At 55.9% G+C, this 57311-nt stretch carries 56 protein-coding genes, 1 pseudogene and 1 riboswitch (2 of these 58 only partly in view); of the genes and pseudogenes, 24 read left to right on the forward strand and 33 right to left on the reverse strand.

Annotated features, from left to right (window positions below):
* A protein-coding gene (locus LZU96_RS13805) for a Yip1 family protein (RefSeq protein WP_233984827.1) crosses the window boundary here: on the reverse strand, positions 1-258 show its beginning. The gene continues 330 nt to the left of window position 1, outside the view; 258 of the gene's 588 nt are visible here — the first part of the coding sequence; its start codon is at positions 256-258; the stop codon falls past the left edge of the window.
* Positions 259-464: 206 nt separating this feature from the next.
* On the opposite strand from LZU96_RS13805, the gene LZU96_RS13810 reads away from it, so the two are divergent.
* A complete protein-coding gene (locus LZU96_RS13810) occupies positions 465-1043 on the forward strand; it encodes a DedA family protein (RefSeq protein WP_233984828.1) in 579 nt (192 codons plus the stop codon).
* On the opposite strand, the gene LZU96_RS13815 is transcribed toward LZU96_RS13810, so the two are convergent.
* The gene (locus tag LZU96_RS13815) at positions 1037-1810 is read right to left on the reverse strand and encodes an SDR family oxidoreductase (protein WP_233984829.1); all 774 of its coding nucleotides are present in this window, start codon (positions 1808-1810) and stop codon (positions 1037-1039) included. The genes LZU96_RS13810 and LZU96_RS13815 overlap by 7 nt on opposite strands.
* Positions 1811-1995: 185 nt before the next feature.
* Between LZU96_RS13815 and LZU96_RS13820 the strand changes: the two genes are divergently transcribed.
* From LZU96_RS13820 to LZU96_RS13830, 3 genes are all read left to right on the forward strand, one after another.
* On the forward strand, positions 1996-3810 hold the full coding sequence (locus LZU96_RS13820; RefSeq protein ID WP_233984830.1) for a glycoside hydrolase family 15 protein: 1815 nt from the start codon (positions 1996-1998) through the stop codon (positions 3808-3810).
* A gap of 196 nt (positions 3811-4006) precedes the next feature.
* Positions 4007-5101, forward strand: coding sequence for a L,D-transpeptidase family protein (locus LZU96_RS13825; RefSeq protein WP_233984831.1), 1095 nt, complete (start codon positions 4007-4009; stop codon positions 5099-5101).
* A gap of 233 nt (positions 5102-5334) precedes the next feature.
* Entirely contained in the window at positions 5335-6936 is a 1602-nt protein-coding gene (locus tag LZU96_RS13830; RefSeq protein WP_233984832.1) for an inorganic phosphate transporter, read from the forward strand.
* 21 nt (positions 6937-6957) lie between these two features.
* Here LZU96_RS13830 and LZU96_RS13835 read toward each other — a convergent pair whose 3' ends face one another.
* The 10 genes and pseudogenes from LZU96_RS13835 to LZU96_RS13880 all read right to left on the reverse strand — a co-directional run bounded on the left by LZU96_RS13835 (position 6958) and on the right by LZU96_RS13880 (position 17645).
* On the reverse strand, positions 6958-8145 hold the full coding sequence (locus tag LZU96_RS13835; protein WP_233984833.1) for an MFS transporter: 1188 nt from the start codon (positions 8143-8145) through the stop codon (positions 6958-6960).
* A 72-nt stretch (positions 8146-8217) separates the two neighbouring features.
* A pseudogene (locus LZU96_RS13840) lies at positions 8218-8439 on the reverse strand (tRNA dihydrouridine(16) synthase DusC); the annotation flags it as partial.
* Positions 8440-8647: 208 nt separating this feature from the next.
* Positions 8648-9556, reverse strand: a complete 909-nt coding sequence (locus tag LZU96_RS13845) for a TauD/TfdA family dioxygenase (protein ID WP_233984834.1) — start codon at positions 9554-9556, stop codon at positions 8648-8650.
* A 16-nt stretch (positions 9557-9572) separates the two neighbouring features.
* Positions 9573-10793 carry a hypothetical protein gene (locus LZU96_RS13850; protein ID WP_233984835.1) on the reverse strand — a complete coding sequence of 407 codons (1221 nt, stop codon included), beginning with the start codon at positions 10791-10793 and terminating at the stop codon, positions 9573-9575.
* 7 nt (positions 10794-10800) lie between these two features.
* Positions 10801-12048: an ATP-grasp domain-containing protein gene (locus tag LZU96_RS13855; RefSeq protein WP_233984836.1), complete on the reverse strand. Its 1248-nt coding sequence runs from the start codon at positions 12046-12048 to the stop codon at positions 10801-10803.
* On the reverse strand, positions 12032-13018 hold the full coding sequence (locus LZU96_RS13860) for a KamA family radical SAM protein (RefSeq protein ID WP_233984837.1): 987 nt from the start codon (positions 13016-13018) through the stop codon (positions 12032-12034). Before LZU96_RS13860 ends, LZU96_RS13855 begins: the two co-directional genes overlap by 17 nt.
* Positions 13019-13020: 2 nt before the next feature.
* Positions 13021-14025 (reverse strand): C-terminal binding protein, encoded by a 1005-nt coding sequence (locus LZU96_RS13865; RefSeq protein WP_233984838.1) that lies wholly within the window; start codon positions 14023-14025, stop codon positions 13021-13023.
* Between the two features lie 710 nt (positions 14026-14735).
* Positions 14736-15668, reverse strand: coding sequence for a tRNA dihydrouridine(16) synthase DusC (gene dusC / locus LZU96_RS13870; RefSeq protein WP_233984839.1), 933 nt, complete (start codon positions 15666-15668; stop codon positions 14736-14738).
* A gap of 2 nt (positions 15669-15670) precedes the next feature.
* Complete coding sequence (gene rhlE, locus LZU96_RS13875) at positions 15671-17035, reverse strand: ATP-dependent RNA helicase RhlE (RefSeq protein ID WP_233984840.1); 1365 nt, start codon at positions 17033-17035, stop codon at positions 15671-15673.
* A gap of 217 nt (positions 17036-17252) precedes the next feature.
* A complete protein-coding gene (locus LZU96_RS13880; protein ID WP_233984841.1) occupies positions 17253-17645 on the reverse strand; it encodes a YbhQ family protein in 393 nt (130 codons plus the stop codon).
* A gap of 179 nt (positions 17646-17824) precedes the next feature.
* Between LZU96_RS13880 and LZU96_RS13885 the strand changes: the two genes are divergently transcribed.
* From LZU96_RS13885 to LZU96_RS13895, 3 genes are read left to right on the forward strand one after another with little or no spacing between them, the layout of a single operon-like run.
* Entirely contained in the window at positions 17825-18586 is a 762-nt protein-coding gene (locus LZU96_RS13885; protein ID WP_233984842.1) for an endonuclease/exonuclease/phosphatase family protein, read from the forward strand.
* Positions 18583-19827: a cardiolipin synthase ClsB gene (gene clsB, locus LZU96_RS13890; protein ID WP_233984843.1), complete on the forward strand. Its 1245-nt coding sequence runs from the start codon at positions 18583-18585 to the stop codon at positions 19825-19827. The genes LZU96_RS13885 and clsB overlap by 4 nt, the downstream gene beginning before the upstream one ends.
* Positions 19827-20792 carry a lysylphosphatidylglycerol synthase domain-containing protein gene (locus LZU96_RS13895; RefSeq protein ID WP_233984844.1) on the forward strand — a complete coding sequence of 322 codons (966 nt, stop codon included), beginning with the start codon at positions 19827-19829 and terminating at the stop codon, positions 20790-20792. Before clsB ends, LZU96_RS13895 begins: the two co-directional genes overlap by 1 nt.
* A 55-nt stretch (positions 20793-20847) precedes the next feature.
* Here LZU96_RS13895 and LZU96_RS13900 read toward each other — a convergent pair whose 3' ends face one another.
* On the reverse strand, positions 20848-21555 hold the full coding sequence (locus tag LZU96_RS13900) for a Bax inhibitor-1 family protein (RefSeq protein ID WP_233984845.1): 708 nt from the start codon (positions 21553-21555) through the stop codon (positions 20848-20850).
* A gap of 94 nt (positions 21556-21649) precedes the next feature.
* Positions 21650-22744 (reverse strand): DUF1615 domain-containing protein, encoded by a 1095-nt coding sequence (locus LZU96_RS13905; protein WP_233984846.1) that lies wholly within the window; start codon positions 22742-22744, stop codon positions 21650-21652.
* Between the two features lie 123 nt (positions 22745-22867).
* Between LZU96_RS13905 and LZU96_RS13910 the strand changes: the two genes are divergently transcribed.
* Entirely contained in the window at positions 22868-23653 is a 786-nt protein-coding gene (locus tag LZU96_RS13910; protein WP_233984847.1) for an OBAP family protein, read from the forward strand.
* Here LZU96_RS13910 and moaE read toward each other — a convergent pair.
* The 5 genes from moaE to moaA all read right to left on the reverse strand — a co-directional run bounded on the left by moaE (position 23650) and on the right by moaA (position 26346).
* Positions 23650-24102 carry a molybdopterin synthase catalytic subunit MoaE gene (moaE, locus tag LZU96_RS13915; protein ID WP_233984848.1) on the reverse strand — a complete coding sequence of 151 codons (453 nt, stop codon included), beginning with the start codon at positions 24100-24102 and terminating at the stop codon, positions 23650-23652. The two genes, LZU96_RS13910 and moaE, sit on opposite strands and share 4 nt — an antisense overlap.
* 1 nt (position 24103) lies before the next feature.
* Positions 24104-24349 (reverse strand): molybdopterin synthase sulfur carrier subunit, encoded by a 246-nt coding sequence (gene moaD / locus LZU96_RS13920; RefSeq protein WP_233984849.1) that lies wholly within the window; start codon positions 24347-24349, stop codon positions 24104-24106.
* On the reverse strand, positions 24342-24827 hold the full coding sequence (moaC, locus tag LZU96_RS13925) for a cyclic pyranopterin monophosphate synthase MoaC (protein ID WP_233984850.1): 486 nt from the start codon (positions 24825-24827) through the stop codon (positions 24342-24344). Before moaC ends, moaD begins: the two co-directional genes overlap by 8 nt.
* 2 nt (positions 24828-24829) lie before the next feature.
* Positions 24830-25345 (reverse strand): molybdenum cofactor biosynthesis protein B, encoded by a 516-nt coding sequence (moaB, locus tag LZU96_RS13930; RefSeq protein WP_233984851.1) that lies wholly within the window; start codon positions 25343-25345, stop codon positions 24830-24832.
* A 14-nt stretch (positions 25346-25359) separates the two neighbouring features.
* The gene (gene moaA / locus LZU96_RS13935) at positions 25360-26346 is read right to left on the reverse strand and encodes a GTP 3',8-cyclase MoaA (RefSeq protein ID WP_233984852.1); all 987 of its coding nucleotides are present in this window, start codon (positions 26344-26346) and stop codon (positions 25360-25362) included.
* A riboswitch (molybdenum cofactor riboswitch) is annotated at positions 26336-26469 on the reverse strand. It overlaps the preceding gene by 11 nt.
* Positions 26470-26673: 204 nt before the next feature.
* On the opposite strand from moaA, the gene LZU96_RS13940 reads away from it, so the two are divergent.
* Positions 26674-27579, forward strand: a complete 906-nt coding sequence (locus LZU96_RS13940; RefSeq protein WP_233984853.1) for a gluconeogenesis factor YvcK family protein — start codon at positions 26674-26676, stop codon at positions 27577-27579.
* Position 27580: 1 nt separating this feature from the next.
* Here LZU96_RS13940 and uvrB read toward each other — a convergent pair whose 3' ends face one another.
* Positions 27581-29602, reverse strand: coding sequence for an excinuclease ABC subunit UvrB (gene uvrB / locus LZU96_RS13945; RefSeq protein WP_233984854.1), 2022 nt, complete (start codon positions 29600-29602; stop codon positions 27581-27583).
* 371 nt (positions 29603-29973) lie between these two features.
* Positions 29974-30390: a hypothetical protein gene (locus LZU96_RS13950; protein WP_233984855.1), complete on the reverse strand. Its 417-nt coding sequence runs from the start codon at positions 30388-30390 to the stop codon at positions 29974-29976.
* A gap of 106 nt (positions 30391-30496) precedes the next feature.
* Here LZU96_RS13950 and LZU96_RS13955 point away from each other — a divergent pair, with 106 nt between their 5' ends.
* Positions 30497-31219 (forward strand): ABC transporter ATP-binding protein, encoded by a 723-nt coding sequence (locus LZU96_RS13955; protein ID WP_094119421.1) that lies wholly within the window; start codon positions 30497-30499, stop codon positions 31217-31219.
* 1 nt (position 31220) lies between these two features.
* Here LZU96_RS13955 and bioD read toward each other — a convergent pair whose 3' ends face one another.
* The 4 genes from bioD to bioB are packed head-to-tail and all read right to left on the reverse strand — an operon-like array spanning position 31221 to position 34807.
* Positions 31221-31889 carry a dethiobiotin synthase gene (bioD, locus tag LZU96_RS13960; protein WP_233984856.1) on the reverse strand — a complete coding sequence of 223 codons (669 nt, stop codon included), beginning with the start codon at positions 31887-31889 and terminating at the stop codon, positions 31221-31223.
* On the reverse strand, positions 31886-32641 hold the full coding sequence (gene bioC, locus LZU96_RS13965) for a malonyl-ACP O-methyltransferase BioC (RefSeq protein ID WP_233984857.1): 756 nt from the start codon (positions 32639-32641) through the stop codon (positions 31886-31888). Before bioC ends, bioD begins: the two co-directional genes overlap by 4 nt.
* Entirely contained in the window at positions 32625-33776 is a 1152-nt protein-coding gene (bioF, locus tag LZU96_RS13970; protein WP_233984858.1) for an 8-amino-7-oxononanoate synthase, read from the reverse strand. The genes bioC and bioF overlap by 17 nt, the downstream gene beginning before the upstream one ends.
* Positions 33776-34807: a biotin synthase BioB gene (gene bioB / locus LZU96_RS13975; RefSeq protein WP_233984859.1), complete on the reverse strand. Its 1032-nt coding sequence runs from the start codon at positions 34805-34807 to the stop codon at positions 33776-33778. The genes bioF and bioB overlap by 1 nt, the downstream gene beginning before the upstream one ends.
* Before the next feature lie 100 nt (positions 34808-34907).
* Between bioB and bioA the strand changes: the two genes are divergently transcribed.
* Together bioA and LZU96_RS13985 are read left to right on the forward strand one after the other, a co-directional pair.
* Positions 34908-36200, forward strand: coding sequence for an adenosylmethionine--8-amino-7-oxononanoate transaminase (gene bioA / locus LZU96_RS13980; protein ID WP_233984860.1), 1293 nt, complete (start codon positions 34908-34910; stop codon positions 36198-36200).
* Between the two features lie 75 nt (positions 36201-36275).
* On the forward strand, positions 36276-36752 hold the full coding sequence (locus LZU96_RS13985) for a kinase inhibitor (RefSeq protein WP_094119427.1): 477 nt from the start codon (positions 36276-36278) through the stop codon (positions 36750-36752).
* A 45-nt stretch (positions 36753-36797) separates the two neighbouring features.
* Here the strand turns inward: LZU96_RS13985 and pgl are convergent, their stop codons facing one another.
* Positions 36798-37799 carry a 6-phosphogluconolactonase gene (gene pgl / locus LZU96_RS13990; RefSeq protein ID WP_094119428.1) on the reverse strand — a complete coding sequence of 334 codons (1002 nt, stop codon included), beginning with the start codon at positions 37797-37799 and terminating at the stop codon, positions 36798-36800.
* Between the two features lie 151 nt (positions 37800-37950).
* On the opposite strand from pgl, the gene LZU96_RS13995 reads away from it, so the two are divergent.
* Complete coding sequence (locus tag LZU96_RS13995; RefSeq protein WP_233984861.1) at positions 37951-38769, forward strand: pyridoxal phosphatase; 819 nt, start codon at positions 37951-37953, stop codon at positions 38767-38769.
* Positions 38770-39257: 488 nt separating this feature from the next.
* Positions 39258-39803, forward strand: coding sequence for a hypothetical protein (locus LZU96_RS14000; RefSeq protein WP_233984862.1), 546 nt, complete (start codon positions 39258-39260; stop codon positions 39801-39803).
* A gap of 454 nt (positions 39804-40257) precedes the next feature.
* Here the strand turns inward: LZU96_RS14000 and modC are convergent, their stop codons facing one another.
* The 4 genes from modC to LZU96_RS14020 all read right to left on the reverse strand — a co-directional run bounded on the left by modC (position 40258) and on the right by LZU96_RS14020 (position 43086).
* Complete coding sequence (modC, locus tag LZU96_RS14005; protein WP_233984863.1) at positions 40258-41316, reverse strand: molybdenum ABC transporter ATP-binding protein ModC; 1059 nt, start codon at positions 41314-41316, stop codon at positions 40258-40260.
* Positions 41316-42005 carry a molybdate ABC transporter permease subunit gene (modB, locus tag LZU96_RS14010; RefSeq protein WP_233984864.1) on the reverse strand — a complete coding sequence of 230 codons (690 nt, stop codon included), beginning with the start codon at positions 42003-42005 and terminating at the stop codon, positions 41316-41318. Before modB ends, modC begins: the two co-directional genes overlap by 1 nt.
* Entirely contained in the window at positions 42002-42775 is a 774-nt protein-coding gene (gene modA / locus LZU96_RS14015) for a molybdate ABC transporter substrate-binding protein (RefSeq protein WP_233984865.1), read from the reverse strand. The genes modB and modA overlap by 4 nt, the downstream gene beginning before the upstream one ends.
* Positions 42776-42930: 155 nt before the next feature.
* Positions 42931-43086, reverse strand: coding sequence for an AcrZ family multidrug efflux pump-associated protein (locus tag LZU96_RS14020; protein WP_233988206.1), 156 nt, complete (start codon positions 43084-43086; stop codon positions 42931-42933).
* Positions 43087-43225: 139 nt separating this feature from the next.
* Here LZU96_RS14020 and modE point away from each other — a divergent pair, with 139 nt between their 5' ends.
* The 6 genes from modE to gpmA all read left to right on the forward strand — a co-directional run bounded on the left by modE (position 43226) and on the right by gpmA (position 49906).
* Positions 43226-44008 (forward strand): molybdenum-dependent transcriptional regulator, encoded by a 783-nt coding sequence (gene modE, locus LZU96_RS14025; RefSeq protein ID WP_233984866.1) that lies wholly within the window; start codon positions 43226-43228, stop codon positions 44006-44008.
* Positions 44009-44084: 76 nt separating this feature from the next.
* A complete protein-coding gene (gene modF, locus LZU96_RS14030) occupies positions 44085-45557 on the forward strand; it encodes a molybdate ABC transporter ATP-binding protein ModF (protein WP_233984867.1) in 1473 nt (490 codons plus the stop codon).
* A gap of 225 nt (positions 45558-45782) precedes the next feature.
* Positions 45783-46826, forward strand: coding sequence for a galactose-1-phosphate uridylyltransferase (galT, locus tag LZU96_RS14035; protein WP_233984868.1), 1044 nt, complete (start codon positions 45783-45785; stop codon positions 46824-46826).
* A complete protein-coding gene (galK, locus tag LZU96_RS14040) occupies positions 46826-47974 on the forward strand; it encodes a galactokinase (RefSeq protein WP_233984869.1) in 1149 nt (382 codons plus the stop codon). Before galT ends, galK begins: the two co-directional genes overlap by 1 nt.
* Entirely contained in the window at positions 47968-49002 is a 1035-nt protein-coding gene (galM, locus tag LZU96_RS14045; protein ID WP_233984870.1) for a galactose-1-epimerase, read from the forward strand. The genes galK and galM overlap by 7 nt, the downstream gene beginning before the upstream one ends.
* A 151-nt stretch (positions 49003-49153) precedes the next feature.
* Positions 49154-49906, forward strand: a complete 753-nt coding sequence (gene gpmA / locus LZU96_RS14050) for a 2,3-diphosphoglycerate-dependent phosphoglycerate mutase (RefSeq protein WP_233984871.1) — start codon at positions 49154-49156, stop codon at positions 49904-49906.
* A 60-nt stretch (positions 49907-49966) separates the two neighbouring features.
* Here the strand turns inward: gpmA and aroG are convergent, their stop codons facing one another.
* The gene (gene aroG, locus LZU96_RS14055; protein ID WP_233984872.1) at positions 49967-51019 is read right to left on the reverse strand and encodes a 3-deoxy-7-phosphoheptulonate synthase AroG; all 1053 of its coding nucleotides are present in this window, start codon (positions 51017-51019) and stop codon (positions 49967-49969) included.
* Positions 51020-51308: 289 nt separating this feature from the next.
* Between aroG and LZU96_RS14060 the strand changes: the two genes are divergently transcribed.
* The 4 genes from LZU96_RS14060 to zitB all read left to right on the forward strand — a co-directional run bounded on the left by LZU96_RS14060 (position 51309) and on the right by zitB (position 56348).
* Positions 51309-51671: a YbgS-like family protein gene (locus tag LZU96_RS14060; RefSeq protein WP_233984873.1), complete on the forward strand. Its 363-nt coding sequence runs from the start codon at positions 51309-51311 to the stop codon at positions 51669-51671.
* Positions 51672-51770: 99 nt separating this feature from the next.
* Complete coding sequence (locus tag LZU96_RS14065; protein WP_094119441.1) at positions 51771-52352, forward strand: response regulator transcription factor; 582 nt, start codon at positions 51771-51773, stop codon at positions 52350-52352.
* Positions 52334-55408: an ATP-binding protein gene (locus tag LZU96_RS14070; RefSeq protein WP_233984874.1), complete on the forward strand. Its 3075-nt coding sequence runs from the start codon at positions 52334-52336 to the stop codon at positions 55406-55408. Before LZU96_RS14065 ends, LZU96_RS14070 begins: the two co-directional genes overlap by 19 nt.
* Positions 55386-56348: a CDF family zinc transporter ZitB gene (gene zitB / locus LZU96_RS14075; RefSeq protein ID WP_233984875.1), complete on the forward strand. Its 963-nt coding sequence runs from the start codon at positions 55386-55388 to the stop codon at positions 56346-56348. Before LZU96_RS14070 ends, zitB begins: the two co-directional genes overlap by 23 nt.
* Here the strand turns inward: zitB and pnuC are convergent.
* Both pnuC and nadA read right to left on the reverse strand, forming a co-directional pair.
* Positions 56342-57064 (reverse strand): nicotinamide riboside transporter PnuC, encoded by a 723-nt coding sequence (gene pnuC / locus LZU96_RS14080; protein WP_233984876.1) that lies wholly within the window; start codon positions 57062-57064, stop codon positions 56342-56344. The two genes, zitB and pnuC, sit on opposite strands and share 7 nt — an antisense overlap.
* A 24-nt stretch (positions 57065-57088) precedes the next feature.
* Positions 57089-57311, reverse strand: partial view of a quinolinate synthase NadA gene (gene nadA, locus LZU96_RS14085; protein ID WP_233984877.1) — the 3' portion only. Its footprint extends 839 nt past the window's final position; only the last 223 of its 1062 coding nucleotides appear in the window; the start codon falls outside the window, past its right edge; the stop codon is at positions 57089-57091.

The raw sequence follows: 57311 nt of genomic DNA on the forward strand, positions 1-57311 counted from the left end.
CATCACCGCCACGCCACCCAGAATAATCAGATAGAACAGGATACCGAGCCCAATCCCGGTAGCGATATTAAGCTGAACAAACTGCCCCTCACCGAGATTCCAGCCCAGTTGCGTGGTGCCGATAAAGGCACAGATAACCGGGATCGCCGCCATCAGCAGAACATGGTGGGTGTAATGGTGCGAGACGCTCTCATTCTCTTGCTTGATATGACGCATTTCCTGATTCGGATGCGCCAGAAGTCCCCAGACATGGTTCATACAGTCACTCCTCTGATGCGAAGGGCTGCCCGAAACGGCAACAGAGTCTCTGAGGGCAGCGACAGTTCAAGTATAAACGGCAGAACAACTTTCGTGGCAGCTGAGCAAAAAAACAGCAAAAATAAGCGCAGGGGCGGACGCCGGGCGGAAGCGAAACCAAAACGCGTATAGACTTAAAGAAACAGAGTCAAACAGGGAGAGTCATTTTGCATTTGGATATCAACGGATTAATTACCCAGTACGGCTATCTGGCGCTGCTGATCGGCTGTATTGCGGAAGGGGAAACGTTTACCTTGCTTGGCGGCGTCGCCGCCCATGAAGGCCTGCTGCACTATGCGGGCGTGGTGCTGGCCGCCATGGCTGGCGGCATCATTGGCGATCAGCTGCTCTACTGGATTGGACGCCGCTATGGCGCGCGCATTCTGCGCCGTCTGAAAAAACATCAGGATAAAGTGGTGAAGGCGAACCGGCTGATCAAGCGCCGGCCCAGCCTGTTTGTCATCGGCGTGCGCTTTATGTATGGCTTCCGTCTGATTGGCCCGATCATTATCGGTGCCAGCCGCCTCAACCCGATGAAGTTTTTCATTCTCAACGTGATTGGGGCGGCAATCTGGGCACTGATTTTTGTCACGCTCGGCTATTTTGCCGGCGGCATCATCGCCCCGTGGCTGCACAAACTCGACCAGCACCTCAAGCATCTGCTGTGGCTGGTCGGTGCGATTGTGTTTGCCTTTGTGCTGCGCTGGGTGATCCGCCGCTGGCATAATCGTCGGGCCGATCAGTAACCTTTGAACTGCGGATTCGCCAGCATGAATCCACCGTCGATGATAAAGGACTGGCCGGTGGTGTAGGTCGCCCATTCAGAACAGAGCCAGGCAACCATGCTGGCGATCTCGTGGGTGTCACCAGGCCGGCCAGCCGGGATCTCCGGCATCTTCACCTTGTGCGCATCTTCATCACTCATCTTATTCATCGGCGTGGCGATCGCGCCGGGTGCCACCGCATTCACCAGAATATTGTGCGGCAGCAGGCTCAGCGCCATCGATTTAGTCAGGCCGCCCGCCGCATGTTTTGCCGCCGTATAGGCCACCGAACCGGGCAGCGGCGTGTGCTCATGCACCGACGTGATATTGATAATCCGGCCACCTTCGCCCTGCTCAACCATCTTACGGGCCGCAATCTGGCCGCAGACAAAGACGCCATCCACGTCGACGGCAAAGGTTTTACGCCAGTCTTCATAGGTGACATCAAGGAAGTCCGCCTTGAAGTTAGCCCCGGCGTTGTTCACCAGCACGTCAATCCGGCCAAACCGATCGATCAGCTGTTGCAGCGACTGACCGCCCTGCTCAGGATCGGCCAAATCCAGCTGGATAATCTCTGCACGCCGGCCTTTATCCCGCACTAACTGTGCGGTACGTTGCGCGCCCTCTTCATCGGAACGCCAGGTGATACCAATGTCAAAGCCCTGCTCTGCCAGCATTTCAGCGCAGCGGCTGCCGATGCCCGAGTCTGATGCGGTGATAATGGCGACTTTACTCTGTGGTGTGGTCATAACGGCCTCCTTTAGGAAAGTGTCATCACCAGTATAACGTCCCTGAAAAATTCGCCCGCCGCCAGCGCCCATTCTGTCAATCGGCCGCTGACGGAATCCGGCACTGAATTAACCCTCTGTGCCAGGCGGCTGCCGACGCTGCCGCCTCGACTATAGTTAGCAATGACACTAACAGGGAGACCAGAATGAGTAAGGTAAAACGCAACATTGAGGACCACGGCGTGATTGGTGATCTGCGCACCTGTGCGCTGGTCGCCAATGACGGCACCATCGATTATCTCTGCTGGCCTGAACTCGACAGCCCTTCGGTTTTTTCCGCGCTGCTCGACAGTGATGACGCCGGACTCTTCTCTCTGGCCCCGGACTGGCAGGATGTGCGCCGCCAGCAGCTCTATCTGCCTGATACCAACATTTTACAAACCCGCTGGCTGGGCGATGAAGGGGTAGCCGAAATCACCGACTACATGCCGATTTGCGATAATGCTGACAAACTGCCCCGGCTGATCCGGCGGGTGAAAATGGTGCGCGGCAAGGCGCGCTTTACCATGCGTTGTTCGCCCCGCCACGACTACGCCCGGGCGCAGACCCGCGCCGAAGTGCAGCATGGCTGCATCGATTTTCACGCCGAAGGTCAGCCTTCGCTGCGGCTGGCCGCCACCGTGGTGATGACGCTGGAGGAAAACAGTGCCACCGCGAATTTTACCCTGCAGGCGGGTGAACATGCCGAATTTGAGTTTGGCAGCGTCAACGACGCGCACATCGAAGCGCTCTCCACCGAACACTGTTTTGAAGAGACGCTGAATTACTGGCGTCGCTGGAGCGCCCGCAGCACCTATCAGGGCCGCTGGCGCGAAATGGTTCAGCGCTCCGCACTGGCGTTAAAACTGCTGACCTCGCATCGTCACGGCTCAATCGCCGCCGCCGCCACCTTTGGCCTGCCGGAAGAGCTGGGCGGCGAGCGCAACTGGGATTATCGCGCCTCATGGATCCGCGACGCCTCATTCAGCATGTATGCCCTGATGCGCCTCGGCTACGTCGATGAAGCCAAACATTTCACCCAATGGGTCGGACGCTGTGTTGAAAACAGCCATCATGACGAAATGCGCCTGCAGGTGATGTACCGGCTGGACAGCGGCACCGAGCTGCACGAAATGGAGCTGCTCAATCTGTCAGGCTACGGGGATTCGCGGCCGGTGCGCATCGGTAATGATGCGTGGCAGCAGACCCAGCTGGATATCTACGGCGAACTGATGGATGCGATCTACCTGGCCAATAAATATGGCGAGGCAATTTCGCAACGTGGCTGGAAGCATGTGACACAGATGATCGATCGGCTGTGCGACAAGTGGAATCAGCCCGATGCCGGTATCTGGGAGATGCGCGGCCAGCCGGAGCATTTTCTGCATTCGCGCCTGATGTGCTGGGTGGCGATGGATCGCGCGCTGCGCCTGGGCATGAAGCGCTCGTTGCCGATGCCGTATGAGCGCTGGGATCGGGTGCGGCGTGAGATCCGGGAAGATATCTGGGCCAACTTCTGGAACAGCGAGCGCGGCCATTTCTCCTCTACCCGTCACGGTGACCATCTTGATGCATCCATGCTGCTGATGCCGCTGGTGCGTTTTGTCGGGGCCACCGATCCCGACTGGCTCGCCACGCTGGATGCGATCAAAACGCATCTGGTCAGCGACGGCATGGTCCGGCGCTACAACATCGACGAGACGCCGGCAGATGGTCTGCAAGGGTCGGAAGGATCGTTTGGTGCCTGTTCATTCTGGTATGTCGAATGCCTGGCCCGCGCGGGCCGGATTCAGGAAGCGCATTTCGAATTTGAGAAGCTGCTAAGCTACGCCAGTCCGCTGGGGCTGTACGCCGAGGAGTTCGACAGTCGTGGCCATGCGCTGGGGAATACGCCACAGGCGCTGACGCATCTGGCGTTAATCAGTGCCGCGTTTTTTCTGAATCGTAAACTCAGTGGTGAAGTGACGTTATGGCAGCCCTGAAGCCGGTTTTTTTATGCCAGCGGTGGCTGAAAAATGCCGGTTTAACACGGGAAGTTACGTAAAGTATTTCCGGCAGGTTAAAATCCTGATTCACATCGTCAGATTAATGAACATATAATGCGCAGCAGGTCACATTGGCCAGCATGGGTTCGACACATTGACAAGCCTGAAACATGGCGATAAAGACTTGTAAAATATGAAAATGAGCATTCGCGCGTTCGCTTCAATCGCATTGGCTTTGGCGGCGTTTAGCCAGTCAGCCTTTGCTGTGGTTTACCCGTTACCGCCGGCCAACAGCCGGTTGATCGGCGAAAATATCGAGATTACTGTTCCTGAGGACAGCAAACTGCCGCTGGAAGCCTTTGCGGCGCAATACCAGATGGGCCTCAGCAACATGCTGGAAGCCAATCCGGGGGTTGACGTTTATCTGCCTAAGGCTGGCAGTAAAATGATCATCCCACAGCAGCTGATCCTGCCTGATGCACCGCGCGAAGGCATTGTGATTAACAGCGCTGAGATGCGTCTCTACTACTACCCGAAAGGCAGCAAAACCGTGGTGGTATTGCCGATTGGTATCGGTGAGCTGGGTAAAGATACCCCGATCAACTGGACCACGGCGGTAGAACGTAAAAAAGATGGCCCGACCTGGACGCCAACCAAAGCGATGCACGCCGAATATGCAGCACGCGGCGAGAATCTGCCAGCCGTCTTCCCGGCCGGTCCGGATAACCCGATGGGGCTGTATGCGCTCTATATCGGCCGCCTCTATGCGATTCACGGCACCAATGCCAACTTTGGTATCGGCCTGCGCGTCAGCCACGGCTGTGTGCGTCTGCGCGCCGAGGATATCAAATGGCTGTACCAGAACGTGCCGGTTGGTACGCGGGTGCAGTTCGTTGATCAGCCGGTGAAAGCTACCGTCGAGCCGGACGGTTCGCGTTATGTCGAAGTGCATAACCCGCTGTCGACCACTGAAGAGCAGTTTAACTCGCGTGAGCTGGTACCGATTACGCTGACGCAGGCGGTGAGTAAAGTGCTGGTTGATGCCAGTGTTAATCAGGACCAGGTGAACGGTGCCATTCAGGGCCGTACCGGTATGCCGGTAAAAGTTAACGGTGTGGAGAACAACATCCAGACCGCACCGGTTGACGTGCCTGAGAACCCGCAGGCTGCGCCACAGGAGCAGCCAATGACGCCAGTCACGTCACAGGGCGCCAGCACCGACGCCGCGCAGCCACAGCAGCAGCCGGTTACGGCACCTGCGCCTGCCACGGCGAATAACAACTCGTAATCGCCGTTTCGCTCTCCGAAGCCAGCGCCCGTCGCTGGCTTTTTTATTGCCTGCATTTGCCAGACCCTGCCCTTCCGTTTGCGCGTTGCCCGCCCGGCCGGGAGCGGTCAGCGCGGCTTCTGGTGTCGCCGTATCGCGCGGCTGGTCGTCATTTTACTGTCATAGAAAGCGCGTATCACACTGCGATGTACCGGTGCAAATCAGCATCCGGCATCCGCAATTCGAGGTACACCATGAGCGAAAACAGTCTCTCTTCTTCCTCATCGACCCGACGCCCTGATTTCAACGGCAAAAGCAGCCGCTTTAGCAAGCCGCTGTTTTTCATCCTGCTGGTCGCCGGGCTGGCGTTTGCCGGGCTGAATCTGGTCAATGATGTTGAACAAACCAACATGCCGGTGACCAGCTATCTGCCGTTCTTCCTGCTGGGACTGGCGCTGCTGATCGCGCTGGGCTTTGAGTTCGTCAACGGCTTTCATGACACCGCTAACGCCGTCGCGACGGTGATCTATACCCATTCACTGACCCCTGGCGTGGCGGTGGTCTGGTCCGGTATCTGTAATTTCCTCGGCGTGCTGCTCTCCAGCGGCGTGGTCGCTTTTGGCATCATCTCCCTGCTGCCGGTCGAGTTGATTCTACAGGCCAGCAGCGGTAACGGCTTTGCCATGGTTTATGCCCTGCTGTTCTCGGCGATTATCTGGAACCTCGGCACCTGGTATTTCGGCCTGCCCTCCTCCTCGTCGCATACCCTGATTGGCTCGATCATCGGCGTCGGGGTGGCGAATGCGATGCTGCACGGGCGCAGCGGCCTGAGCGGTGTCGACTGGGATCAGGCGCTGAAGGTCGGCTATGCGCTGCTGCTGTCACCGGTAGTCGGTTTTGTCTGCGCCGGGCTGTTGCTGTGGGTGATGAAGCTGTTTATCCGCAATCGCCAGCTCTACAGCGCGCCGCAGAATGACCAGCCGCCGCCGGTCTGGATCCGCGGCCTGCTGATCCTGACTTGTACCGGCGTCTCCTTTGCGCACGGCTCTAACGACGGTCAGAAAGGGATGGGGCTGATTATGCTGATCCTGGTCGGCACCATGCCGATCGCCTACGCACTTAACCGATCGCTGCCGCCGGATCAGATCCCACGCGTCGCGGCATTAACCGAGGTCACTGAACATCAGCTGCTGCAACTGCAGCCGGCCGCACCTCAGCCGCCCGCCGCCCGCGACGTGCTGATCGCCTTTGTCGGCAGCAGCCAGCTCAATCCCAACGTGTTACCGGCACTGGCGATGACTCTCAACGAGATTGGCGACCAGATACGCCGCTACGGATCGATGGACAATATTCCGGCGCAGTCGGTGGCCAACACCCGTAACCAGATGTACCTGGCCTCAGAGACCATCAAGCATCTGCAAAGCGCCGAAGTAAAGCTGCCGGAAGAGACCGAACGTAATCTGAAAGCGGTGAAAACCGAGCTCGACAGCGCGACCCGTTTTATTCCGATGTGGGTAAAAGTGGTGGTGGCGATCGCGCTGGGGCTGGGCACCATGGTCGGCTGGCGACGGATTGTGGTGACGGTGGGCGAACGGATTGGTAAAACGCACCTCAGCTATGCGCAGGGTGCCAGCGCCGAGCTGGTGGCGATGGCGACCATTGGCGCGGCAGACGGCTTCGGTCTGCCGGTCTCCACCACTCACGTACTGTCGTCGGGCGTGGCGGGCACCATGGCGGCTAACCGCTCCGGTTTGCAGCTCTCGACGCTGCGTAATCTGGCGGTGGCCTGGGTATTGACCCTGCCGGTGTCGATTCTGCTCTCGGCGCTGCTCTACTGGCTGTTTATTCATCTCTGATCATACAAAACCGGCGGGCCGTTAACCTGTCTGCCGGTTTTGCCAGTAAAGCCGCAGCGTAATCAACAGCGCGCCCAGCACCATCAGCGCCGCCGCCAGATAAACCGACTGCATTCCCCAGTGACCAATGAACAGTCCCGCCACCGGACCGGTCAGGCCGAGGCCGAGATCGAGAAAGGCGGAATAGGTGCCCAGTGCCGATCCCTGATCCTGACGCCCGACCTGCTTAACCGCCTCGACGCCCAGCGCCGGAAAGACCAGCGAGAAGCCGCAGCCGGTAAGAAAGGCCCCCGCGCCCACCAGCCAGGCGCTGTCGGCCTGCCAGATGATGATCAGGCCCAGAGACTCCAGCATAAAAGAGAACAGCGAAACCTGCAGTCCGCCAAAACGGGTGATAAAGCGGCCAAAACCGAGGCGCACCAGCACAAAGCCGAGGCTAAAGACCGACAGCGCCCAGGCCGCACCCTGCCAGTCGCGGCTGGCAAAATAGAGGGTGATAAAGGTGGCGATGACGCCGAAACCGATGGTGCCGCAGCCGAGTGCCAGACCATAGAGCCAGACGCGGGAGAAGACCCGGTGAAACGGAATCCGTTCCCCTACGCTGACGGTCACCGCCGGTTTGCGGCTGGCCATCAGATAGCCGATAACGCCCATCAGCGCAATCAGACCGGCAAAGCCGCTCATGCCTAATCCGCTGTTGAGCATCACCCCAAGCGGCGCGCCAATCGCCATCGCCAGATAGGTGGCGACGCCGTTCCACGAGATGACGCGCGCGGTCTGCATCGGACCGACGATGTTCATGCCCCACAGGGTTGAACCGGTGCTGCTGAAGCTCTCACCCACGCCAAGAAACAGTCGCCCCAGCGCCAGCAGCGCCAGACTCAGCCACGGCCATTCACTCAGCAGCGCAGCGATGATGGTCAGCACCCCGCTCATGCCACAGCAGAGCAATCCCAGCATCACCACCCGTTTCGGACCGAGGCTATCGGCCAGACGACCTGACTGCGGGCGGCTGAGCAGCGTGGCAAAGTATTGAAGGCTGATGATCAGCCCGGCGACAAAGGAACTGAATCCGAGATGGTTTTTGACAAAGCCCGGCAGCACGGCCAGCGGGAGACCAACGGAGAGATAGCAGAAGAAGGTGAAAACGATTACCGAGAGGATACGTTTATTGAGCTGGCTGTTGCTCAATACAGCGACATCAGACATAGCAGGCTTGTAAGGTAAGGGAAATTTTTCCCACTATACCGTCAGGCCGCTAAGGGGTCGCCTGATTTTTTATCACAAACCATGAACAATGGCGTAACGATCGATGGCGTGGGCAATGTCGCCCGAGGATTTTAACGCGCGGATTTCACTGAATAACCCGGTGGCTTCGGTATAGGCTTTGCGCAGGTAACCGAGCCACTGCTTAATGCGTGCTACGTGATACAAGCCGGTATCACCCTGCTTTTCCAGACGGGTATATTTCTGTAATAGCTTAACGACGTCCGGCCAGGGCATCGTTGTCCTCTCAGCGCAGGTTAACTCTACTCAAAACAGGATATAATTTTACCGGCTCGCAGCCATTGCCCAGACGATATGAAGATCCTGATGATGGTTAATAACCCAATTGGAGACGCTATTTTTCAGTTAGTTAACCTAATCGACTGAGCAAAACTCATAAACAAAAATATTATTGCCTCCCGATTAAAAGAGGGAGGCGTAAATCTTAAATGTTCCGCTCACTAACAAGCACTCGCTTAAGCCACCTTCCAGTGCCATCATATGACGTATTGTAGGCATTTCGCGCATGAACAATCTTATGGTTATCGAAAAAAAGCAAATCCCCTGCCTCTAAAACAAAAGATTCAGCCACGGTATCAATCTCCTTTTTAAGTGCGGCTAACGAAGCACTCGCCTGAGGATCTAACCCTTGTGTTACAGGAAAATCAACTCTGACAAGAGGATCATTTTTCGGACCTGAAATAACAGGCGTAATAAGCGCCTTCCCTTTTAGAGAAAAGGTTTCATCATAGCTGATAGTAAATCGTTCCTGACGCAGGATGGCATCAGTTTCAGGTGACAATTTAAATTTCCTTGCAAAAGCTACTTGCGTTCTGGCACCGTTAAAACCACGAACACACAATAAAGCGCAGAGATTAGGCTGTTGTGGTAAGAAACCATCCTCGACATGCCAATCCAGGGTGCAGCTATTCGAGCCTAACTGCGTATTCTCATTACCTTTGATAGGGTAAAGATTGTGGACATGACTTTGTTGGTAAAGATCTATTTTTCCGATGAAGTGCTGCAAAGGGCCGCCTTCTAAGGCAAAGGCCGTAATCATCGAGTCAGCGACTGGCATTAATTTATTTTTACAATCATCAGCGTTTACAGGCGTTGACGGAACAGGTATATCAATAGGTACGCCTTTAATCAGAACAGCAACAAGACCTTCTGGCGCACCCAGTTTTCTGATGGCATCTTTAACTCTTTGCGGTAACGATTCTTTTATTTCTGCAATATCCTTTTCTGCCGCTTTTAAAAGGAGCGCTTTTTCATTATCTGTCAAAGTCAGCACCTTTATATCGATCAGCGAAGGTTTACGCTTAGCCTCAGCTAATATTTTTCGATTATTCACATTCTCTCCTTGTAATTTATACGGTAAATCTTTCCTTTAACGATCTGGCAATCAAAAAAATAAAATGCATTAATAATTCAACGATTATTATCATCAGATAAAACAAAAGCGACAATAACAACTGATATTCATCACTCAGAACAATATAGCTTCTTGCCAGATAGACCAATATAAAACTCATACCAATTGATGATATTATTATCTTAGTTGAATCCATCATTATTAATTTGGCACGCGTATAAGATCTTACCAGCCAACAAAGCGAGATAAGCACAGACAAAAGGGCTATCGGACATATCATTGCGCTCAGAGGTTCAATATTTTCAGGCGACATAACGTAAAAAATAAAAATAATATATATCGCGCTCATAAAAATGGCCGACATAAAGGCAACGAAAAAAAAACCAAACAATTCAGTTTGTTTTTTTACAGCCGCATCATATCTGATAATAAAGTTTTCAACATCGAATATTGATGATGTCGCAATGCAAACCACGCCAAAAAGCATAGCCCATGCTTCTAATTGAAAAGATTTACTGCTGCTATCAGAAGCATTTATAAGATAAGTAATAAATGAGTTACTCATTAATGCTGAAGCCATGATAAAAAGTGCGGAGAAATAGATCCGAAACATTCCTTCTCCCGAAGTTCCGCGAGGTGTAGAAAAAATGTTATGTTTTTTGTTATGGACAAAAACAAACAGTATCATTGATTCAATCCAGGCGGCAGAGACTAAGGCGACAACTGGAGCATACGCATTGCTGAGGCCGTGGCTGATTAACAGGTAACATCCTGAAGTAGAAACAATAAGCCTTACTATCGACGCTGGTAAGATGATCGATGTAGCCTCTTTTAAAATTACTACCCCATGAAGATACCTTCTCATTCCAACAGCAAGCAGAGAAATTGAGAAAAGATGACTCAACAATAAATCATAGCCGTGTATTAAACCATAATAAAGAAAAAGTATGTTTGCCAATATAAAAACTGACAAGATTAGTATAAATGAAAATTTCCGCACTGATGTTACCAGGCCTTGCTTTATCACTACGGTAGTAAGCGGATACACAAAAGCATTTGCAAACATAAATATCGCCAATGCATTTGCATAATCGATAAGACTTTTATAACTGTAAATGGAAATAATGATGGAAATGACTGGCAATTCAAGATTTAAAATAGAAGAACTACCTGCGCCTGGCCACCAGGATTTGAGGAGCTTACGGGCAACTGACATAGACCACCTACTTATAAGGATTAAATTCTTCTAAGAGTTTTTTATAGTCTGTTTGCAGTCTAATGTATTCCTTGTTTTCTAAAAGAATGCCACATACTTTGTCTCTGACGCTGGTCGGTTTTTTCTGAACTTTCCCGTCTTCTAGATCCCAGGTTATCGTCACTTTACTGGTCAATACTTGAGGTTCAACTTTTCTGACTTTCATTCCTTCCTTTTGTGGGAACCAAATCCACGCTGAATGATTGTTAGCATCAATTTTTAACGTTCTGAACAAATTCATTTGTAATAAAAAATGCTGCTCTTCGATATTATATCCTCTTGCTAGTTTATGCATTTGCGGGATCCAGCCTCCGGGAGCACGAGCTGCGATTTCGACAAAGACGACCTGGTTATCTTTGGTGAGAAAAACCTCCAAATGGATCGCACCATCAGGCAAGCATTCAAAGGCAGCAAGTATATCGATGGTGGCTTGAGATAAAATTTCAAATTCATTATCTGATTTTCTGATTTGCACGCTTCCTAATGCAACTCCATCTAAAAAATCAGCATTCGGGCAAGAATATTTGCATATCAACCGCTCAATCATCGCACCATCTTTTATCAAAATATCAATATGATACAAATCCCCTTTGATAAACTCATCAATTTCATAATTAAGATTTAATTTATTTTTTTCACACCATTTGTTTAGTTGCGAACGATTGAAAATTTTAGCGACATTTTCGCTTCCAGCTGAATCGACTTGCTTAGCAAAAACAGGATACCCTAACTTTTTTTCGATATGATTGAGATAGTCGTCTGCTTTATTAGTAAACTCTCCCGGATTGAACTCAATCACGTCAGGAATTTTAACGCTCGATTTTGAAACCACTTTTTTCATAATGATTTTATTTATAAAGGGAAAAATATCTTTTTCAGATATACCAGCAATACCAAAACAATCACGTATCTGAGCTGCAAGCCCTAAGAAATACTCATCATTAGTCACTACTCTAACCTGGCTGAAATCGGTGCAGTTTTCCTTTTTAAAAATTGTTTCACAGGCCTTTTTGACATTATCATAATCAAATTCATCACAAAGAATGTGCTCAGAAAAAGCACATTTATTACTCTCGCTAAGATTCGCGTTCCCGGTATGACCAGTAATTAAAAAAAGCTTAGACTTTATGGCATGAGTGGCAAGGTATTTCCAATCCGCGCGAAAAGTAACTATGTTTTGTAAAACGATAATGATGCTTTTAGTTGCTGTTTCCATCGCACTTCTCCCATGTATCTGTGCTGATATTGACGCCTGTAAAATCTCTGACCATCCCGGAATTAAAATCCCAATGATTCCCTGGAATAATCACTTTCCCGATCCCTTTAGGGATATCTATTACATGCTGAGGGAACGCAAGACCGGATAATTCATTTCTAAGTTCAGTCATAATCTTAATCTCGTCGTCAAGCGACATGACAAAACTTCGCGTAGAATAAACCTCCTGACCATGATAGATATAATAAGGACGAACACCCAATTCGAACAATTTCAAAAACAGTTGCTTTAAAACATCCTTATTATCATTAACACTTTTTAAAAATACAGTCTGGGTAAGCAGAATATATCCCATTTTGCGAAATCGGTTTATTGCGTCAATGATTTCAGGCCGTAACTCATCGGGATGATCAATATGAAGGCTCAGATAAACAACATTGGTTGTTGTTACTATTTCACCCATAAGTTCCCAGTTAATTTTTCCCGGATTTTGCAAAGGGAGGCGCGTGTGAATACGAACAACTTTTATATGCTCAATTTTACGTAACTCAGAGAACAGGTGTTGCAACCCTTTAGGATTCATAAGAGGATCACCACCACTCGCGATGACCTCATAGATGTCGGGATTACTTTTAATATAATTGACAATATTATTTATTTGTTCTTTCCTGAGCCAACCATCAACATCTAAGCCAACCCCAACCCGATCTTGTCTTTCACAGTAACGACAGTTGGCAGCACATGTATAGGATAAAAGAACTAATAATTGCCCTTCATATTTTTTTACAGCTCCGGCAACAGGTGACGATTTCTTTTCGTTCAGTAAATCAACATTTACGTTTGCATAAGGATTTTCACTATCCGGATTAAATTGATACATCGCTTTAACTGACGAACTCTTTTCCATCAGACTATCCAGATACTTTGTGGTTTTTTGAGCAAAAACTTTATTATTTTCTTTATCTTCCATTTTTACGACTCCCCCTCATAACCTGTACATCTGATTTCGTTCCTGACTGATTTTCCAGCTAATAAATCCCGGGCCATTGTTGCTGATTTAACCCGCATCTCTTTAAATGATTCTTCTGTATAAAAGGCTGAGTGCGCGGTTAATATTACATTTTCATTTAATTTCAAATAGGGATGTACCCTTGGCTCTTCCTGAATGACATCCAGCCCCGCAGAAGAAACTTTCCCAGACTTAAACGCATTAACAAGGCCAGGTGTATCAATAATGGCTCCTCGGGCCGTGTTGATTATCACTACTCCTTTTCTCATTTTTTCAAAAGATTGATCATTCAACATTGCATAGGAGGTTTTATTAAGTGAAGCATTGACCGATATAAAATCTGAACTAATCAATAGTTCATCCAGATTTTCAGTACGAACCACACCCATTGACTTGTCTAGCCCGCTTACAACATAGGGATCAAAAAACTGCACATTCAATCCAAAACTTTTAGCTCGTAATGCCACTGAGGCACCAATCCTGCCAAAACCAATAATACCTAATGTTTTACCACGCAAACGAACGGACGGTTTAATGCATGACCAATCCCACTGGTTTTTATTAACCGCATCATCAGAAATTTTTAGTTTTCTGACACAGGCGAGCAATAACGCTATTGTATGATCCGCGACTTCTTCTGTTCCATAATCTGGAATGTTAAAAACCTGAATTTGACGCTTATTGGCTGCTTCGACATCAATGTTGTCATAACCCACTGCAACTTTTATTATGGCCTGACAATGAGGTGTTTTTTTAAAAAAAGAGTCATCAAATTGAATGGCTGGAATACACGCCCATACTAAGATAACAGAAGCTTTATGTAAGAATTTTTCATCCAGTTCGCTTAAACTGGAGATGTGAGTCAGAACGACATCGTTACCACTATTGATTTGTCTTTCAACACATGGAGTGTCAAAATGATGTTCTGTCGTTGAATCGATAATTAATATTGTATCCCTGTTCATCATTTACCACCTATCCATTGGCTTTTTTTCATACTAATTCGACAGATTCGGTTCAGCAAAGAGAAATAAATTACTTCCTGACTTTTTATTGATATAAATCATTATTTAAACAATCAGCTTTTGCGCTCACCTTCTCTGTCTTATCCCAACAGTAACGTAAATTGGATACGTCTTTCCAGTTATTTACCCGCATCAAGCCTGGATAAACAATTGTTATCAGGAGTCTGGCGTCATTGTTCAGGCCTGCATGATGATGATTCACCGCAGCAGGTAACAATAAATCGGAATTGGATGAGTAATCAAAAAATTAACACTTTGTTTTTATTAAATAATTTAACATGGCTATGTTAGATTCATCATCGATACTGACGAGATAGATTGGCTAATTAGCTGACAGCTTTAAAGCCGTTGTTTTGATAGAAAGTGAAGTGAGGGTCGGCGCTTTTGACTATGAAAATTTAGGGTGATAGGGAATGGCAGACAGATAGAATTTAACGTAAATAAGAAGGAAAGCGGCCAGATAAATTCCAGAACATGCGTGGTAAGAAAGAGTCAATCACAGCTGATTTCTGACTGAATCATTCCAGACTATTTCTGCCGTTTAATGAGTGAAGTAATCTCTTTTGCACTATTCGGATTGAATGTTCGATGCAATGTTCAAACTTAATATCCCTTTTACATCGCGAGTACTCAGACCAGGCCCTATCTGGCAATTACATTCGCTGGATAGCGTTTGCAATATCTTTGGACGTTTTCAGCGCGCGGATCTCACTGAATAACCCGTCGGCTTCGGTATAGGCTTTGCGAAGGTAACCGAGCCACTGCTTAATGCGTGCTACGTGATACAAGCCGGTATCACCCTGCTTTTCCAGACGGGTATATTTCTGTAATAGCTTAACAACGTCCGGCCAGGGCATCGGCGGTTCGTTGTACTTCACCACCCGACTAAGGTTGGGAATACTGAGCGCGCCACGGCCTAACATCACCGCCTCACAGCCGGTAATCCGCAGGCAGTCCTGCGCACTTTGCCAGTCAAAAATCTCGCCGTTGGCGATCACCGGAATCTTCAGCCGCTGGCGAATCTCGCCAATCGCCTGCCAGTTAATGGCGTCAGCACGATAACCGTCTTCCTTGGTCCGGCCGTGTACCACCAGTTCAGTGGCACCTGCCTGTTCTGCCGCGTCGGCAATCTCCAGACTGCGGGCGCTGGAGTCCCAGCCAAGCCGTACTTTGACCGTTACCGGCAAATCTGCAGGCACCGCTTCACGCATCGCTTTCGCGCCGCGATAGATCAGATCGGGATCTTTAAGAAGAGTGGCACCGCCGCCGCTGCCATTCACCAGTTTCGACGGACAGCCGCAGTTGAGGTCAACACCCCAGGAGCCGAGTTCCACCGCGCGGGCGGCGTTTTCAGCTAACCATTCGGGATGCTGCCCCAGCAGCTGCAGACGCACCCGCGTGCCGGAAGGCGTGCGGCTGGCATGTTGCAGTTCGGGGCAGAGACGGTAGAAGGATTTTACCGGCAGCAGTTGATCGACCACGCGCAAAAACTCAGTGATGCACAAATCGTAGTCGTTCACTTCCGATAACAGCTGGCGCACCAGCGAATCAAGCACGCCCTCCATCGGCGCCAGTAAAACCCTCATACTCAGACGTTTCCGGTACGCTTCGCTGCCGGACGACGCGGACGAGCAGCCGGTCGATCACCCTGCGGAGCTGGCTGGCTCTGACGACGCGCCTGAGGCCGCTTTTCGCCTGATGAACGTGGCGCACCGGCACCCTGTCCACCCTGGCTGCGACCACGACCGCCGCCGCCTGCACCGCCACGCGACTGCTGTTGACGACCGTTAATGATCGGTTCCGCTTTAATGCTCGGATCGGGCTCATAACCGGCAATCGCCAGACGCGGAATCTCGCGCTTCAGCAGACGTTCGATGTCACGCAGCAGTTTATGCTCGTCAACGCAGACCAGCGATAACGCCACACCGGTGGCCGCGGCACGACCGGTACGGCCGATACGGTGGACATAATCTTCGGCAACGTTAGGCAGCTCGTAGTTCACCACGTGCGGCAGCTCTTCAATATCCAGGCCACGGGCCGCGATATCGGTCGCCACCAGCACGCGAATGCCGCCGGATTTAAAGTCGGCCAGCGCACGGGTACGGGCACCCTGGCTTTTATTGCCGTGGATGGCGGCGGCGGTGATGCCATCTTTGCCCAACTGCTCGGCAAGGTGGTTAGCGCCATGCTTGGTGCGGGTAAAGACCAGCACCTGCTGCCAGTTGCCTTCGCCGATCAGCTGCGACAGCAGTTCCCGCTTACGCTTCTTATCCACGAAGTGAACCTGTTGCGCCACCTGCTCGGAAGCGGTGTTGCGGCGGGCCACTTCCACCAGCTCAGGATTAGTCAGCAGTTTCTCAGCCAGGCCTTTGATCTCATCAGAGAAGGTGGCGGAGAACAGCAGGTTCTGGCGTTTCGCCGGCAGACGCGCCAGCACGCGACGGATGTCGTGGATAAAGCCCATATCGAGCATCCGATCCGCTTCATCCAGCACCAGAATTTCGACCTGTGACAGGTCAACGGCGTTCTGTTGCGCCAGATCCAGCAGACGGCCTGGCGTCGCCACCAGAATATCGACGCCGCCACGCAGTTTAAGCATCTGCGGGTTGATGCTGACGCCACCGAAGACCACCAGTGAGCGCAGCGGCAGATATTTGCTGTATTCGCTGACGTTTTCGCCTACCTGCGCCGCCAGTTCACGGGTCGGGGTGAGGATCAACGCCCGCACCGGACGACGACCGCGGATAGCGCCCGCGTTGGCAGAGAGTTTTTGCAGTAACGGTAAGGTAAAGCCGGCCGTTTTGCCGGTGCCGGTCTGGGCACTCGCCAGCAGATCGCGGCCTGCCAGCACCACAGGAATCGCCTGGCGCTGGATAGGTGTAGGTTCGCTGTAGCCTTGTTCGGCAACCGCGCGCAAAATATCGGCACTCAGGCCGAGAGAGTCAAAAGACATTACGTGGTTTACTCCGGTCCGCTCTGGCCGTGATTCACGGTGTAGTTTTCAGAGGGATAGTGACGCCAGCTGGGGCTGACGCGTGAAAAGGGCACAAACTACGATGCGTAAGCGGGCGAGTGTAACAGCTTTAGCTGCACTGTGCGAGATAGCTCACATTTCCTGACATAACTTAGTGCGTTAGAAACAGGAAGGCCACCTTGCGGTGGCCTTCAACTTAGCTACGTTTTTTTTCAATGCGCCGCGGCGGTTCTTTCGCCAGCAGCGACACCAGCGCCGGACCCAGCAACATCACTACGCCAAGCGAGGCCAGCAGCAGGTTGTTGTGGTAAATCCGCGACACCAGGAACAGTGTCATCATGGCCGCGCCAAAGTAGTAAGTGGTGGTCGCTTCTTCAAGATAATCACCGAGCGTGCGTAAACGGGCACTGCGCTGCGTCACCAGCATGGCGATAAACACCAGTGCATAAGTGGTCACCAGCGTGCTGCAGACATCAACCAGGGCTTTGTGTTTCCAGCCCCAGATCAGCGCCGCGATCACCAGTAAATGCATCGCAATGTGCACGTACGTCTGACCCGTGATGATTTGAATACGATTAGACCATTTCATTCAATTCTCCTGGCAGACCCAACAGGTCGCCCAAGTGCTACCGGCACAAGCCGGAAACGGTTTCCTCAATGTAAAACAATTTTCGGATAACGCCTTAATTATCGCCCTTCTTCACCCTCCATTTGTGACAAAGACTACACTTTGATTCTATTGATGATGAAAAGGAGTGCGTCGCGAGTATGCCACAAAACCAGCAAGGATTTTCAATAAAAGTCCTGACGATCAATACACACAAGGGTTTCGCCCCTTTTAATCGCCGCTTCATCCTGCCTGAATTACGCGATGCTGTTCGCGCAACGGAGGCGGATGTGGTCTTCCTGCAGGAGGTGATGGGCACCCATGCCATCCACTCTCTTAACCATGAAGAATGGCCTGAATCGCCGCATTATGAGTTTCTGGCCGACACCATATGGAACGATTTCGCCTATGGGCGCAACGCGGTCTATCCGGAAGGACATCACGGCAATGCGGTGCTGTCCCGTTTCCCGATCACCGAATATGAAAACCGGGATATCTCGGTGGCGGGCAGTGAAAACCGCGGCATGCTGCATTGTCAGATTGCCCTGCCTGAGCCGCACGGCACGCTGCATGTCATCTGCGTTCATCTGGGTCTGAAAGAAGCGCATCGTCACGCGCAGATGAAAAAAATCTGTGAAATGGTCAACTCACTGCCGCCCGACGCGCCGGTGGTGGTAGCCGGTGATTTTAATGACTGGCAGCGACGCGCCAACGCCATCTTAAAACATGGCGCAGGCCTGAAAGAGGTATTCAGCATGAAAACCGGACGCCCGGCGCGCACCTTCCCGGCGCGCTTTCCGATCCTGCGGCTCGACCGCATCTATGTGCGCAACGCTACGGTCAGTCATCCGTGGACGCTGCCGCGAAAACCCTGGTCGCATCTTTCCGATCATGCGCCGCTGGCGGTGGAGATTCATCTATGAATTTTCACTGGCAAGAGGGTAACAAGCTGCGCCTGCTGGAGAATGGCGAAGAGTTTTTCCCGCAGGTATTCGGGGCGATTCAGCGTGCCGAACGCACCGTGCTGCTGGAAACCTTTATTCTGTTTGAAGATGAGGTTGGTAACGCCCTGCATCGCGAACTGCTGGCGGCCGCCCAGCGCGGCGTCAGAGTTGAAGTGATGGTGGATGGCTACGGCTCGCCCGATCTCTCCGACAAATTCGTCAACAGCCTGACCGGCGCGGGCGTGCGTTTCATCTATTACGATCCGCGCCCGCTGGTGATGGGAATGCGCACCAACGTGTTCCGCCGCCTGCACCGTAAAACGGTGGTGGTGGATGAGGTGGTCGCCTTTGTGGGCGGGATTAACTTCTCGGCTGAGCACAACAGTGACTATGGTCCGGAAGCCAAGCAGGATTACGCGGTGCAGGTGAAAGGCCCGGTGGTGGGAGATATCGCCCGCTATCTGCAACAGGCGATTGGCAGCGAGCAGGCCACCCGCCGCTGGTGGGGATCGCGCTCGCATCGCCCGGCCGTCAACGCCACGCCGGGCGACGCCCAGGTGCTGTATGTCTATCGCGATAACGACGATCACCGTGATGACATCGAAATGCACTATCTGGAGATGCTGCGCGAGGCGAAACGCGATGTGATTATCGCTAACGCCTACTTCTTCCCTGGCTACCGGCTGCTGCGCGAAATGCGCAATGCGGCCCAGCGCGGGGTGCGCGTCCGGCTGATTGTGCAGGGCGAACCCGATATGCCGATTGTCAAAGTCGGGGCCGAACTGCTCTACAACTACCTGGTCGATGCGGGGGTCGAAGTCTACGAATATTGCCGTCGTCCGCTGCACGGTAAGGTGGCGGTGAAAGATGATCACTGGGCGACCGTTGGCTCCAGCAATCTCGATCCGCTCAGCCTGTCGCTTAACCTCGAAGCCAACCTGATTATTCACGATCGTCAGTTTAACCAGACGCTACGCGATAACCTTGAAGCCCTGCTGGCTAAAGATTGCCAGCGGGTAGAGGACGATCGCCTGCCGCCGCGTAACTGGTGGCAACTGAGTAAGAGTGTGGTGGTGTTCCACTTTCTGCGTCATTTCCCGGCCATCGCCGGCTGGTTACCGGCGCATACGCCGCTGCTGGCGCAGGTTGATGCGCCGGTTCAGCCGGAAATGGAGACGCAGGATCGTGTTGAAGCCGACAATGAAGGAGCAAAACCCTGATGGCGAAAAAGCATCCACGCTGGCAACTGGCGAAAAAAATTCTCACCGTGCTGTTCTTCATTGCGGTGATTGTGCTGCTGGTGGTCTATGCACGTAAGGTGAACTGGGAAGATGTCTATGACGTGATCGTCAACTACAACCGGTTTGTGGTGCTGACCGCCGCCGGGCTGGTGGTGATCAGTTACCTGGTCTATGGCTGTTACGATTTGATTGGCCGGGCCTACTGCGGTCATAAGCTGGCGAAACGCCAGGTGATGCTGGTGTCGTTTATCTGTTACGCCTTCAACCTGACGCTGAGTACCTGGGTCGGCGGTGTGGCGATGCGCTACCGGCTCTATTCCCGCCTCGGGCTCGACAGCGGCACCATCACCCGCATCTTTTCACTGAGTATCGCCACCAACTGGCTGGGCTATATCCTGCTGGCTGGCGTGGTGTTCAGCGCCGGGATGGTCTCGATCCCCAGCGGCTGGTTTATTGGTGAAACCACGCTGCGGCTGATTGGCGTGCTGTTGCTGGTGCTGGTGGCAATTTATCTCTGGGCCTGCGCCTTCTCGAAGCGTCGCCGCTGGACGGTGAAAGGCCAGACGTTACAGCTGCCGTCACTGCGGATGGCGCTGTTTCAGTTTGCCGTCTCCTGCGCCAACTGGATGGTGATGGGAGCGATTATCTGGCTGCTGCTGGGCCGTGATGTCGGCTATCCGATGGTGCTGGGGGTATTACTGATCAGCAGTATCGCCGGGGTGATTATTCACATTCCGGCCGGGATTGGGGTACTGGAGGCGGTGTTCCTCGCCCTGCTCAGCGGTCAGCATACGACGCATGGCGCGATCATCGCCGCCCTGCTGGCCTACCGCGTGCTCTACTTCATTCTGCCGCTGTTGCTGGCGCTGGTGCTCTATCTGGTGCTGGAGAGTCGGGCGAAGCATCTGCGTCATAAGAACGAGCAGAAATTACAGAAATCGTAGTGAAAAAAAAGGGAGACGCGCAACCTGAGCGCGTCTCCCTTTCTGTAACCTGACCTTAGCGGCGGTTGCCGAAAATCCGCAGCAGTATCAGGAACAGGTTGATGAAGTCGAGATAGAGCGTTAATGCCCCCATAATCGAGTAACGACGCAGGTTCTCTGTGTCGCGCGCATCAATCTGCTCGCCAATATTTTTCAGCTTCTGGGTGTCATAGGCGGTTAAGCCCACAAACACCACCACACCGATATAGGTAATGGCCCACATCAGCGCCGGGCTTTTCAGCCAGAAGTTCACCAGCGAGGCCAGCACGATGCCGATCAGCGCCATAAACAGCAGGCTGCCAAAGCGGCTCAGATCGCGTTTGGTGGTGTAGCCATAGAAACTCATCGCACCAAACATCCCGGCGGTGACGAAAAAGGTGCTGGCAATGGACGAATAGGTATAGACCAGAAAAATACTCGCCATGGTGACGCCGGTCAGCGCCGAATAGAGCATAAACAGCCCGGTGGCGACGGCACCGCTCAGGCGATGCACCATGCCGGAGAGGAAAAAGACCAGTGCCAGCTGCGCGATAATCAGCCCAAAGAAAGTGATGCGGTTAGCAAACACCAGCTCCATCACCGCGGGCGTACGCGCGGCAAACCAGGAGACAAACGCTGTCAGTAACAGACCGCAGGTCATCCAGCCATACACCTGGGCCATATAGGCTTGCAGCCCACGTGACGCAGGTTGAACAATTGAATCGTTTTGTGGATATCGGTCCATGATGCACCTCTTGTTGAACGGATTTGGACGTGCTCCGCGGACGGAGCCTGACTAAGTGTGGCACAGCCCGACTCAACTGTGCCACAACATCCCCTTAACGACGCGACAGACACTGCTGATAGCGGCTATCGACGCGCTGCGCAAACCATGCGGTGGTCAGATTACGGGTGATTTTCGGGCTTTCCAGCTTGATGCCCGGCAACATTTCTCGCGGCAGCCGACGACCCGCCATCTTATCGGCCAGGGTAAACACCTGCCGCCACAGCGTGCTGTCGCTGAAATCTGCTTTCTCCCCTTTTTCCAGGTCGCGGCGGATTTCGCTGTCACTCATATCGATCTGCTTCGCCAGGGTACGCACTGCCAGCTCGGTGGTGCCCGCCTTGTCGCTGCCGTAAAGAATCAGATCGCCATCCAGCGCCAGCTTCATTCCGGTCGCCCGTGACACTGCCGCCTGGAACGCGGCGTTGCGGCTGGCATACCAGCCAGCGTTGAAGTCGGCAAAACGGTAAAGCGGCCGGCTGTAATCGGCCGGATAACCCAGCAGATGCAGGGTCCCGAAGTAGATGCCGCCATGACGGGTAAAGACTTCGCGGCGGATAGAGCCATCAATCGGCCACGGATAGCCTTTGGCATGTGCTTCCGCAAAGGCGATGCTGACCTGCATCGGCCCGCCGGTATGAATCGGATTGAGATTGCCAAACAGCGTCTGCCCCATCGGCACCATATCGATCAGGTCATCAAAAATGGCGCTCAGCTCTTTCTCACTGCGCACCTTATCCAGACGGGCTGCGTAACTCTCGCCGTTGGGCGATTTAATCAGCAGCGCGGTGCGGACCACAAACGCCGGCACATGCACCTTCGCCGCCCGGCGGTTGATCTCGCCCCAGGCAATTTTCGGCAGGCCCGGCACGGTCGCTTCGGCGCTGAAGTTGGTCTCCTGATCCGCCACTGCAATCACCGCACACAGATTACTGACGCTGGGATCGAGCTGCTGGGTGCGAAAAGTGGTGTAGATGTCGTCGGTCCAGTCCGCTTTATTGCTGACGTGAGCAGGCAACAGCCGCTGGATTTGTGCTTTGACATCGGCGGGCTGCCGGACCGGCACCTCGGGGGTTTTCTTGCTGCTACAGCCTGCCAGCACCAGTGCGGCGACCAGCGTCAGACGTTGCAGTATTGGGGTGGATGACATGCCTGTCCTCAGAATCAATCAAACCCCTACTCTACCATTGCCATCGTTTTACCGGCAGGGCTGATTTTCTGAACCTCTCTACCTGTACTAAGGTTACCTCTTTTACCGTTAAAGGAATTTACGATGTTAAAACTCTGGCCTGTCGCGGCATTCAGCCTGCTGTTAGCGGGATGTGGTGCCAATAACTCTCCGGCTCAGGTGCAGTCGCCTGGCGCACCCACCTCCTCGTCACTCAAACTGCTGGAAACCGGCGCGGAGGTGATGCAGTCCCGTCCACCGATCGACGCCATCAATACCTATCTCGACGGCTTCCATTTTTACAATGGCGATCAGAACGGTCAGATGGAAGCGCACCATTATGTGACGGTGCTGAATGAGGATGTGATGCAGGCGGTGATCTACGATGGCAATACCCGCGATGCGCGGCTGATGGGGGTGGAGTACATCATCAGCGAGCGGTTATATAAAACCCTGCCGCCGGAAGAGAAGAAGCTGTGGCACAGCCATCAGTATGAAGTGAAATCGGGCACGCTGATTGCGCCCGGTTTGCCGGAGGCCGCCGACCACGCGCTGATGAAGCGCATCGTCAATACCTATGGCAAAACCTGGCACACCTGGCATACCGATCGTGACAAAACTCTGCCGATTGGCATTCCGGCACTGATGATGGGCTTTACCGCTGACGGTCAGATGGACTCGCGCCTGCTGGCGGATCGCGATCGCCGTTTCGATGTCGACAGCAAAAAAATTCGCGCCCAGCGGGCGGATATTGTGGCGCATCCGGCTGAACCGGGAGCCAATGCCTGGCAACAGGGCGAAGTAATTCAGCTGCAACGCACCCACGGCGGCGGTGAACACAGCCACGGCCAGACCCACTTTGGCCCGGCCGAGCAGTTAAAACAGCCTTAATCCCAGCGCTGCGCCGCCTGGCGATCGCTGTCGCGGGCATCCACCCAGCGATCGCCGTCGGCGGTTGCTTCCCGTTTCCAGAACGGCGCGCGGGTTTTCAGGTAATCCATAATGAACTCCGCGGCGGAGAAGGCACTGCCGCGGTGCGCGCTGGTGACGCCCACCAGCACAATTTCATCGCCGGGAAACAGTTCCCCGGTGCGATGGATCACCGTGACGCGTTGCAGTGGCCAGCGCTGGCGGGCCGCATCCACAATCTCCTGCAGCGCTTTTTCGGTCATGCCGGGATAGTGTTCCAGCGTTAACGCCGCGACGTCGTCGCCGAGATTGTGGTTACGCACTTTGCCGGTGAAGGTCACCACTGCGCCATCTTCGTCACAGGCCGCCAGCCAGCGATACGCTTCTGCCATATCAAAAGGTGCCGGGCCGACGCGAATCCGGGTTTCCATCTTAACCTCCGGTTACAGGCGGGAAAAAGGCTACTTCATCGCCGTCGCTTAGCGCATGACTCATCGGTACCAGCGTCTGGTTCACCGCTGCCAGCAGCTTGCCGGACTCAAGCGCTAACGCCCAGCGATCGCCCTGCTGCGCCAGCGCCGCGCGCAGTGCAGCCACATCCGGGTAGGTGTCGGCAATCTCCAGCGATGCGGTACCGATCAGCTCACGCACCTGAGCAAAAAACAGCACCTTAATCACTGGACACCGCCTGAAAATCACCGCTTTTGCCGCCGCTTTTGCTGATTAAGCGCAGCTGGTCAATAACCATATCTTTCTGAACCGCTTTGCACATGTCGTAGATGGTCAGGGCCGCCACCGAGGCAGCCGTCAGCGCCTCCATCTCAACGCCGGTTTTGCCGGTCAGGCGGCAGAGCGAGGTGATGCGTACCCGGTTGTGTTCCGGTTCGGCCACCAGGTTGACTTCCACTTTGCTCAGCATCAGCGGATGGCAGAGCGGGATCAGTTCCCAGGTACGTTTAGCCGCCTGAATACCGGCGATGCGCGCCGTGGCGAACACATCCCCTTTGTGATGGCTGCCATCGATAATCATCTGCAGCGTATCAGAGTGCATCAGCACCAGCGCTTCCGCCCGAGCTTCGCGCACGGTTTCCGCTTTGGCGGAGACATCCACCATATGCGCTTCGCCCGCGGCATTAATGTGTGTGAGTTGCGACATACTTACCGTTTTTTCAGATGTGAGACAAAATTGCAGGGACGGGTGCGCGCATCCAGCTGGTCAGCGATGATCCGCTCCCAGGCGCTGCGGCAGGCACTGGTCGAGCCTGGCACCGCAAAAATTAAGGTCTGATTTGCCATTCCGGCAATGGCGCGCGACTGCAGCGTCGAGCCGCCGATTTCTTCATAGGAGATCATCCGGAACAGCTCGCCAAATCCGTCAATCTCGCGGTCGAACAGCGGCAGTAGCGCTTCCGGCGTGCTGTTTTTCAGGTTGAAGCCGGTGCCGCCATTAATGATCACCACCTGCACGTCGTCACTGGCGATCCAGCGCGATACGGTGGCGCGAATGCGGTAAAGATTATCCGGCACGATGGCATGATCGACCACCTCGTGACCCGCCTCAAGGGCGGCGCTGCGCAGATAGTCGCCCGAGCTATCCTCGCTGGCGTCGCGGCGATCTGACACCGTCATCACCGCAATCTGTACCGCCTGAAATTCGCTGGCTGCTTTGCCCATAACGCCTCCTGAAATTAACCGCCAATGTAAGAGAGATTCTGCGTGATGCCGGTGTTGCCCTGATGGAGAAAATGGGTCTGCTTTTTCTGCCCAAGGCTGCTGGCGATGCGTGCCTGCAGTTCCGCCTGCTGATCGTCAGAGGCCAGCAGATCGCGCAGCGGCACACCACCGTCGCCAAACAGGCAGAGGTGCAGGTTGCCCTGGGCCGAAACCCGCAGCCGGTTGCAGCTGGCACAAAAATCTTTGGCGTAAGGCATAATCAGGCCAATCTCACCGACATAATCGGGATGGTAAAAGACCTGAGCCGGGCCGTCGCTGCGGCCGCTTTCACGCCGCTGCCAGCCCTGCGCAATCAGCTGGTCACGGATCACCATGCCGGAAACGTGCTGATCGCGGAACAGCGTACCGCCGTCGCCGGTTTCCATCAGTTCAATGAAGCGCAGCTGAATCGGACGGGTACGGATCCAGTCGAGGAAGGTTGCCAGGTTGCGGCTATTGAGATCGCGCATCAGCACGCTGTTGACTTTTACCTGGTGAAAACCGGCATCAAAGGCGGCGTCGATGCCCGCCATCACCTGATGGAATTTATCCTGGCCGGTGATAGCGTGAAACTGACGGGCATCGAGGCTATCGACGCTGACGTTGAGCGCGGTTAAGCCCGCCTCACGCCACTGCTTCACGTCGCGCGCCAGCCGGTAACCGTTGGTAGTGACGGCGATATGGCGAATCGACTGGTTTTCACGCACCGCGGCAATGATGTCGGTAAAGTCGCGACGCAGTGACGGTTCGCCGCCGGTGAGCCGCACTTTTTCCGTGCCGGCAGCGGCGAAAGCCCGCGTGACGCGACGGATTTCATCCAGAGAGAGAAAGCTTTTGTTGCGAATGCCGTGCGGCTTGTAGCCGTCAGGCAGACAGTAGGTACAGCGGAAGTTACACACATCCGTGACCGACAGGCGCAGGTAATAGAACTTACGCGCGTATGCATCAGTAAATTGTGACACCAGAACACCTTTCCAGATTGGGAGATGCAGTCATTTCTTCCTGCACCCTGGTAGCTCAATGGCTACGGCCTGACTCCCCTATCCGCAGACGTAGGCAATCAGGCTGGAGTGTACGCTGACCCGTTGATCAGCGCGGTTAACAGGATGGTAGCGTGAATTTCGCTACTCTTCCATTCGCTGTTTTCGTTATATATTCTGATACATATCGAATTTTCACCGCATTTTCGCGACAGGATACGTTAAAATGCGCTTCAGATTTTGACGCAAGTCATCCGCGCGGGTTTAGCGTTTAGAGCGACGCCACGCGACAGGCTATTAAGGAGAAGTATGAATCGCACACTGGCCGATCTTGATCGCGTGGTGGCTCTCGGCGGCGGACACGGTTTAGGCCGCGTGATGTCTGCGCTGTCGCCGCTCGGCTCGCGTCTCACCGGCATCGTTACCACCACCGACAACGGCGGTTCAACCGGCCGTATTCGCCGCTCAGAAGGCGGCATCGCCTGGGGCGATATGCGTAACTGCCTTAACCAGCTGATCGCCGAACCGAGCGTGGCTTCAGCGATGTTTGAATATCGCTTTGCCGGTAACGGTGAACTGGCCGGACATAACCTCGGTAATCTGATGCTGAAAGCGCTGGATCACCTGAGCGTGCGCCCGCTGGAAGCGATCAACATCATTCGTAATCTGCTCAAGGTCGATGCGTTTTTGATTCCGATGTCGGAGCAACCGGTCGATCTGGTGGCGCTCGACGTGGAAGGCAACATGGTTTACGGCGAAACGGCGATTGATGAAATGAAGCAGCCGCCGCAGGAGATGATGCTGCATCCCAACGTGCAGCCGACCCGGGAAGCGCTGGATGCCATTGGCGAAGCGGATTTAATTCTGATCGGACCAGGCAGTTTTTACACCAGCCTGATGCCGATTCTGCTGATGGAAGAGATGGCGCAGGCGCTGCGTCGCACGCCCGCCACCATGGTATTTATCGGCAATCTGGGTCGTGAACTCAGCCCGGCGGCGGCCAGCCTGACGGTGGCCGACAAGCTGGCGATGATGGAGCGCTACATTGGCAAACGGGTGATCGACGCGATTGTGGTCAGCCCTTCCGCCGATATCAGTCAGGTCGATAACCGGCTGATTGTCCGCGAGCCGCTGGAAGCCGCCGATATCAAATATCGTCACGACCGCCAGCTGCTGCGGGTCGCGCTGGAGCACGCCATTCAGGGCTTTAACTGAGTTACGAGGTGGCGATAAACAACGTGCGCAGTTCATGCAGCTGATCGCGCACGCTGGCGGCCTGTTCGAACTCCAGGTTCTGCGCATGTTGCTGCATCTGCCCTTCCAGCTCGTGGATCTTTTTCTGCAGGGCCTGCGGCGACAGCGCCAGATAATCCGCTTCCGCCTCGGCGGCACCGCGTCGTGCCGGTTTCGCTTTGCCCCGGGTTTTCACCACGTTGTTGCCCAGTTCCAGAATATCCGTGATCTTTTTATTCAGGCCCTGCGGCACAATGCCGTTCTCTTCGTTGTACTGCTGCTGTTTCTCGCGACGCCGTTCGGTCTCTTCAATCGCCCGCGCCATTGACGGGGTAATTTTGTCGCCATACAGAATGGCTTTGCCGTTGATGTTACGCGCCGCACGGCCAATGGTCTGAATCAGCGAGCGCTCGGAACGCAGGAAGCCCTCTTTATCCGCATCCAGAATCGCCACCAGCGACACTTCCGGCATATCCAGCCCCTCACGCAGTAAGTTAATGCCCACCAGCACATCAAACTCACCCAGGCGTAAATCGCGGATAATCTCCATCCGTTCCACGGTGTCGATGTCAGAGTGCAGATAACGCACCTTTTCGCCGTGCTCTTCCAGATATTCGGTCAGATCTTCCGCCATGCGCTTGGTCAGCACCGTCACCAGCACGCGTTCGTTGATCGCCACCCGCTGACGGATTTCCGACAGCAGATCGTCGACCTGGGTCGCCACCGGACGCACTTCGAGGATGGGGTCGAGCAGACCGGTTGGACGCACCACCTGATCGATCACTTCGTCGCCCGACTTTTCCAGCTCGTATTTGCCCGGCGTAGCCGACACATAGATAGTCTGCGGGGCCAGCGCCTCAAACTCTTCAAACTTCATCGGACGGTTATCCAGCGCCGACGGCAGGCGGAAACCGTACTCCACCAGCGTCTCTTTACGCGCCCGGTCGCCTTTATACATGCCGCCGATTTGCGGAATGGTAACGTGCGATTCATCCACCACCAGCAGGCCGTCGGCCGGCAGGTAGTCAAACAGCGTCGGTGGGGCTTCGCCGGGTCCGCGTCCTGAGAGATAGCGTGAATAGTTTTCGATGCCGGAGCAGTAGCCCAGCTCGCTCATCATCTCCAGATCGAACTGGGTACGCTGGGTAATACGCTGCTCTTCCAGCAGCTTATTATTTTCCAGCAGCACTTTGCGGCGATCCGCCAGCTCCACTTTAATATCTTCCATCGCCTGAATAATGCGCTCACGCGGCGTCACGTAGTGCGTTTTCGGATAGATGGTAAAGCGCGGCACCACCGAATCGATCTGGCCGGTCAGCGGGTCAAACAACGACAGGCGCTCCACCTCTTCATCGAACAGCTCGACGCGCAGGGCGATATCGTCTGACTCCGCCGGGAAGATATCAATCACCTCACCACGCACCCGGAAAGTCCCGCGCTGGAACGCCTGATCGTTACGGGTATATTGCAGCTCCGACAGGCGACGCAGGATACTGCGCTGGTCGATGATCATGCCGCGGGTTAAGTGCAGCATCATTTTCAGGTAGAGATCGGGATCGCCCAGACCGTAGATCGCCGACACCGAGGCGACCACAATCACGTCGCGCCGCTCCAGCAATGCTTTGGTGGCTGACAGACGCATCTGTTCAATGTGTTCGTTAACCGAGGCATCCTTTTCGATAAAGGTGTCGGAACTGGGCACATAGGCTTCCGGCTGATAGTAGTCGTAGTAAGAGACGAAAAACTCGACCGCGTTGTCCGGGAAAAACTCCTTCATTTCACCGTACAGCTGAGCCGCCAGCGTCTTGTTCGGCGCCAGAACCATGGTTGGACGGTTGAGATCGGCAATCACGTTGGCCACGGTGAAGGTTTTTCCCGAGCCGGTTACGCCTAATAACGTCTGGTGGGCCAGTCCATCTTCCAGACCCTCTTTCAGACGACGAATCGCCTCGGGCTGATCGCCGGAAGGTTTGAAAGCGGAATTTAATTTAAAGGCTTTACTCATGAATGCAGTTCCTGCTGAAGAAGTCGGCGGGCAGGCACCTATTTTACTCTGCTATGGTGATTTTGCCAGAAATTAATACTGGATATAAAAACAGTGTTGAGGCAGAGTAAGGGCCCCGGCTGGCGTACTTTTTGGTCACCGGTTGCCGCTGGCTTTAGCCCGGCGGTTGTTGCGCAAGGTTATCCCCAGGCGGAGATCGGATTTAACATTTGTCAATAGAGCGTCATAAAATTACAGTTCAGTGAACTGACAGATAAATCGCAGGCTTGTTTTTTAATAAGTAATTGATTTAATTATACTATGTCGAAAAGCCCAGATTCTCGACATTATGTAACCAGGCCGCGTATTTCCTCGCTTCCAACCTGTTTTCATTACCTAATGCACAAGGTTATCCACAGGAATGGTGGATAAGTGATGGCAGCCCCGCCGCCATCGGCTGTGTATAATTTTTCCCTGCCGCCTGGGTTTGCTGAAAATAATTTTTTTTCCGCTAAATTTCTCCACCGCCGCTGACAAATTGTTCTGCTTTTTTTAACTGACCCAGACTCTCTGCTGCTGATTTGCCCCGCCAGCCCGCCATTCTTAATCAGAATCGTTGCCTCATCTTCGCACGACTGCACCAGAAACGCCGCCCGCTGGCACTGTGAAAGTGCAGCCCGGTTATCACCCCCAGAAATTGATAAGCATTCCTCATCTTTTCCCGGCGCGCAGCCGCGCTGGCCGCTGAAAAAAAGCACACCGCTGAATCTGGCCTGGGAATTGCAAGATTGAATGGCGTCAACGCGCATCGCGCGCACTGTGCTGCAGTGGTGAGATGACCATTGCTGATACCTTGTTTGCCAGACGACACAGAGCGGAAGCATTCAGGCTAATGATCGGAAAGGAGAGTGTCAGATGCTGAGTTTACGTTCGGTAAATCAATTTTACGGTCAAAATCATATCCTGTGGGACGTGGATCTCGATCTGTCGCCTGGCACCTGCACCGGCGTTCTTGGTCGGCCAGGCATGGGGAAAACCACCCTGGTCAACTGCATTATGGGCCGGCTGCCGATCAACAGCGGATCGATCTCATGGAAAGAAGATGGTTCACCGCCCGCCGACCTGCTGCTGCAGCCAGCTGAACAGCGGGCGCAGATGGGAATTGGCTATGTGCCACAGGGACGCCATATTTTTACCCAGATGAGCGTGGAAGATAATTTGCTGATCGCCCTGCTGGCCGGTGCCAGTCAGGCCGACCGCCACCGCGCCATTCCCGAAATGGTGTTTGACCTGTTTCCGGCGCTCTATTCGCTACGCCAGCAGCGCAGCGGCGATCTGCCGATCGATCAGCAGCAGCAGCTGGCCCTGGCGCGCGCGCTGGTGCTGCAGCCAAAACTGCTGATTCTTGATGAGCCCACCGACGGCATGTCGCCGTGGCTGGAAGAGGAGATGGGGAATCTGATTCGCCGACTGAACCTCGACTATGGCCTGACGATCCTGCTGCTGGAGCAGCGTCTCTCCCTGATCCGTCGCGTGGCAGACTATTTTCTGCTGTTGCATCGCGGGCGTAACGTGGCGCAGGGCAAAATGGCGCAGCTGGATGACCACACCGTCAACAAATGGCTGACGGTGGCCTGATTTACGCTGGCAGCGTCAGATAGTGCCCGCAGTTGTCCTGTTGCGACTCGGTCAGCCAGGGAATAGTGCCGAGACAGGGTGCAGGCAGGCGTTGCGTCAGGCTGGTGAGATATTCCTGATAACGCTGTCCTGGCGGCACCACGGTGTTGGCGATCCAGCCCGCCAGACGCAGCCCGCGAGCGCGTACCGCCTCCGCGGTCAGCATGGCGTGATTGATGCAGCCCAGTTTGACACCGACCACTAAAATCACCGGCAACTGCTCGCTGCTGACCCAGTCAGCATAGGTGTGCGTTGCGGATAACGGGGTGTACCAGCCGCCTGCGCCTTCAACCAGAATCCAGTCTGCCAGCGGTTCCAGCGCCGCCAGGCCCGCCGACAGCGCCAGATGAGTGATCGGCCTGCCCTCTTCGGCACTGACGATGTGCGGCGCTGTCGGTTCAAGGAACGCCAGCGGATTGACCTGCTGATAGTCTAACGGCACGCTGCTGTACCGCTGCAGCGCCAGCGCGTCACTGTTACGCAGCCCCTCCGGCGTCATTTCGCAGCCCGAGGCGACCGGCTTATAGCCCGCGCAGCGATAACCTGCCGCCCGGGCGGCCTGTAACAGGGCGCCGCTGGCGACCGTTTTACCGACTTCGGTGTCGGTGCCGGTGATAAACCAGCGCTTCATGATGAACTTACTCCATAGATGAGATGATAACTGAGACGGAAACCGTGCCGATCGCGCGGCCAGTGCGCCTCTAACTGTGCCAGCCGCTGTCGGGTTAATAGCGGGCCATCCCGCCCCTGATGCAGATGAGTTGCCCCAATCCCTTTCAGCGAACGCATGGCGCTGAGCGCATCCGGGAAATGCAGGGTGATGAGCGCCGACTCGCAGTTCAGTTGGTGGGTAGCGCAGGCTGCCGCAATCTGTTGCTCGGTGAGAAAGCGGTTAGCGTGCGGATGGTGATCCAGATGCGACCAGGCCTGATGGACTTCCTGCAATGAACCGGCGCTCAGGGTTGAAAACAGCAGCGTACCATCGGGACGCAGCACCCGCCTGAACTGGCCCAGCGCCTGCGACAGATCGTTGCTCCACTGCACCGCCAGGTTACTCCACACCAGATCAAAACTGCCCGCTGCCAGCGGTAAGGCATCGATATCTCCGGCCAGATAGTGCTGTGCGGCATTACTGGCGCGCGCCTGTTGCAGCATCTGCGGCGAGAGATCGAGCGCGGTGACCTGCTTACCACGTTCACGCCATTGCCTGCTGTACCAGCCGGTACCGCAGCCGGCATCCAGTAGCTGCGGTCCACTGTGCGCCGGTGCCCGTGCCAGCAGCGCATCGCCGCTCAGCCGTTGCAGCGCGGCATGAGCATCGTAGTGTTCGGCCGCCCGGCCAAAGGCGCGTGCCACCGCGCGCTTATCAACCTGCAGCGTCATGCAGCGCCTCCAGCAGAATATCGATGTCGTCCGGCTGATGCGCCGCCGTCAGGGTAATACGCAGCCGGGCAGTGCCCGGCGGTACGGTTGGCGGCCGGATGGCGCTGACCCAGCAGCCCGCTTCTGCCAGCCGGGCGGAGAGCGCCATCGCTTCCGCATTGTCGCCGACGATTAACGGCTGAATCGCACTGGCGGAATCCATTAGTTGCCACGGCAGCGAGGCGGCACCACGCCGGAAGCGCTGGATATTCTCCTGCAACCGCTGACGCAGCGCATCGCCCTGCTGCACCTGGCTGAGCGACGCCTGCAGCGCCGCCGCCTGGGCGGCGGGCATCGCGGTCGAATAGATCAGATGGCGGCTGAACTGCACAAAATAGTCGGCGGTTTGTGCGTCGCACAACAGTGCCGCCCCGCTGACGCCAAAGGCTTTACCGAAGGTGACCACCAGCAGCTCCGGTTTTATTCCCTGCTGCCAGCAGCTGCCGCGCCCCTGCTCGCCTGTCACGCCGATCCCGTGCGCATCGTCCACCAGCAGCCAGCCCTGCGCGTCGCGCGTCTGTGCCGCTATCGCCGCCAGCGGCGCACTGTCACCATCCATGCTGAAAATCCCTTCGGTCACCACCAGCGTTTCGCCGCTGCAGGGTGCGGCCAGCCGCGCCGCCAGACTCGCCGGGCTATTGTGCGTAAAACGGCGCAGCTGCGCCGGACTGTGGCTGGCGGCATCCAGTAGCGAAGCATGGCTGAGCTTATCGGCCAGGATACGATCGTTTTCCTCCCCCAGCAGATGGATCACCGCCTGATTCGCCGCGAAGCCGGAGATAAACAGCAGCGCGCGGTCATAGCCGAGCCAGTCAGCCAGCTGCGCTTCCAGCGCCGCATGCTGCCGGTGATAGCCGGTGACGTGGCCTGACGCACCGGCACCGGCTCCCGCCTGTTCTGCGCCGCGCTGCCAGCCAGCAATCACCGCCGGATGCTGGGTTAAGCCGAGATAATCGTTGCTGGAAAAATGACGATAAACGCGTCCTCCGCTGTGCAGCGTGCGGGTGGTCTGATGATCGATTACCGGGCGTTGCCGCCAGCCATCGGCGGCACGCCGCCGATCCAGCGCCTGTGCCAGTCGTTGCTGCCAGCTCATTACAGCGCCGCGTTATAGAACTGTTCAGTGTCGGCGTGCATCAGCTGGTCGCTGAGCTGCTGCTGTTGCTGCTGATCGCCGTGCTGGGTGTGGGTATGCTCCGGGTTCAGCCCCAGCTTGCGGAACAGCACGCGATCTTTATCCTCTTCCGGGTTCGGCGTGGTCAGCAGTTTGCAGCCGTAGAAAATCGAGTTCGCCCCGGCCATAAAGCACATCGCCTGGGTCTGCTCACTCATCTGCTCACGGCCCGCCGACAGCCGGACGTGCGAGGTTGGCATCATGATGCGCGCCACCGCGATTGTGCGGATAAAATCGAACGGCTCAACGTCATCGTTGTCCGCCAGCGGCGTACCTTTGACCTTCACCAGCATATTGATCGGCACGCTTTCCGGCGGGGTCGGCAGGTTGGCTAACTGCACCAGCAGACCGGCGCGATCGCTGACCGTCTCCCCCAGACCGACGATGCCGCCTGAGCAGACTTTGATCCCGGCGTCACGCACTTTGCCCAGCGTATCCAGCCGTTCCTGATAGCTGCGGGTGGTGATGATGCTGCCGTAAAATTCTGGCGAGGTGTCGAGGTTGTGGTTATAAAAATCCAGGCCGGCGCCCGCCAGCCGCTGCGCCTGCTGATCGCTGAGCGTACCCAGCGTCATGCAGGTTTCCATGCCCATCGCCTTCACGCCTTCAACCATTTTTTCCAGATAGGGCATATCGCGCTCGTGCGGATTTTTCCATGCCGCGCCCATGCAGAAACGGGTTGAGCCGGCGGCTTTGGCCTGACGCGCAGAGGTCAATACTTCCTCCACTTCCATCAGGCGTTCCGACTCCAGGCCGGTCTTGTAGCGCGCGCTCTGCGGGCAGTATTTACAGTCTTCCGGGCAGGCACCGGTTTTGATCGACAACAGGGTGCTGACCTGTACCTGACGCGGATCGAAGTGCTGACGATGCACCCGCTGCGCTTCAAACATTAGTTCAAGAAAAGGTTGATCAAACAGGGCCTGGGCCTGTGCAACTGTCCAGCGTTGTGCCATTACGTGCTCCAAAAAAAGGGTGTCATCCCGACGATTAACGTGGTTATACTTGTAAACTATATTTTTTTATTTTGGTTTACAACTCCGGTTTACGACGCCTATGTTCACGCCTGAAGACGCCCGCTTTGATCGCCAGCACATCTGGCACCCCTACACCTCAATGCTCGACCCGCTGCCCTGTTATCCGGTGGTTGCCGCCCAGGGTTTTCAACTGCAACTGGCCGATGGCCGCGAACTGGTCGATGGCATGTCCTCGTGGTGGGCGGCGATTCACGGTTACAACCATCCACGGCTGAACCGGGCGCTGACGCAGCAGATGACGCAGATGTCACACGTAATGTTTGGCGGCATTACCCATCCCGCCGCGGTGGCGCTCTGCCGCCAGCTGGTTGCGATGACGCCCGCGGCGCTGGAGTGCGTTTTTCTCGCCGATTCCGGCTCGGTGGCGGTGGAAGTATCGATGAAGATGGCGTTGCAGTACTGGCTGGGACGCGGTGAAACCCGGCAGCAGTTCCTGACGCTGAAGCGCGGCTATCACGGCGATACCTTTGCGGCAATGTCGGTGTGCGATCCGGAAAATTCGATGCACAGCCTGTGGCGCGGCTATCTGCCCGAACATCACTTTGCAGCGGCTCCGGCCTGCGGCTTTGATGATGAATGGGAGCGCCAGGATTTTGATGATTTCGCCCGGCTGATAGAACAGCATCATCAGCAGCTGGCGGCGGTGATTCTGGAGCCGATCGTGCAGGGCGCTGGCGGGATGCGCTTCTACCATCCGCGCTATTTACAGCAGGTACGTGAAGCGTGCGATCGTTACGGCCTGCTCCTGATTGCCGATGAGATTGCTACCGGATTTGGTCGCACCGGCAAGCTGTTTGCCTGTGAACATGCTGGCATCACGCCCGATATTCTGTGCGTCGGCAAAGCGCTGACCGGCGGCATGATGACCCTGGCGGCGACCCTGACCACTCGTGAAGTTGCCGATACCATCAGCCGCAGCGCGGCCGGCTGTTTTATGCACGGCCCGACCTTTATGGGCAATCCGCTGGCCTGCGCGGTGGCGGTTGAAAGCCTGACCCTGCTGGCCGAAGGCGAATGGCAGCCTCAGGTTGCCGCTATCGAACGTCAGCTTCTGGCAGAGCTGCTGCCGTTGCGCAGTGCGCCGCAGGTGGCGGATGTGCGGGTGCTGGGCGCAATTGGCGTGGTCGAGACTCACCGTGCCGTGAATATGGCGGCGCTGCAGCAGTTCTTTGTTGAGCAAGGGGTCTGGATCCGGCCGTTTGGCCGGCTGATCTACCTGATGCCGCCCTATATCATCACGCCGCAGGCGCTGAGCAAACTGGTGCAGGCGATTGGGGCAGCGCTTGAGCATTCTTCACATTTTGCCGACTGAAGCGGGCGAAGCGCTGGAACTGACTGCGCGTTTGGTTATGATGTCAGGCTAATGATCGACACGTGAGGAGAGGTAATGCGCGTTTATAGTCAGGACTTTAACGACGGCGATAAAATGCCTGAGAAGCACGTTTTCAACGGTATGGGCTATCAGGGCGAGAACATCTCTCCCCATCTGGCCTGGGAAGCAGCCCCGGAAGGTACCAAAAGTTTTGTGGTGACCTGCTACGATCCCGACGCGCCAACCGGCTCCGGCTGGTGGCACTGGCTGGTGGCGAACATTCCGGCTACCACCACTTCTCTGCCGCAGGGCGCGGGCTCCGGTCAGGCCGGGCTGCCGTCAGGGGCGATCCAGACCCGGACAGATTTTGGTCAGGCCGGTTATGGCGGTGCGGCGCCGCCGCAGGGCGAAACCCATCGCTACATTTTCACGGTACATGCGCTGGATGTGGAAAAGATTGAGGTGGATGAGGGTGCCAGTGGTGCCATGGTCGGCTTTAATGTCCATTTTCACGCGCTGGCAAGCGCGTCACTGACCGTGAACTACCAGTAATTCCGCTACGCCTCTCCCAGCCGGGAGAGGCGTTAAATTGCAGCGTTACGCCTGCAACTGATGTACCACGACCCACATCGGACCCTGTCCGACCGCATAGCGTCCCAGCGGCTGTAACAGTCCCTGTGGTTCAGTGATGCGATAGACCTCAATGTGATGGGATTTCTGCCCCGCCGCCACCAGATACTGTCCGCTGTGATCGATATTAAAGCCGCGCGGCTGGGTTTCAGTTGGCTGGAAACCTTGCAGCGTCAGCTGTCCGCCATCTTCACTGACGCTGAACACCGCCAGCGTGCTGCTGGTGCGGTCACAGGCGTAGAGGAAACGGCCATCCGGCGTCAGATGAATATCTGCGGCCCAGCGGGTTCCGCTGAAATCAGCCGGCATCATGTCCAGCGTCTGTACGCTCTCAACTTCGCCATCTTCATTATCTAACGCCCAGACGTCGACCGTGCTGTCGAGTTCATTGACGCAATAGGCGTAGTGACCGTTCGGATGGAACTGCATGTGGCGCGGACCGGCACCGTCGACGGTGGTGACCTGCGCCTGCGGGCGTGGCGTCAGCTGGCCGTCGTCACCCAGCGCAAACAGGCAGATGCGATCCTGTTTCAGCGCCGGTACGTAGAGTGTCTGGTTAGCCAGGTCGATATTGGCCGAGTGGCACCCTTCCAGTCCGTGAATCACCTGCAGCGGTGCCTGTGGCACGCCATCCTCGCCAATCGGGCTGACGCTGACGCAGGCGTCATTATAGGAGCCGCAGAACAGGAACTTACCGTTGCGATCGGTAGAGATATGGGTCGGGCTGCCCGGCAGCGGTGCCTGTCCGGCTTCCGTCAGGGTGCCGTCAGCGGCGATGCGGAACGCCAGCACGCGAAAATTGGGGCGCACGCCGACATAGAGAAATTCGCGGTTCGGACTCACCACCATGGGCTGAACCTGGCCAGCGACATCGGTCACCTGAAGCAGCGTCAGCGCACCCTCTTCATTCATCTGCCAGACGTGGATCTGCTGGCTCTCGGGACTGGCGGTGTAGACAACTTGTTTCATGCATTCTCCTTTTTGGCTGCCTGATGATGATCTGTGAGTCACTGTAGCGCGTTTTTGCCATGCTGGAATCATTTGTGCCCGGTTTTTTGTCTCGCGACCGCGGTCAGGTGTAGACTTGAGGCTTCGCTACGCTACCCGAACGGAAGGATTAATGAGCTACCGTGTAATTGCCCTCGACCTCGATGGCACGCTATTAACACCCGCCAAAACCATTCTGCCGCAGTCTGTCGAGGCGCTGAAAAAAGCGCGCGAGGCGGGCATTCACGTCGCTATCGTGACCGGACGCCACCACTGCGCCATTCACCCTTTTTATCAGGCGTTGGAGCTCGATACGCCAGCCATCTGCTGTAACGGTACCTATCTGTATGACTATCAGGCGAAAAAGGTGCTGGCCGCCGATCCGCTCGACACCCAGCTGGCGCTGCAGGTGATTGAGATGCTGGATCAGCAGCGGATTCACGGCCTGCTGTATGTCGATGATGCGATGCTCTATCAGACGCCGACCGGTCACGTTACCCGCACACTCAACTGGGCTGAATCGCTGCCGCCGCACCAGCGCCCGGTGTTCCGGCAGGTACCCGATCTGGCGCAGGCCGCGCGTGAAGCGGATTCCATCTGGAAATTTGCGCTGTCACATCCCAACATTCCCGAACTGCAGCAGTTTGCCAGCAAAGTCGAGGCGGAACTGGGTCTGGCCTGCGAATGGTCGTGGCACGATCAGGTCGATATCGCCAAAGGCGGCAACAGCAAAGGCAAGCGACTGGCGCAGTGGGTGGAATCGCTGGGGCTGAGCATGTCCGATGTGATCGCCTTCGGTGATAACTATAACGATCTCAGTATGCTGGAAACCGCCGGTCTGGGCGTGGTGATGGGCAATGCTGATGAAGCGATCAAAGCGCGGGCGAAAAAAGTGATCGGCACTAACCTCGAGCCCGGTATCGCCGAAACCCTCTATCAGTACGTGTTGTAATCAGGGCGTCACCGGGACGCTTTGTAGCCGGGCATAGAGCCATTGATCGGGCCGAATGCCCAGCTTATCCGGCGCCCACGGCGTAATGCGCGCCCGGCATTGACCCGATGAAAAAGGGTCTGTTTCATTTAATGCGTTGAGAAGCAAAAAGCAAATTTTAACGCAGGGATAAAACAATAGATAACGCAACATGACTCTGAGGAGGGTCTGTATACATTCAAGCCCTTATTAATCTTTTATTAAATAAGCCCTGCATTTTATTATTCACTCTTAACCTTTAAACACCTGACATTGATATAAAGCAATGTGACATAAATAGTCATTAAAGCTGACACCAGTATTGATGACGGAAAAATATCAAAAAACAGTGCCGCCATAAGAAAGATATAAAGCTATTTGATATCAGGCCGCCCACCACTTTCAATTAAAAAACGCTAAAGCTTATTTTTCACCTGCCGATAACCCTTATTTATCTGTAGGTATGGGATATGTTTAAAAATAGATTCAACAAGGCTCTGCTTTTATTATCATTGATGCTCACGGGTTGTACATCGTTACAGGTTGGTCATTTAACCCGCTACGCCAGTGATGTGCATTATTATTCTTTCATTGATGGCTCAATCGTTGCTCCCTACGCGCCTAAAGTTTATCCCATGAAAGTGCCGGACGACCTCTCCTTTGTGCAATTTGTCGTTGACCTGGGCTACGACTATGTTGCGCTTCCCTTTATCTATACAGATAGTCGAATCACGGAAAACACCGCACCTTTTTTTGAATTTCTGGCCTGGTCTAAACAACCCTTTATTCAGCGTCAGGAAACAAAGCAAAAGGTCATTGGTGGACGTTACAATGATATTCTGGAATACGGTGAAGAGAATGATCTGAAAACACAAGAGCCAGTGTTTTTAGTCGTGCGTCATTTTGGATATTTCGCCCGTGATGCCGTATTTGCACTGACCGTACCTGAAGTCGAAAATCTTTTATCAGAAGTATACAGTGTTAAATACTGCAAAGAACATGGATTGAAGTTATAGACGATTCCGGGACATATAGCGCTATTGACCACGCTGCTCTGCCACCCGAATCAAACGCTTCTTTGATTGATGCATAGTGATGTCATCCAGGCCACCAAACAGAAGCACGGTGAAAGCCATTTTATAGGGCGTTGCCCTGAACCACAGAAAGTTTTGCAGAATCCCTCTGGTAACGGTTCGGGGCCACCAAAAGGTTTCACATTTTAATTTGGTTTAAACGTCTGGTCGGTATCACCCTTCCTGACAGGGAATTGAATATCAATACTCATCAGATTATTAATGTCGGCTTTCCACTTCTTCTCTTCACGACAACCAGAGAAGAAAGCAAGAACCCACGCTCTCTGTTCAGAGGTGTCAGAACCCTACTCAATAAAACATCCGAAGCAAGTCAGAAAAACAGAGACCCATTAAATAATTTCATTAAAAAATAACGAATTATCAGTACATTTAGTCATCAGGGCGTCACCGAAACGCTTTTTATCTGGGCATAGAGCCACTGATCTGGCCGAATGCCCAGCTCATCCCGCGCCCACGGCGTAATGCGCGCCCAGAGTTCACTGATGCCGATGCGCAGCTTCACCTCCACCTGATCGCCGACCTCTACCAGCTCCACCACCTGTGCCGGCAGGATATTGCGGATGGAAGTATTGTGCGGCGGCTGCAGCGCCAGCGAGACATCGGCCGAGGCGATACGAATCCGCAGAGGCGTTTTCAGCGGCTGATGGATGCGGCTGACCCAGATATGCTGATCACCCAGCGACAGGGCGGTCATCGGATAGTCAGGATGCTGCTCCAGCACCTGTACCCGCAACACGCTGCTCAGCTCGCTGACTGGCAGCCACGGTCGCATCGCGCTGCTGCTCCAGACCCGCTCCAGCGGGCCAAACGCTTTCACGCTACCGTTATCCAGCACCAGCACGTTATCCGCCAGATGCAGGATCTCTTCCAGGCTGTGCGACACGTAGAGCATCGGGATCTCCACCTGCTTCTCCAGTTTTTGCAGATAAGGCATCAGCTCGCGTTTACGCGGCACATCCAGCGACGCCAGCGGCTCATCCAGCAGCAACATATCCGGCGCGGTCAGTAACGCCCGGCCAATCGCCACCCGCTGCTTTTCACCGCCCGACAGCGACAGCGGAAAGCGCGACAGCAATGGCTCCAGACCCAGCAGGGAGACCAGCGAGTCGAACTGCGCTTTCATCGCCGGGGCCATGCCATATTGCAGATTGCCGCGCACCCGATAGTGTGGAAACAGCCGCGCATCCTGAAACACATAGCCAATCCGGCGCTTTTCCGGCGGCAGCGAAATCTGCTGTTCTGCATCAAACAGCACCCGATCGCGCAACTCTATCCGGCCATGCTGTGGCTGCGTCAGCCCGCTGATGGCGTTGATTAACGAGGTTTTACCGGCACCCGACACGCCGAAAATGGCGGTGATGCCCTTAGCAGGGATTTGCAGGTCAATCGTCAGCCGATGATCGCCCTGCTGCTGGATAAAATTCAGTGACAGCATCAGTTCCCCATCCGCTTACGGCCCAGTCGCGCCAGCCATTCTGACGCCAGTAACGACGCCAGTGCCAGCACGATGGCAATCACACACAGCCGCGCGGCGGCGCCTTCTGCGCCTGGCGTTTCAATCAGGCTGTACATCGCCAGCGGTATGGTGCGCGTCTCGCCGGGAATATTAGAGACAAAAGTAATGGTGGCACCGAACTCCCCCAGCGATCGCGCAAAGGCCAGCACCGTGCCGACGATAACGCCTGGCAGAGTCAGCGGCAGCGTGATAGTAAAGAATACCCGCCAGCGTCCGGCACCCAGGGTGCGTGCGGCCTGCTCCAGCCGGATATCGACCGCTTCCAGCGCCAGGCGAATGGCGCGTACCATCAGCGGAAACGCAATCACCGCCGACGCCAGCGCTGCGCCGCGCCAGCTAAAGGCAAAACTGAAGCCGAACCAGTCATAGAGTTTTTCACCGATGATGCCGCGTCGTCCCAGGCCGATCAGCAGCAGATAGCCGACCACCACCGGCGGCAGCACCAGCGGCAGATGAATCAGGCTGTCGAGCAGCGCTTTACCGGGAAAACGGCAGCGCACCAGAATCCACGCCATCAGGATGCCGAACGGCAGGCTGCCCAGCACGGCAATGCCAGAGACTTTCAGGCTGAGCACTACCGCCTGCCATTCGGGATCGCTGAGTATCATTTCGTTGGTGTGAATCCGTAATGTTTAAACACGACCGCTGCTTGCGGTCCTTTCAGGTAGTGATAAAAAGCGTTAACGGCGGCATTGTCGCGATCTTTAACGATCGCCATCGGATATTCTACCGGTTTGTGACTGGAGGCCGGGAATCGTCCCACTACCTGCACTTTCGCACTGGCGACTGCATCGGAACCGTACACAATGCCATAGGGTGTCTCATTACGCTCAACCAGCGCCAGTGCGGCCCGCACATTATTTGCCGGTGCCAGCACCGGTTCAACCGTTTGCCAGGCACCGAGCTTCTGTAGCGCCTCTTTGGCGTAAATACCGGCCGGAACATGGTCGGGATCGCCTACCGCCAGACGCTCTCCGTGCAGCAGCGTTTTCCAGTCGGTCTGCTGATTCAGCTCAACCTTCTTCGCCGCCGCGCCGCGCGGTGCCACCAGCACCAGATCGTTGCCCAGCAGCGTGTAACGGCTGCCGGTGTTAACGCTCTTTTTCGCCACCGCATCATCCATCCACTGCTGATCGGCGGAGATAAACAGGTCAGCTGGCGCGCCCTGCTCTATCTGGCGCGCCAGCGTCGAGGAGGAGGCGAACGATGAGACCACCGTGACGCCGGTCTGCTGTTGATAGTCATGGGCGATATCCTGCAGGGCGTTGGTCAGCGAGGCGGCAGCAAAGACGGTCACTTTTTCCGCCGCCAGCGCCTGGCCCGTCAGTGAAACGGTCACCAGTGCGGCGATTCCCCAGCGGTACTGTAGTAAAGACATGATCTTCTCCGGTTATTCGTTGTGTAACGGATAATACAACGCCCGTTCCGGCAGTGTTATTAATTTATCGGCAGTTTTAGCAGAAGGATGAGTGGAAGTGGAGGTAGCGGTAGCAGAAAGCAGCACGCCCGCACAAAGGCGGGCGTGACAGGCAATTAATTGTGCGAACGGGCTGAAGATTTTTCGCGATGACCAAATTTTGAGATGACGTTAAACACTTCACCCAGGCCATAGATCATACCTAACATCAGCGCCATGACGACAGGGACCATAAGCACAGCTATGGCGAGGCTTTTAAGTAATTCCAGCATGGAGCGTCTCACTCTGCGAACAAAAAAGTGATTGTAACGGGTCAGCAAAATTTTGCGCAGCCCTTTTCGTGCTTTTACTTTGGTCACGAAACGCCGCTATCATCGCGCAGATACGCCTTAACCCTTTGCCGGAGTCGCTATGCAAGCCGAACTTTCCCTCCATATTCGTTTACAGCAAAAACTGTTTGCCGATCCGCGCCGCATCGAACTGCTGAAACGCGTGCAGCAAACCGGTTCAATCAGTCAGGGCGCAAAGCTGGCGGGCATCAGTTACAAAAGTGCCTGGGATGCGATCAATGAGATGAACCAGCTGGCGGATGAGACGCTGGTGGCACGCGCCACCGGCGGCAAAGGCGGTGGCGGCGCTACCCTGACGCGCTACGGTGAACGGCTGATTCAGCTGTTTCAGCTGATGGAGCAGATCCAGCAAAAAGCGTTTGACGCCCTGCAACAGGATGCGCTGCCGCTCGACAGTCTGCTGGCCGCCATTGCGCGCTTCTCACTGCAAACCAGCGCCCGGAATCAGCTGTTTGGCACCGTGATCAGCAACGATGCGCAGTCGGTGGTGCAGCATCTCAGGATTTTACTGGCTGACGGCGTCACCGAACTCCGGGTGGCGCTGACCCAGCGCAGTGCCGATCGCCTGCAGCTGGCTGCCGGCAAAGAGGTGCTGCTGTTGATTAAGGCGCCCTGGATTCGGGTCAGCCGCCAGGCCGGCGACGGCGACAATCAGCTGGCGGCGACCGTCAGCGCCATAGAGCCTGGCGAACAGTTCAGTGAGCTGCTGATGCAGCTTGCCAGCGGAGAAACCCTGTGCGCGACGCTGAGCAATGTTGCGTTGCAGCAGCAGAACCTGCAGCCTGGCGACCCGGTCATCGCCCATTTTGACGCGGAACACGCTATCGTCGCCACCCTGGTATGATTTTCCCCGGCTGATTTGACTTCATCGCATCCAGTGGTTACAACACAGTAACACGATGCAAAAAATGGAACAGATCATGGCTTCATTGCAGATTTCGCAAGGCACGTTTCGTCTTAGCGATACCCGGGTTTTGACCCTGAATGAGGTTCAGCTTCAGCGTGGCGAGAGCTGGGCCTTTGTCGGTGCCAACGGCAGCGGCAAGTCATCACTGGCGCGCGTCCTCTCTGGCGAGTTGTCGCCGCTGGCGGGCTCGGTCAGCAGTGATTTCCAGCGTCCGACGCGACTGTCGCTGGAGCAGTTGCAAAAGCTGGTCGCCGATGAGTGGCAGCGCAACAACACCGACCTGCTCAGTGAAGGTGAAGAGGATACCGGCCTGACCGTGGCTGAGGTGATCCAGGCGGAAATGCAGCAGCCGGAACGCTGTACACAGCTGGCCCGCCAGTTTGGCATCGAGCAGTTACTGACGCGCCGCTTCAAATATCTCTCCACCGGCGAAACCCGCAAGACGCTGCTCTGCCAGGCGCTGATGCAGCAGCCGGATCTGTTAATTCTGGATGAGCCGTTTGACGGGCTGGATGTGGCGTCACGCGCCAGCCTGACCGGGACCTTACGCAGCCTGCAGCATCCCGACTTTACTCTGGTGCTGGTGCTCAACCGCTTTGATGATATTCCCGAGTACATACAGCAGATTGGAGTACTGGCGGAGTGTACCCTCACCCATATCGGCCCGCGCCAGACCATTTTAGCCGAAGCGCTGGTGGCGCAGCTGGCGCACAGTGAACAACTGCTGGGGATGGCGCTGCCGGAAGCAGATGCGCCGGATCAGCTGCCGTCGCTGGCGGATGATGCGCCGCGCGTGATTCTGCGCAACGGCGTGGTCTCTTATCACGATCGGCCGGTGATCGACGGGCTGAACTGGCAGGTCAATGCCGGTGAGCACTGGCAGATTATCGGCCCCAACGGCGCCGGTAAATCAACCCTGCTCAGCCTGGTGACCGGCGATCATCCCCAAGGCTACAGCAACGACCTGACCTTGTTTGGTCGCCGGCGCGGCAGTGGTGAAACCATCTGGGAGATCAAGCAGCATATTGGCTATGTCAGCAGCAGCCTGCATCTCGATTATCGCGTCAGCGTCAACGTGCTGACGGTGATCCTGTCAGGCTTTTTCGATTCGATTGGTCTTTATCAGGCCGCGTCAGACCGTCAGAAGGCGCTGGCCCGGCAATGGCTGGCGCTGCTCGGGATGAACAATGCGCTGGCGGATGCGCCCTTTCACAGCCTGTCGTGGGGACAACAGCGGCTGGTATTGATTGCCCGCGCGCTGGTGAAGCATCCGACGCTGCTCATTCTGGATGAGCCGCTGCAGGGACTCGATCCGATCAACCGTCAGCTGGTACGGCGTTTTATCGATGTGCTGATTGGCGAAGGTCGCACTCAGCTACTGTTTGTCTCACATCATGCCGAAGATGCGCCGCAGTGCATCACGCACCGTCTGAGTTTTGTTGCCGGTGACGGCGGCTATCACTACCCGCAGCAGCAGCTGAAATAAATCGGCCAGACGCCGGTCAGACGGCGTCTGCTTCACCCTCAGATGTAACCGCTACCACTTACCCTGCGCTTTCCCGCCTGCAATTCCGTCACAATGCCACGAAATGAGAATATTCAGCTTGTGTAAACGATACCATTTATCCAGACTTGATCACGCTTTCGGGCGCGCTGATGTGCTACTTTTTACCGATGCCTCTTTGGCTTTTGACGCTTACCAGGATTCAACATGGAAAAATTTAACCCGGTCGATCACCCGCATCGCCGTTACAATCCACTGATTGATCAATGGATTCTCGTTTCACCCCATCGGGCAAAACGTCCGTGGCAAGGCGCGCAGGAGACCCCGGCGGTCAATACCTTACCGGCGCACGATCCCGATTGCTTCCTGTGTGCGGGCAATACCCGCATCACCGGTGACAAAAATCCTGACTATACCGGCACTTATGTCTTTACCAATGACTTTGCCGCACTGATGACCGACACGCCAGACGCGCCAGAGAGCGACGATCTGCTGATGCGCTGTGAAAGCGCGCGCGGCACCAGTCGGGTGATCTGCTTTTCGCCGGATCACAGCAAAACGCTGCCGGAGATGTCGTTAAGCGCGCTGGAGGAAGTCGTACGCACCTGGCAGGAACAGACCGCCGATCTCGGTCAGCACTATCCGTGGGTGCAGGTGTTCGAAAACAAAGGCGCAGCGATGGGCTGCTCTAATCCTCATCCGCACGGCCAGATTTGGGCTAACAGCTTCCTGCCGAATGAAGCGCAGCGCGAAGACGATCATCAGCGCGCCTATTTTGCGAAGCATGGCTCACCGATGCTGGTCGATTATCTCGCCCGTGAACAGCAGGATGGCAGCCGCACCGTGGTCGAGACCGATCACTGGCTGGCCGTGGTGCCGTGGTGGGCGGCGTGGCCGTTCGAAACCCTGCTGTTGCCGAAAGCACACGTTCAACGTCTGACCGATCTGAACGAGGCGCAACGCAGCGATCTGGCTAAAGCGATCAAGCTGTTGACCAGCCGCTACGACAACCTGTTCCAGTGCTCCTTCCCCTACTCGATGGGCTGGCACGGCGCACCGTTCAACGGTGAAGCCAACGATCACTGGCAGTTGCATGCTCACTTCTATCCGCCGCTGCTGCGTTCAGCAACGGTACGTAAATTTATGGTTGGCTATGAAATGCTGGCCGAAACCCAACGCGATTTAACGGCGGAACAGGCGGCGGAACGTCTGCGTTCTGTCAGCGACGTTCACTTCCGTGAGGCACAATAATGAGCTTAAAAACCATCACGCAGCAGGTCTTCTCCGACACTTTTGGCTACGCGCCGACCCACACCATTCAGGCTCCGGGCCGCGTTAACCTGATCGGTGAACATACCGATTATAACGATGGCTTTGTGCTGCCGTGCGCCATCGATTATCAGACGGTGATCGCCTGCGCGCGCCGTGACGATCGTCAGATCCGGGTGGTAGCGGTCGATTACGACAACGCTGAAGACAGCTTCTCGCTGGATGAAGAGATCCGCAGCCTGGAGCAGCCGATGTGGGCCAACTATGTGCGCGGCGTGGTGAAACACCTGCAACAGCGCCACGCCGATTTCGGCGGCATCGATATGGTGATCAGCGGCAACGTGCCGCAGGGCGCGGGCCTGAGTTCATCAGCCTCGCTGGAAGTGGCGGTCGGCACCGTGGTGCAGCAGCTCTACAATCTGCCGCTGGACGGCGCGGCGATTGCGGTCAACGGTCAGGAAGCTGAGAACCAGTTCGTCGGCTGTAACTGCGGTATCATGGATCAGCTGATCTCGGCGCTGGGCCAGAAAGATCACGCCATGCTGCTCGATTGCCGCACGCTGGGGACCCGCCCGGTCTCAATGCCGGAAGATATCGCGGTGGTGATCATCAACTCTAACTTCCGCCGTACGCTGGTAGGTAGCGAGTACAACACCCGTCGTCAGCAGTGTGAAACCGGTGCGCGCTTCTTCAATAAACCAGCGCTGCGTGATGTCGAACTGGCTGAATTTGAAGCTGCGCAGTCGCAGCTTGATCCGCAGGTGGCGAAGCGTGTGCGCCACGTACTGACGGAAAATGCCCGTACCCTGGAAGCCGCCGATGCGCTGACCCGTGGCGACCTGACGCGCATGGGCCAGCTGATGGCCGAATCTCACGCATCGATGCGCAATGATTTCGAGATCACCGTGCCACCGATCGACACCCTGGTTGAGATCGTGAAAGCGCAGATTGGCGAGCGCGGCGGTGTGCGCATGACCGGCGGTGGCTTTGGCGGCTGTATCGTGGCGCTGATGCCGCTCGATCTGGTTGATCAGGTGAAAGCCGCCGTAGCAGAGCAGTATGAAGCAGCGACCGGCATCAAAGAGACCTTCTACGTTTGTAAAGCCTCAGCGGGAGCTGGCCTATGCTAAACGACGTTAATTCTCATGCGCCGGACGGGCAACCGTGGCGCATCACCGTGCTGCGCAATGCGAACGGCATGCTGGTGACCTTTATGGACTGGGGCGCAACCTGGCTGTCGGCCCGGGTGCCGATGCAGGATGGCACGGTCCGTGAGGCACTGCTCGGCTGTGCCACGCCCTCTGACTATCTGCACCAGGATGCCTATCTGGGCGCCACGGTGGGCCGTTATGCCAACCGCATCGCCGGAGCGACGCTGAATAAACTGAACCGTCAGCTGGTGGCCAATCAGGGCCCGCATCAGCTGCACGGCGGCCCGGAAGGGTTTGATAAACGTCGCTGGCAAATCGTCAGCCAGTCGGAAACTGAAGTGCACTATCGGCTGGATTCGCCGGATGGCGATCAGGGTTATCCGGGCAATCTGATTGCCGATCTGCGCTATCAGCTGGATGACGATAACTGCCTGAGCATTCAGTATGAAGCGCGCTGCGATCAGGCCTGTCCGGTCAACCTCACCAACCACGCTTACTTTAACCTTGATGCGCATCATGGCGACGCGCGTCAGCATCGCTTACAACTGCACGCCGACAGTTACCTGCCTGTCGACAGCGACGGGATTCCGAATGCGCCACTGAAAGCGGTGGCAGGCACCAGTTTCGATTTCCGTCAGGCCAAACCGGTGGCGCAGGATTTCCTCGCCGACGACGATCAGCGTGCGGTGAAGGGCTATGATCACGCCTTCCTGCTTAACAGCGCCGGCGACGCCACTCAGCCCGCGGCTGAACTCTGGTCGGAAGATGGCAAACTGCAGCTTAGCGTCACCACCTCCGCGCCGGCGCTGCAGTTTTACTCGGCTAACTATCTGGCTGGCACCCGTGCCCGTGAGCAGGAGAGCTATACTGCTTTCCAGGGCATTGCGCTGGAGAGTGAATTTTTACCGGACTCGCCTAATCATGCGGAATGGCCGCAGCCTGATTGCTGGCTGCAGCCGGGAGATCGCTGGGAATCGGTGACGCGTTATCGCTTCACGCCGCGCTGAGTCACCGGCTGAAAAACGCGCAGTGCGTTGCCGACAGGCTTACGTGCTGCCCGCTTTTCCGTTATGGTATGGCGCAATTGGCTCGTTGAACGGGCTGGCAGCAGCAGGTTTCCATTCTCACAGAAACATCACAGTATTAAGGAGTTAAGCTATGGCTGTAACTAAGCTGGTTCTGGTGCGTCACGGCGAAAGCCAGTGGAACAACGAAAACCGCTTTACCGGTTGGTATGATGTTGACCTTTCTGAAAAAGGTCGTGGCGAAGCCAAATCAGCGGGTCAACTGCTGAAGAAAGAAGGCTTTGTGTTTGATTTTGCTTACACCTCAGTACTGAAGCGTGCGATTCACACCCTGTGGAACGTGCTGGATGAGCTGGATCAGGCCTGGCTGCCGGTCGAAAAAACCTGGCGTCTGAACGAGCGTCACTACGGTGCGCTGCAGGGTCTGGATAAAGCAGAAACCGCCGCGAAATATGGCGACGAGCAGGTTAAGCAGTGGCGTCGCGGCTTTGCCGTTACCCCGCCAGAGCTGGATCGTTCAGATGAGCGTTTCCCGGGCCATGATCCGCGTTATGCGAAACTGACCCCAGAGCAGCTGCCAACCACCGAAAGCCTGGCGCTGACCATCGATCGCGTGATTCCTTACTGGAACGACACCATTCTGCCGCGCATCAAAAGCGGTGAGAAAGTGATTATCGCCGCACACGGCAACTCACTGCGTGCGCTGGTGAAATATCTCGATAACCTGAGCGAAGATGAAATCCTCGAACTGAACATCCCTACCGGCGTACCGCTGGTGTATGAGTTCGATGAAAACTTCAAACCGCTGAAGCGTTACTACCTGGGTGATGCCGACGAGATTGCAGCGAAAGCCGCAGCCGTTGCGAATCAGGGTAAAGCGAAGTAATTCTGCGCTAAAACGCCAAAAGGCCAGACGCAAGTCTGGCCTTTTTCATGCGTGCTTCCTTTAGCCGCGACGCTGTTTTACCGCTGCCGCTAACTGGCGTAACACTTTGTCGGTGTCATCCCAGCCGATGCAGGCGTCAGTGACGCTTTTGCCGTAGACCAGCGGCTCGCCGCTCTCCAGGCTCTGGTTGCCTTCTACCAGGTGGCTCTCAATCATCACGCCGATAATTGCCCGCTCACCGTTGCTCATCTGCTGCGCCACATCTTCCGCCACAACCATCTGCCGCTGGAACTGCTTGCTGCTGTTGGCGTGGCTGAAGTCGATCATCACCTGCTGCGGCAGGCCCGCTTTCGCCAGTCCGGCTTTGACTTCGCTGACGTGCTGCGCGCTGTAGTTTGGCTCTTTACCGCCGCGCAGAATGATGTGGCAATCCGCGTTACCGCTGGTTTCGACAATCGCCGAGTGACCATATTTGGTGACCGACAGGAAACAGTGCGGCGAACCGGCAGCGTTGATCGCGTCGATGGCGACTTTGATGGTGCCGTCGGTACCGTTTTTAAAGCCCACCGGGCAGGAGAGGCCCGACGCCAGCTCACGGTGTACCTGAGACTCGGTGGTACGGGCACCAATCGCGCCCCAGCTCATCAGATCGGCCACATATTGTGGGGTGATCATATCGAGGAACTCGCCGGCCGCCGGTAACCCACTGTCGTTGATCTCCAGCAGCAGTTTACGCGCCAGACGCAGTCCGTCGTTCAGCTGGAAAGTGCCATCCATGTAAGGGTCATTGATCAGCCCTTTCCAGCCCACCGTGGTGCGCGGCTTTTCAAAATAGACCCGCATGACCACTTCCAGCTCGCCTTTCAGCTCGTCGCGCAGCGTCAGCAGTCGGGCGGCGTACTCTTTCGCGGCTTCGGTGTCGTGAATCGAGCACGGCCCGATCACCACCAGCAGACGATCGTCCTGACCCTGAAGGATCTGATGAATAGCCTGACGCGCCTGTGAAACTGTTTCGGCAGCCCGATCGGTGGCCGGGAATTTTTCCAGCAGCGCAACCGGCGGCAGCAGCTCTTTAATCTCTTTGATGCGTAAATCATCGTTCTGGTAATTCATACTGATTCCATATTATTTCAGGCCCAGCGCGCGCCGGGCACAACCTGTCCAATGTAGCCCGAAGCGCCAGGGGTGTAAATTCCCGCTACGGGTTAAATGTTCGGGTGATATTTGCATTAATCGGGTTAGCGTCTAGACTTTTTAATGGTAGGCACTGATAAACGGACTGCTTACCCGATTAAATCACCCTGTTTAAGCCAACCGGCGAATTTTATTTCGTACGGGACCTTTTTATCCAAATTGCACCTCTGGGCTTGAAGCAGCAACTTCATTAATTAACGGGAGCATAATGATGAAAAAGTTTGCCTTACTCTTTTTGACAGCAGCGATGACTCTGAGCAGCGGCGCAGCCATGGCGGCGAGCGGCAACAATGGTACGGCTAACCAGGCTGCCGATGCAGGCGCAGCGGCGGGCGGTGCGAAAGAAAATCTGCCACCGAATAATGTTGATAACAGCAATATTAATAACACCGGCACCAACACGAATCCGGCAACTTCTGGCAGCAATACCAGCAGCGGTAATATGTCTGCGAATGAAATCGACCAGAACAGCCAGTGTAAAGATGGCAAATGCCCGAACATCAATAAAAAAGTCCAGACCAAAGAAGGTGGCGGTGACGTGAATACCAAAACCGACGGCACCTCACAGTAATTCCGTCCGATCAGGAGAGCCTCTGCTCTCCTGTCTTTTTCTCCCCTCCTCTCTTCTCTTCCGCTATGCTGAGCCGGTGAAATTAACAGGGAAATATTCATGGCCGCATTGCTTCTGATTGACGATCATCCACTGGTCGAGGTCGCCCTTGAGGCTGCGCTGACTCAGTCACCGATTCCGGTAAAACTTTACTCCGCCAGCAGTGAAAAAGCCGCACGCGCCTTTCTCTCTTTGCCGCTGGATATTATCGTGCTGGACATTGGCCTGCCGGATGGCGACGGCCTGGAGATTCTGCGCCGTCTGAAGATTCATCTGCCCGATTGCCCGGTGCTGATCTACTCGGCGCAGCAAACCCACCACACCATGCGACGCGCTCAGGCGCTGGGTGCGGCAGGTTATGTGGTGAAAAGTCAGCGCATGGAGCAGCTCCTGAGCGCGATTCTGGCGGTGCTGGGCGGTCACACGGCCTTTCCTGCTATTGAGGATGAACCAGAACTGCCGCTGACCCAGAAAGAGCGCCAGGTCCTGGCATTACTGGCCAGCGGCCTCTCTAACCTGCAAATTGCCGCTCAGCTGCATATCAGCAACAAAACCGTCAGCACTCATAAAAAGAATATTCTGGAAAAGACCGGTGCCCGCTCGGTGGTGGAACTGGCTGACCTGTGGAAAGCGCAGCAGTGAGGAACTGGCTGCTGATTTTATTGCTGTTATGGAGCGGGGTCGGGATGGCCGTCCGGCCAGTGAGCAGCGTAAATCTGCCGATGATGCTGCCGGTGAACCGCGCCGAAACCATGCAGGGTCGGATGCTGCGCGTCGGTCTGCTGGAGGAGAACAACGCGCCCTGGGCGATGCGCATCGGCAACGATCTCTATGGCATCAATGCCGATTATCTCTCGGCGCTGCGTCAGCTGACCGGTGCCCAGTTCAGTCTGACGCTGTACGCCGATCAGGCACATCTGTTGCAGGCGCTGAATGACGGAGAGATCGATTTTGCCCTGGGTATGCTGGCCGCGCCGTTACCGCCAGGCACGCTCAGCAGTGACATCTGGTACAGCAGCCCGCTGCGCATCTACCGTAACCAGCAGAATCAGCGCGCCGTGATGTTTAACAGCCAGAATGCCCAGCTGGCGATCAGTGACACCACGCTGGCACAGCTGCCGCCCGATCTGGCGGCGCGCCATCGCTGGCGGCGTTATAGCAGCGATCTGCAGGCTCTCTATACCCTGCTTAATCAGCAGAACGATTATGTGGTGGCGGATGAGACCAGCGCCGGCTTTCTGTTAAGTCAGCTGCAGCAGGGTCAGATTTATCAGATTGCTTCGCGGATAGAGGCCGGTCAGCTCAGCCTGCGCGCGGTGAGCCGCGATCCGCAGCTGATTAACTGGATCAATCAGAGCCTGCGTCAGCTGCCCGCCGAGCTGATGAATACGCTTCAGGCGCGCTGGAGCAGCATCCTGCCACGCTATCAGGATACCCAGACGCTGATGCTCAGCCCGGATGAACGGGCATGGATTGCCGCCCATCCACGGGTGTTCTACGCCGCCGAGCCGGATAACTATCCGTGGAGCTACCGCGACAGCACCGGCACGGCGCGCGGCTACGGCGTCGAGCTGCTGAAAGTGATCGCCCAGAGTACCGGACTGCAATTCGAGCCGGTATGGGTCAGCAATCCCCGCCAGGCCGCCGCACTGATCGGTCAGCAGCAGGCGATGCTGCAGCTGATGCAACCGCTTAACGGTGATGCGATGCAGAGCACCTCGCTGCCGGTGTGGCGGGCGTTGTGGGGCATCTACAGCATTCAGCCCCATTCCCTGACGCACTGGCGTGACCTGCGCGGTAAGCGGGTCGGCGTGCTACAGGACGATCTGGCGCAGCGGCTGTTGCCCGACGACCTGCAGCCGCAGCGCTTTGCCGATCGCAACAGCCTGTACGATGCGCTGGCCAGAGGCCAGATTGATGCCCTGGTCGATAACGTGCTGTCAGCCCGCTGGCGCATCGCCAGCCGCAACGATCCCCGTATTCATCTCGCCTTCGCCGCCAGCGACATCGCCTGGCCGATCGCGCTGGGCGTCGCCCCGGAGCAGCCGGTGCTGCGTGCGCTGCTGGATCGGGCGCTGCAGCAGATTCCGGCTGAAACCCAGAGCCAGATGCGCGATAGCTGGTCCACTCCGCCACAGCCGGGCAGCGTGATGGTGATGCGCTCCTTACCGATGATGGTGCTGGTAGTGGCCGGAGCGGCGATCGCCTTACTGCTGCTGTTACTGGCGCGCCGCTACTGGCAGCAGCGCCGGGAGCGTCAGCAGCGTGAGCAGGCGGAGCGCGCCAACGCGATGAAGAGTCAGTTTCTGGCCACCGTCAGCCATGAGCTGCGCACGCCGATGCAGGCGATTCTCGGACTGCTGGAGCTGGAAAAGCAGCAGCACAGCAGCCAGAATCTGACGCTACTGCACAGCAGCGCGCAATCATTGCTGACCTTACTCAACGACCTGCAGGATCACGCCCGGATTGAGAGCAACAGCTTTACGCTGTCGCCGCGTCCGCTGGCGCTGGCGACCTGGCTCGAACAGCAGCAGCACTTTTACCATCCGTTGATGCGCGCTGACGGACCGCGTCTGGTGGTCAGGGCGCTGACGCCGCTGCCGGAGGCGATTCTGATCGATGCCGATCGCCTGCAACAGGTAGTGAATAACCTGATGACCAATGCGCTGAAATTTACCCGGCACGGTGAGATCCGGCTGACGCTGGCGGCCCGACAGCAGCTGGAGCTGACAGTCAGCGACAGCGGTAGCGGCATTCCGCCGGAGGAGCAGCAGAAGCTGTTCGATCCCTGGTATCAGGCACCGTCCGGCAAATCGGTTTCCGTCCAGGGCAGCGGCCTGGGGCTGTTTATCTGCCGGGAAATGGTGTTGCGCATGGGCGGCGATATCCGGCTGGTTTCTCAACCCGGTCATGGCACAGAAGTGACGGTCACGCTTCCGCTTGAGCCCTGTCAGCCGGTCAGCCCTGTCAGCGAATCTGCCCTGCCCGGCTACCCGCAGTTGCGGGTGGCGATTGTTGATGACCATCCCACCAATCTGCTGGTGATGCAGCAGCAGCTGGCGCGCTTCGCTATTCAGGCCGATACCTTCGAGCAGGGCCGCGACCTGTTGCGCGCCGATGCGCAGCAGCCGTATGACCTGCTGTTTATCGACCAGATGATGCCGCGTCCCGACGGCACGCTGCTGCTGCGGCTGCTGCGCCGTCGCGATCGTCAGCGTGGCCGTCAGGCGATGCGGGTATTGTGCTCAGCCGACGCCCAGTTGCTGTCCCAGCCGCTGGCGGCCGGCGAACGGGTGCTGATTAAACCGGTGCAGTTATCCGATCTCAGCGCCCTGCTGGCCGCCTGGCAGCCCGATCCGCTGGCGGCACTGGATGACAACCTGTTACGACTGGCGCAGCACAACGACCGGTTCCTTGGCCGTCTGAGCCAGACATTACGCGACACCGTCAGCCAGGATCTGGCGCGGCTTGCCGCGGCGCGCGATCGGCAGGACTGGACGCAGCTGGCGGAAGCCGCACACCGGATGAAAGGCAGCTGGTTACTGGTCGGGCTGGAGGAAGGCGCGCAGCTTAGCCAGCAGTTAGCGGAGCAGGCAAAACAGCATCAGGACACCGCTGAAACGTGGCGATTACTGATATTATTGACTAACAGGTTACTGAAAAAACTGGATTCTTATGGCACACACCCACACTCATAGCGGGCAGGATAGCAATCGTACCCGTCTGGCCGCGGCATTTGGCGTTACCACCCTGTTTATGATCGCCGAAGTGATTGGCGGCTGGCTCTCTGGCTCGCTGGCGCTGCTGGCCGATGCCGGACATATGCTGACCGATGCGGCAGCGCTGTTGATGGCGCTGCTGGCAGTGCAGTTTGCCCGCCGCAAGCCCAATGCACGCCATACTTTCGGCCTGCTGCGCCTGACCACGCTGGCCGCCTTCGTCAACGCTATCGCCCTGCTGGTGATTACCGCCCTGATCGTCTGGGAAGCCGTGCGCCGTTTCGCCGATCCGCAGCCGGTCACCGGCGGGCTGATGCTGGGCATTGCTATCGCGGGACTGCTGGCCAATATCCTGTCGTTCTGGTTGCTGCATCACGGCAGCGGCGAGAAGAACCTCAACGTGCGCGCTGCGGCGCTGCATGTGATGGGTGATTTGCTGGGTTCGGTCGGGGCGGTGGCGGCGGCAGTGATCATTATGCTGACCGGCTGGACGCCGATTGACCCGATCCTGTCCCTGCTGGTGTCGCTGCTGGTACTGCGCAGCGCCTGGGCGCTGCTGCGTGAAAGCCTGCAGGAGCTGCTGGAAGGTGCGCCGCGCTCGCTTGACGTCACCCGGCTGATTCGCGATTTGACCCTGAATATTGCCGAAGTGCGCAACGTGCATCATGTGCATCTGTGGCAGGTTGGCGAGAAACCGCTGCTGACGCTGCATGTGCAGGTGATCCCGCCGTACGATCATGATGCGCTGCTGCACCGCATTCACGCCTATCTGCAGCAGCACTATCAGATTGCGCACGCCACCGTACAGATGGAGTATCAGCCCTGTGCCGGTGCCGAGTGTGAGCTCGGCATCAGCGGTGGCTCAGATCACTCTCATCCTGCGCACCATCACGCCGCGGGCGAGCATCACGCTCACTGAGACGACAGCGCGCGGGAACCCTGTTGCCGCGCGCTGCGAATCCACATCCGGGAACCGTTCAGCGCAATCAGCGTCAGAATCACATACTCCAGCGACATCGCATACACCCCCTGACGGGCGAAGATCATTACGCTGATCACGTTGATAATCACCCACAGCAGCCAGTTCTCAACATATTTGCGCGTCATCAGAATCATTGCCGCAATCGACAGCACCATCATGCACGAATCCCAGAACGGGAAGGCATCCGGTTGCAGCACCGGCATCGCCACCGTCAGTCCGAGAACGTTCATCAGCGTGACCGCTGCCTGCGTCAGGACGGCAAATACCGGGTCGATATAGAGCGTCATCAGCGCAATCGCAACGATGCAGCCCACCGCCCACGCCAGCGCTTTAGGTAACGGCAGCCAGCGAATCTTCAGCGCGGCCTGGTGGTCGTCGGTCTGGCGACTCCAGGCGTACCAGCCATAGAGATTGGCGACAAAAAAGAACAGCTGTAACAGCAGGCTGGCATAGAGCTGGATTTGAAAGAAGATCACCGCAAACAGCGTGACGTTAATCAGGCCAAACGGATAGTTGACGATCTTTTCCAGGCTAGCGAGCCAGATGCAGAGCAAGCCTGCCAGCGTGCCGATCGCCTCAATCCACGAGAGATCGTAGCCGCCCGCACCGAGCGGAATATGAACCAGAATATTGTGTGTGCTGAAGAAGTCCATGCCAGGCACCTGTCAAAGAAACGCTTACGCGTTTCCTTTCACGTTGAGTTTAAGATCCGCTGCAAAGGATAGCATGCGGTTAAGCGGCAGCAACGCGGCTTCTCGCAGGTCATTGTCAACCTGCACCTCATGCTGCGCGCCGCCCGAGTCCAGCGCCTCTGCAATCGCCCTGAGGCCGTTCATCGCCATCCACGGACAGTGGGCGCAGCTGCGGCAGGTAGCCCCTTCGCCAGCGGTCGGCGCTTCC

Origin of the sequence: Pantoea agglomerans (assembly GCF_021397715.1) — a bacterium.
Lineage (GTDB): Bacteria > Pseudomonadota > Gammaproteobacteria > Enterobacterales > Enterobacteriaceae > Pantoea > Pantoea astica.

Bases quoted from the DNA above. Each gene is read 5' to 3' on its own strand.
- LZU96_RS13815 (WP_233984829.1), bottom strand. From the start codon at position 1,810: ATGACCACACCACAGAGTAAAGTCGCCATTATCACCGCATCAGACTCG.
- LZU96_RS13820 (WP_233984830.1), top strand. From the start codon at position 1,996: ATGAGTAAGGTAAAACGCAACATTGAGGACCACGGCGTGATTGGTGAT.
- LZU96_RS13825 (WP_233984831.1), top strand. From the start codon at position 4,007: ATGAAAATGAGCATTCGCGCGTTCGCTTCAATCGCATTGGCTTTGGCG.
- LZU96_RS13830 (WP_233984832.1), top strand. From the start codon at position 5,335: ATGAGCGAAAACAGTCTCTCTTCTTCCTCATCGACCCGACGCCCTGAT.
- LZU96_RS13835 (WP_233984833.1), bottom strand. From the start codon at position 8,145: ATGTCTGATGTCGCTGTATTGAGCAACAGCCAGCTCAATAAACGTATC.
- LZU96_RS13850 (WP_233984835.1), bottom strand. From the start codon at position 10,793: ATGTCAGTTGCCCGTAAGCTCCTCAAATCCTGGTGGCCAGGCGCAGGT.
- LZU96_RS13855 (WP_233984836.1), bottom strand. From the start codon at position 12,048: ATGGAAACAGCAACTAAAAGCATCATTATCGTTTTACAAAACATAGTT.
- LZU96_RS13860 (WP_233984837.1), bottom strand. From the start codon at position 13,018: ATGGAAGATAAAGAAAATAATAAAGTTTTTGCTCAAAAAACCACAAAG.
- LZU96_RS13865 (WP_233984838.1), bottom strand. From the start codon at position 14,025: ATGATGAACAGGGATACAATATTAATTATCGATTCAACGACAGAACAT.
- dusC (WP_233984839.1), bottom strand. From the start codon at position 15,668: ATGAGGGTTTTACTGGCGCCGATGGAGGGCGTGCTTGATTCGCTGGTG.
- rhlE (WP_233984840.1), bottom strand. From the start codon at position 17,035: ATGTCTTTTGACTCTCTCGGCCTGAGTGCCGATATTTTGCGCGCGGTT.
- LZU96_RS13880 (WP_233984841.1), bottom strand. From the start codon at position 17,645: ATGAAATGGTCTAATCGTATTCAAATCATCACGGGTCAGACGTACGTG.
- LZU96_RS13885 (WP_233984842.1), top strand. From the start codon at position 17,825: ATGCCACAAAACCAGCAAGGATTTTCAATAAAAGTCCTGACGATCAAT.
- clsB (WP_233984843.1), top strand. From the start codon at position 18,583: ATGAATTTTCACTGGCAAGAGGGTAACAAGCTGCGCCTGCTGGAGAAT.
- LZU96_RS13895 (WP_233984844.1), top strand. From the start codon at position 19,827: ATGGCGAAAAAGCATCCACGCTGGCAACTGGCGAAAAAAATTCTCACC.
- LZU96_RS13900 (WP_233984845.1), bottom strand. From the start codon at position 21,555: ATGGACCGATATCCACAAAACGATTCAATTGTTCAACCTGCGTCACGT.
- LZU96_RS13905 (WP_233984846.1), bottom strand. From the start codon at position 22,744: ATGTCATCCACCCCAATACTGCAACGTCTGACGCTGGTCGCCGCACTG.
- LZU96_RS13910 (WP_233984847.1), top strand. From the start codon at position 22,868: ATGTTAAAACTCTGGCCTGTCGCGGCATTCAGCCTGCTGTTAGCGGGA.
- moaE (WP_233984848.1), bottom strand. From the start codon at position 24,102: ATGGAAACCCGGATTCGCGTCGGCCCGGCACCTTTTGATATGGCAGAA.
- moaC (WP_233984850.1), bottom strand. From the start codon at position 24,827: ATGTCGCAACTCACACACATTAATGCCGCGGGCGAAGCGCATATGGTG.
- moaB (WP_233984851.1), bottom strand. From the start codon at position 25,345: ATGGGCAAAGCAGCCAGCGAATTTCAGGCGGTACAGATTGCGGTGATG.
- LZU96_RS13940 (WP_233984853.1), top strand. From the start codon at position 26,674: ATGAATCGCACACTGGCCGATCTTGATCGCGTGGTGGCTCTCGGCGGC.
- uvrB (WP_233984854.1), bottom strand. From the start codon at position 29,602: ATGAGTAAAGCCTTTAAATTAAATTCCGCTTTCAAACCTTCCGGCGAT.
- LZU96_RS13950 (WP_233984855.1), bottom strand. From the start codon at position 30,390: ATGCGCGTTGACGCCATTCAATCTTGCAATTCCCAGGCCAGATTCAGC.
- LZU96_RS13955 (WP_094119421.1), top strand. From the start codon at position 30,497: ATGCTGAGTTTACGTTCGGTAAATCAATTTTACGGTCAAAATCATATC.
- bioD (WP_233984856.1), bottom strand. From the start codon at position 31,889: ATGAAGCGCTGGTTTATCACCGGCACCGACACCGAAGTCGGTAAAACG.
- bioC (WP_233984857.1), bottom strand. From the start codon at position 32,641: ATGACGCTGCAGGTTGATAAGCGCGCGGTGGCACGCGCCTTTGGCCGG.
- bioF (WP_233984858.1), bottom strand. From the start codon at position 33,776: ATGAGCTGGCAGCAACGACTGGCACAGGCGCTGGATCGGCGGCGTGCC.
- bioB (WP_233984859.1), bottom strand. From the start codon at position 34,807: ATGGCACAACGCTGGACAGTTGCACAGGCCCAGGCCCTGTTTGATCAA.
- bioA (WP_233984860.1), top strand. From the start codon at position 34,908: ATGTTCACGCCTGAAGACGCCCGCTTTGATCGCCAGCACATCTGGCAC.
- LZU96_RS13985 (WP_094119427.1), top strand. From the start codon at position 36,276: ATGCGCGTTTATAGTCAGGACTTTAACGACGGCGATAAAATGCCTGAG.
- pgl (WP_094119428.1), bottom strand. From the start codon at position 37,799: ATGAAACAAGTTGTCTACACCGCCAGTCCCGAGAGCCAGCAGATCCAC.
- LZU96_RS13995 (WP_233984861.1), top strand. From the start codon at position 37,951: ATGAGCTACCGTGTAATTGCCCTCGACCTCGATGGCACGCTATTAACA.
- LZU96_RS14000 (WP_233984862.1), top strand. From the start codon at position 39,258: ATGTTTAAAAATAGATTCAACAAGGCTCTGCTTTTATTATCATTGATG.
- modC (WP_233984863.1), bottom strand. From the start codon at position 41,316: ATGCTGTCACTGAATTTTATCCAGCAGCAGGGCGATCATCGGCTGACG.
- modB (WP_233984864.1), bottom strand. From the start codon at position 42,005: ATGATACTCAGCGATCCCGAATGGCAGGCGGTAGTGCTCAGCCTGAAA.
- modA (WP_233984865.1), bottom strand. From the start codon at position 42,775: ATGTCTTTACTACAGTACCGCTGGGGAATCGCCGCACTGGTGACCGTT.
- LZU96_RS14020 (WP_233988206.1), bottom strand. From the start codon at position 43,086: ATGCTGGAATTACTTAAAAGCCTCGCCATAGCTGTGCTTATGGTCCCT.
- modE (WP_233984866.1), top strand. From the start codon at position 43,226: ATGCAAGCCGAACTTTCCCTCCATATTCGTTTACAGCAAAAACTGTTT.
- modF (WP_233984867.1), top strand. From the start codon at position 44,085: ATGGCTTCATTGCAGATTTCGCAAGGCACGTTTCGTCTTAGCGATACC.
- galT (WP_233984868.1), top strand. From the start codon at position 45,783: ATGGAAAAATTTAACCCGGTCGATCACCCGCATCGCCGTTACAATCCA.
- galK (WP_233984869.1), top strand. From the start codon at position 46,826: ATGAGCTTAAAAACCATCACGCAGCAGGTCTTCTCCGACACTTTTGGC.
- galM (WP_233984870.1), top strand. From the start codon at position 47,968: ATGCTAAACGACGTTAATTCTCATGCGCCGGACGGGCAACCGTGGCGC.
- gpmA (WP_233984871.1), top strand. From the start codon at position 49,154: ATGGCTGTAACTAAGCTGGTTCTGGTGCGTCACGGCGAAAGCCAGTGG.
- aroG (WP_233984872.1), bottom strand. From the start codon at position 51,019: ATGAATTACCAGAACGATGATTTACGCATCAAAGAGATTAAAGAGCTG.
- LZU96_RS14060 (WP_233984873.1), top strand. From the start codon at position 51,309: ATGATGAAAAAGTTTGCCTTACTCTTTTTGACAGCAGCGATGACTCTG.
- LZU96_RS14065 (WP_094119441.1), top strand. From the start codon at position 51,771: ATGGCCGCATTGCTTCTGATTGACGATCATCCACTGGTCGAGGTCGCC.
- zitB (WP_233984875.1), top strand. From the start codon at position 55,386: ATGGCACACACCCACACTCATAGCGGGCAGGATAGCAATCGTACCCGT.
- pnuC (WP_233984876.1), bottom strand. From the start codon at position 57,064: ATGGACTTCTTCAGCACACACAATATTCTGGTTCATATTCCGCTCGGT.